General features: G+C 59.5%; 40 protein-coding genes (2 of these 40 cut by a window edge). 28 read left to right on the forward strand and 12 right to left on the reverse strand.

Annotated features, from left to right (window positions below; genetic code table 11):
- From AC1EJZ_RS07530 to AC1EJZ_RS07540, 3 genes are all read left to right on the forward strand, one after another.
- Nucleotides 1–292, forward strand: partial view of an IspD/TarI family cytidylyltransferase gene (locus tag AC1EJZ_RS07530; protein ID WP_082628654.1) — the end only. Its footprint begins 602 nt before the window's first position; only the last 292 of its 894 coding nucleotides appear in the window; the start codon falls outside the window, past its left edge; it ends in the stop codon at nt 290–292.
- A 61-nt stretch (nt 293–353) separates the two neighbouring features.
- On the forward strand, nt 354–1802 hold the full coding sequence (locus AC1EJZ_RS07535) for an MFS transporter (protein WP_082628655.1): 1449 nt from the start codon (nt 354–356) through the stop codon (nt 1800–1802).
- 63 nt (nt 1803–1865) lie between these two features.
- Nucleotides 1866–3425, forward strand: coding sequence for an RNB domain-containing ribonuclease (locus AC1EJZ_RS07540; protein ID WP_058237747.1), 1560 nt, complete (start codon nt 1866–1868; stop codon nt 3423–3425).
- A gap of 208 nt (nt 3426–3633) precedes the next feature.
- Here AC1EJZ_RS07540 and ispF read toward each other — a convergent pair whose 3' ends face one another.
- Nucleotides 3634–4425, reverse strand: coding sequence for a 2-C-methyl-D-erythritol 2,4-cyclodiphosphate synthase (ispF, locus tag AC1EJZ_RS07545; RefSeq protein WP_082628656.1), 792 nt, complete (start codon nt 4423–4425; stop codon nt 3634–3636).
- A gap of 614 nt (nt 4426–5039) precedes the next feature.
- Nucleotides 5040–5549, reverse strand: a complete 510-nt coding sequence (locus AC1EJZ_RS07550) for an endonuclease domain-containing protein (RefSeq protein WP_480294441.1) — start codon at nt 5547–5549, stop codon at nt 5040–5042.
- Nucleotides 5550–6428: 879 nt separating this feature from the next.
- On the opposite strand from AC1EJZ_RS07550, the gene cysS reads away from it, so the two are divergent.
- From cysS to AC1EJZ_RS07575, 5 genes are all read left to right on the forward strand, one after another.
- Entirely contained in the window at nt 6429–7910 is a 1482-nt protein-coding gene (gene cysS / locus AC1EJZ_RS07555) for a cysteine--tRNA ligase (protein ID WP_480294442.1), read from the forward strand.
- Nucleotides 7911–8231: 321 nt separating this feature from the next.
- Complete coding sequence (gene rlmB, locus AC1EJZ_RS07560) at nt 8232–9215, forward strand: 23S rRNA (guanosine(2251)-2'-O)-methyltransferase RlmB (protein WP_058237750.1); 984 nt, start codon at nt 8232–8234, stop codon at nt 9213–9215.
- Nucleotides 9216–9602: 387 nt separating this feature from the next.
- The gene (locus AC1EJZ_RS07565; protein ID WP_058237751.1) at nt 9603–11129 is read left to right on the forward strand and encodes an alpha-N-arabinofuranosidase; all 1527 of its coding nucleotides are present in this window, start codon (nt 9603–9605) and stop codon (nt 11127–11129) included.
- Nucleotides 11126–12496 (forward strand): MFS transporter, encoded by a 1371-nt coding sequence (locus AC1EJZ_RS07570; RefSeq protein WP_058237752.1) that lies wholly within the window; start codon nt 11126–11128, stop codon nt 12494–12496. The genes AC1EJZ_RS07565 and AC1EJZ_RS07570 overlap by 4 nt, the downstream gene beginning before the upstream one ends.
- 269 nt (nt 12497–12765) lie before the next feature.
- Nucleotides 12766–14043: an adenylosuccinate synthase gene (locus AC1EJZ_RS07575; RefSeq protein WP_058237753.1), complete on the forward strand. Its 1278-nt coding sequence runs from the start codon at nt 12766–12768 to the stop codon at nt 14041–14043.
- Between the two features lie 109 nt (nt 14044–14152).
- Here AC1EJZ_RS07575 and AC1EJZ_RS07580 read toward each other — a convergent pair whose 3' ends face one another.
- From AC1EJZ_RS07580 to AC1EJZ_RS07595, 4 genes are all read right to left on the reverse strand, one after another.
- Nucleotides 14153–14839, reverse strand: coding sequence for an ABC transporter ATP-binding protein (locus AC1EJZ_RS07580; RefSeq protein WP_058237754.1), 687 nt, complete (start codon nt 14837–14839; stop codon nt 14153–14155).
- Nucleotides 14839–16053, reverse strand: coding sequence for an ABC transporter permease (locus AC1EJZ_RS07585; RefSeq protein ID WP_058237755.1), 1215 nt, complete (start codon nt 16051–16053; stop codon nt 14839–14841). Before AC1EJZ_RS07585 ends, AC1EJZ_RS07580 begins: the two co-directional genes overlap by 1 nt.
- Before the next feature lie 16 nt (nt 16054–16069).
- Complete coding sequence (locus AC1EJZ_RS07590; RefSeq protein WP_058237756.1) at nt 16070–16489, reverse strand: DUF4418 family protein; 420 nt, start codon at nt 16487–16489, stop codon at nt 16070–16072.
- Nucleotides 16490–16790: 301 nt separating this feature from the next.
- Nucleotides 16791–17399, reverse strand: a complete 609-nt coding sequence (locus AC1EJZ_RS07595) for a hypothetical protein (protein ID WP_154955739.1) — start codon at nt 17397–17399, stop codon at nt 16791–16793.
- A gap of 552 nt (nt 17400–17951) precedes the next feature.
- Here AC1EJZ_RS07595 and AC1EJZ_RS07600 point away from each other — a divergent pair.
- The 4 genes from AC1EJZ_RS07600 to AC1EJZ_RS07615 are packed head-to-tail and all read left to right on the forward strand — an operon-like array spanning nt 17952 to nt 20956.
- Nucleotides 17952–18695, forward strand: a complete 744-nt coding sequence (locus tag AC1EJZ_RS07600) for a heme-binding beta-barrel domain-containing protein (protein ID WP_074026240.1) — start codon at nt 17952–17954, stop codon at nt 18693–18695.
- Nucleotides 18688–19878, forward strand: coding sequence for a CAF17-like 4Fe-4S cluster assembly/insertion protein YgfZ (gene ygfZ, locus AC1EJZ_RS07605; RefSeq protein ID WP_058237758.1), 1191 nt, complete (start codon nt 18688–18690; stop codon nt 19876–19878). Before AC1EJZ_RS07600 ends, ygfZ begins: the two co-directional genes overlap by 8 nt.
- Before the next feature lie 2 nt (nt 19879–19880).
- Complete coding sequence (gene dtd, locus AC1EJZ_RS07610) at nt 19881–20306, forward strand: D-aminoacyl-tRNA deacylase (protein WP_058237759.1); 426 nt, start codon at nt 19881–19883, stop codon at nt 20304–20306.
- Between the two features lie 8 nt (nt 20307–20314).
- Nucleotides 20315–20956 (forward strand): GNAT family N-acetyltransferase, encoded by a 642-nt coding sequence (locus tag AC1EJZ_RS07615; RefSeq protein ID WP_058237760.1) that lies wholly within the window; start codon nt 20315–20317, stop codon nt 20954–20956.
- Here the strand turns inward: AC1EJZ_RS07615 and AC1EJZ_RS07620 are convergent.
- Complete coding sequence (locus AC1EJZ_RS07620; protein ID WP_058237761.1) at nt 20904–22061, reverse strand: glycerate kinase family protein; 1158 nt, start codon at nt 22059–22061, stop codon at nt 20904–20906. The genes AC1EJZ_RS07615 and AC1EJZ_RS07620 overlap by 53 nt on opposite strands.
- A gap of 213 nt (nt 22062–22274) precedes the next feature.
- On the opposite strand from AC1EJZ_RS07620, the gene AC1EJZ_RS07625 reads away from it, so the two are divergent.
- Nucleotides 22275–24740 carry an ATP-dependent Clp protease ATP-binding subunit gene (locus tag AC1EJZ_RS07625; protein ID WP_480289752.1) on the forward strand — a complete coding sequence of 822 codons (2466 nt, stop codon included), beginning with the start codon at nt 22275–22277 and terminating at the stop codon, nt 24738–24740.
- Nucleotides 24741–24783: 43 nt separating this feature from the next.
- Here AC1EJZ_RS07625 and AC1EJZ_RS07630 read toward each other — a convergent pair whose 3' ends face one another.
- Nucleotides 24784–24933 carry a hypothetical protein gene (locus AC1EJZ_RS07630; RefSeq protein ID WP_480294444.1) on the reverse strand — a complete coding sequence of 50 codons (150 nt, stop codon included), beginning with the start codon at nt 24931–24933 and terminating at the stop codon, nt 24784–24786.
- 133 nt (nt 24934–25066) lie between these two features.
- Here AC1EJZ_RS07630 and AC1EJZ_RS07635 point away from each other — a divergent pair, with 133 nt between their 5' ends.
- The 6 genes from AC1EJZ_RS07635 (at nt 25067) to AC1EJZ_RS07660 (ending at nt 40044) form a co-directional block, all read left to right on the forward strand.
- Complete coding sequence (locus AC1EJZ_RS07635; protein ID WP_480294445.1) at nt 25067–26782, forward strand: glycoside hydrolase family 13 protein; 1716 nt, start codon at nt 25067–25069, stop codon at nt 26780–26782.
- A 322-nt stretch (nt 26783–27104) separates the two neighbouring features.
- Nucleotides 27105–33332, forward strand: a complete 6228-nt coding sequence (locus AC1EJZ_RS07640; RefSeq protein WP_480294446.1) for an Ig-like domain-containing protein — start codon at nt 27105–27107, stop codon at nt 33330–33332.
- 111 nt (nt 33333–33443) lie between these two features.
- Nucleotides 33444–34409 carry an AAA family ATPase gene (locus AC1EJZ_RS07645; RefSeq protein WP_058237768.1) on the forward strand — a complete coding sequence of 322 codons (966 nt, stop codon included), beginning with the start codon at nt 33444–33446 and terminating at the stop codon, nt 34407–34409.
- Complete coding sequence (locus AC1EJZ_RS07650) at nt 34410–35621, forward strand: DUF58 domain-containing protein (protein WP_058237769.1); 1212 nt, start codon at nt 34410–34412, stop codon at nt 35619–35621.
- Nucleotides 35618–38278, forward strand: a complete 2661-nt coding sequence (locus AC1EJZ_RS07655; protein WP_058237770.1) for a transglutaminase TgpA family protein — start codon at nt 35618–35620, stop codon at nt 38276–38278. The genes AC1EJZ_RS07650 and AC1EJZ_RS07655 overlap by 4 nt, the downstream gene beginning before the upstream one ends.
- On the forward strand, nt 38275–40044 hold the full coding sequence (locus tag AC1EJZ_RS07660) for a serine/threonine-protein kinase (protein ID WP_480294449.1): 1770 nt from the start codon (nt 38275–38277) through the stop codon (nt 40042–40044). Before AC1EJZ_RS07655 ends, AC1EJZ_RS07660 begins: the two co-directional genes overlap by 4 nt.
- Before the next feature lie 62 nt (nt 40045–40106).
- Here AC1EJZ_RS07660 and AC1EJZ_RS07665 read toward each other — a convergent pair whose 3' ends face one another.
- From AC1EJZ_RS07665 to AC1EJZ_RS07675, 3 genes are read right to left on the reverse strand one after another with little or no spacing between them, the layout of a single operon-like run.
- A complete protein-coding gene (locus tag AC1EJZ_RS07665) occupies nt 40107–41501 on the reverse strand; it encodes a S8 family serine peptidase (protein ID WP_058237772.1) in 1395 nt (464 codons plus the stop codon).
- Nucleotides 41498–42910, reverse strand: coding sequence for a type VII secretion protein EccB (gene eccB, locus AC1EJZ_RS07670; protein ID WP_058237773.1), 1413 nt, complete (start codon nt 42908–42910; stop codon nt 41498–41500). Before eccB ends, AC1EJZ_RS07665 begins: the two co-directional genes overlap by 4 nt.
- Nucleotides 42910–44229 carry an EsaB/YukD family protein gene (locus AC1EJZ_RS07675; RefSeq protein WP_058237774.1) on the reverse strand — a complete coding sequence of 440 codons (1320 nt, stop codon included), beginning with the start codon at nt 44227–44229 and terminating at the stop codon, nt 42910–42912. The genes eccB and AC1EJZ_RS07675 overlap by 1 nt, the downstream gene beginning before the upstream one ends.
- Before the next feature lie 379 nt (nt 44230–44608).
- Here AC1EJZ_RS07675 and AC1EJZ_RS07680 point away from each other — a divergent pair, with 379 nt between their 5' ends.
- The 7 genes from AC1EJZ_RS07680 to AC1EJZ_RS07710 all read left to right on the forward strand — a co-directional run bounded on the left by AC1EJZ_RS07680 (nt 44609) and on the right by AC1EJZ_RS07710 (nt 51322).
- A complete protein-coding gene (locus AC1EJZ_RS07680) occupies nt 44609–44923 on the forward strand; it encodes a WXG100 family type VII secretion target (protein WP_058237775.1) in 315 nt (104 codons plus the stop codon).
- 15 nt (nt 44924–44938) lie between these two features.
- Nucleotides 44939–45223, forward strand: coding sequence for a WXG100 family type VII secretion target (locus tag AC1EJZ_RS07685; RefSeq protein WP_058237776.1), 285 nt, complete (start codon nt 44939–44941; stop codon nt 45221–45223).
- Between the two features lie 139 nt (nt 45224–45362).
- Entirely contained in the window at nt 45363–45854 is a 492-nt protein-coding gene (locus tag AC1EJZ_RS07690) for a hypothetical protein (protein WP_480294451.1), read from the forward strand.
- 49 nt (nt 45855–45903) lie between these two features.
- Nucleotides 45904–47322: a hypothetical protein gene (locus tag AC1EJZ_RS07695; RefSeq protein WP_480294453.1), complete on the forward strand. Its 1419-nt coding sequence runs from the start codon at nt 45904–45906 to the stop codon at nt 47320–47322.
- Nucleotides 47323–47381: 59 nt separating this feature from the next.
- Nucleotides 47382–48704: a S8 family peptidase gene (locus tag AC1EJZ_RS07700; RefSeq protein ID WP_480294454.1), complete on the forward strand. Its 1323-nt coding sequence runs from the start codon at nt 47382–47384 to the stop codon at nt 48702–48704.
- Between the two features lie 126 nt (nt 48705–48830).
- Nucleotides 48831–49778: a PP2C family protein-serine/threonine phosphatase gene (locus AC1EJZ_RS07705; RefSeq protein ID WP_480294456.1), complete on the forward strand. Its 948-nt coding sequence runs from the start codon at nt 48831–48833 to the stop codon at nt 49776–49778.
- Nucleotides 49778–51322 (forward strand): FHA domain-containing protein, encoded by a 1545-nt coding sequence (locus AC1EJZ_RS07710; protein WP_480294457.1) that lies wholly within the window; start codon nt 49778–49780, stop codon nt 51320–51322. Before AC1EJZ_RS07705 ends, AC1EJZ_RS07710 begins: the two co-directional genes overlap by 1 nt.
- A gap of 122 nt (nt 51323–51444) precedes the next feature.
- Here the strand turns inward: AC1EJZ_RS07710 and eccCa are convergent, their stop codons facing one another.
- Complete coding sequence (eccCa, locus tag AC1EJZ_RS07715) at nt 51445–55488, reverse strand: type VII secretion protein EccCa (RefSeq protein ID WP_480294459.1); 4044 nt, start codon at nt 55486–55488, stop codon at nt 51445–51447.
- 108 nt (nt 55489–55596) lie between these two features.
- Here eccCa and AC1EJZ_RS07720 point away from each other — a divergent pair, with 108 nt between their 5' ends.
- Both AC1EJZ_RS07720 and AC1EJZ_RS07725 read left to right on the forward strand, forming a co-directional pair.
- Entirely contained in the window at nt 55597–56940 is a 1344-nt protein-coding gene (locus tag AC1EJZ_RS07720; protein ID WP_480294461.1) for a hypothetical protein, read from the forward strand.
- Nucleotides 56941–56942: 2 nt separating this feature from the next.
- On the forward strand, nt 56943–57671 hold the 5' portion of the coding sequence (locus AC1EJZ_RS07725) for an FHA domain-containing protein (RefSeq protein ID WP_480294463.1). The gene runs 705 nt beyond the window's last position; only the first 729 of its 1434 coding nucleotides appear in the window; its start codon is at nt 56943–56945; the stop codon falls past the right edge of the window.

Below are 57671 nucleotides of genomic sequence, written 5' to 3' on the forward strand. Positions count from 1 at the left end.
GGGAGACGATGCGCTATCGCCCCTCGACCCGAGTATTGACCGCTCACGCCTGCGCGCTGTTCAAACTCCGCAAGGCTTCACGTGGGACGTCATATGCCGTGCTCACGAGTACGGAGCCAGCAGAGCAGCCGACGAATCGAGCGCCGCCACCGATGATGCAGGGCTGGTGGAAGCACTGGGACTGACGGTGATGTCGATTGCGGGCGACACGATGGCATTCAAAGTGACCACCGAGTTGGACATTGCCCTGGCGCAAGCCTGTCTAGATCACGGGTACGCGCCCGATGCGTGATACCTTGCAATCGCAGGTATCTGTCTGCGGCGCGCGCCGCACCCTTGCATAAGGAGATCCCATGTCACAACACGAGCAGTCCTTCGAGCATGCTCCCACTCCTTCTTCCACTTCGTCACACTCGACAGGTTCCACGCCTCCGTCAGGGTCACGCCACCACTGGGTTCTGTGGAACAAGAAAGTGGTCTCATGGGCTTTGTGGGACTGGGGCTCAGCCGCATTCAACGCCGTGGCAACAACGTTCGTCTTCTCTGTCTACCTGACAACTGACGGGGTGTTCGCCCCCAAAGTTGTTGCCAACGAGAACCTGTCACTGGGACTGACCCTTGCCGGCATCGTGATCGCTCTGCTAGCTCCCATCACGGGGCAGCGTGCTGATCGGCGCGGTAAAGGGGGAGTGTGGCTCGGCTGGTTCACCGCCATGGTGGTGCTGTGCATGCTCGCCATGTTCTTCGTGGCACCTAATTCCTCGCTCGGCCCAACCGGCGCGCTGTGGCTGGGAATCGGTCTGCTCGGCTTGGGTAACGTGTTCTTCGAGTTCGCCTCCGTCAACTACAACGCGATGCTCAACCACCTGGCTGATAAGTCAGCGATGGGACGAATCTCCGGATTCGGCTGGGGCCTCGGATACGTGGGCGGCATCGTGTTGCTGCTGATCCTCTTCGTCGGTTTCATCAACCCTGAAGTCGGCTGGTTCGGCGTGACAGGTGAAAACGGGCTGAATATTCGCGTCGCAATGGTGGTCTCAGCCATCTGGTTCGCCGTCTTCTCTCTGCCGGTCGTCCTTAACCCGCCCAAACCGAAGAATGTGTCCACCAGCGATACCCATGAGTCTCTGATCGATTCCTACAAGCTGCTGTGGTCAACAGTGAAGTCTCTGGCGCGCACATCACGCCACACCTTGATGTTCCTGATCGCGTCGGCTGTTTTCCGCGATGGCCTGGCTGGGGTGTTCACATTTGGCGCAATCCTGGCAGGGTCCGTGTTCGGCTTTTCCGCCTCCGAAGTCATCCTCTTTGCCATTGCCGCCAACGTTGTCGCCGGCCTGGCAACCATTGGCTTCGGTGCGCTTGACGACTGGATCGGCCCCAAGCGCGTCATCATCCTGTCCCTGGTGTGCATGGTGACCTCCGGGTTGCTGGTGTTCTTCTTCCACTCATTCGGCAAGCCGATCTTCTGGGTCCTGGGCCTGATCCTGTGCGTCTTTGTCGGCCCGGCACAGTCGGCCTCGCGCTCCTTCCTGGCGCGCATGATCCCGGCAGGTCGCGAAGGCGAAGTATTCGGCCTGTACGCCACGACCGGCCGAGCCGTCTCCTTCCTCTCACCTGCCCTGTACTACCTGGCCATCAAACTGGGGCGCGCCGTCACACCACCGGACGTGGACGCCACTCACTGGGGCATTCTCGGCATCGTCGTGGTACTGCTGGCTGGCCTTCTGCTGCTCATTCCGATTCGCCAGGAATCCGCGCATCTGAACATTTATCAGGACAGCACGCCGTCACAAGGGTGATACTGGAGGCACGTTCCTGGAAGCCGCGCGGTGAAGGCGCCCTCGTCAACGAAGGGAAAATACATGTCCGCTCCACGTCTGCGCATGTACAGCGCGCCGCCCTCGCAAGTCGTGCTCGCCTTGAACCACCTGCGCGACAAGACCGGGATCCCCACCGAGTTTTCCGACGAGGCGCAGCACGAAGCTGACCTTGCGGCCTCCCATTGGCATTCCAGCGGCGTTGAGCGCTTCATTGCCGAGGGTGCCCGCGACGCGCGTGACATCCCGTTCGTCACCATCGACCCGCATGGCTCCCGTGATCTGGATCAGGCTGTGGCGTGCGTGCGACTGGACGGCGACGATGACGGCGAGCGCAGCGCCTCGCGGGCAGGGCGAGCCACCTTTCGCGTTTACTATGCGATCGCCTCACTGGCAACATTCGTGTGGCCTGACGGGGCGTTGGACCATGCTGTGCGTGAGCGTGGATCAACCGTATACGCGCCCGATGAGGTCACGCCATTGCATCCGGATGTGTTGTGCCATGATGCTGCCTCACTTATTCCGGATGCCGATCGCCCCTCGTGCCTGTGGACCATTGACCTGGACGATGACGGCAACGTGGTGGAAGCGAACGTGGAGCGGGCCGTGATCCGTTCGAGGGCACAACTGGACTACGACGGTGTTCAGCGCGCAGTCGACGGCAAGGGCGACCTGCCTGATGTGGTTCCAGCTGACTTTATTGACAACTTGGCTCACGTCGGTCAGGCTCGTGAGCAGCGTGAAATCGAACGCGGCGGTATCTCGATGAACGCGCCTGAGCAGGAAATTGAGGAGCGCGACGACGGCCAGTTCGAGTTGACGTACCGCGCGACGCTGCCCGTTGAAGAATGGAATGCTCAGATCTCGCTTCTGACCGGCATGTGTGCGGCTGACATGATGCGCCGGGCAGGGATCGGTATTTTGCGTGTCATGCCGCCTGCAACCGACCGTGACATTACCCGCCTGCGGCGCGTGGCCGAGGCACTGGATCTGGAATGGCCCGCTGAGCAGACCTATCCCGACTTTGTGCGATCGCTCGATTCGGCCGAGCCGGCTCACGCGGCGTTTATGAGCCAGGCGCGCACACTGTTCCGCGGCGCGGGGTACACGGCGTTTGACCGGGGGGCACCCACCGGTGATGAAGCGATCCACGGAGCGATCGCTGCGCCGTATGCGCATGTGACTGCACCGCTTCGCCGGTTGGTGGATCGCTACGGTGAGGAAGTGTGCCTGTCGATCTGCGCCGGTGTTGACGTGCCGACGTGGGTACGTGACGGTTTGCCTGAGTTGCCCACCATCATGGCTCAGACGACTCAGAAAGTGCGCACCGTTGAAAACGGAGCGGTTGCCGCGCTGGAGGCGATGGTGCTGGCTGGTCATGAAGGCGAGCTGTTTGACGCGGTGGTCACCAGTGTGAACAAGGAGCGGGCAGAGATCATCGTGTCGGATCCGGCTGTGATTTCACGCGTCGATATTCAGGGAATCGAGGATGCTCCTTCCTTGGCCGGCAAGCGCGTGCAGGTCAGGCTCGAGAAGGTCGACCCTGCCGCTCCGTCGGTGGAGTTCGCCCTCGCCATCGATGGGTCTGAGGCCGATCGGCGCTGACGGTGCCGCTAGGGTGTGCCCTCGCTGACGGTGCGGCTGAGGTGTGCCGGATATGAGCATGCCACAGATCGGTTTGAGGCCGATCGTCGCTGACGGTGCCGCTAGGGTGTGCCCTCGCTGACGGTGCCCATAGAAATGCCCTCGTTGCCGAATGACAGTCAGCTGTGGTTGTGCCGGTGCGCGCGGCGCCCGCGGCCACCCTCGTCAATCACGAATCGAATCTGTGAGCCGCTGACATTGCGTAGATCAGTGCGCTTGCCTGCGCTGCCAGCCCTTCGCCGCGTCCAGTGAACCCGAGCCCGTCGGTCGTGGTGGCCGATACGGATACAGGGGCGCCGACGATATCTGACAATGTGCGTTCGGCTTCCTTCAGGCGCGATGCCATCCGAGGACGGTTACCGATCACCTGCAGGCTCACATTCGCAACCGCAAAACCGGCCTGCGTGACCATCCGCAGGACCTCTGTGAGGAATGCGCGCCCTGATGCGCCCTTCCACTCGGGGCGGTCCGTGCCGAAGTTGGATCCCATGTCGCCCAGGTGTGCGGCTGACAACAGTGCATCGCAGATGGCATGCGCCGCCACGTCTCCATCAGAGTGCCCTGCCAGCACTGGCTCACCTGGCCATTCCATGCACGCCAGCATCAAGACGTCGGTATGCGGCTGCTCGTTGCCACTTCCGTGAATGTGCTGGGTGTCGGTTCCGCGCGCTTGCTGAGCGTCACTGGTCTGTCCTCGCTGGCTATCATTTCTGCGCACCTGCGAGCTTTCTGCAGCCTGTCCCGGCTGGCTGCCGCCAGGGTGCGGATTCTCAGCGAACGCGTGAACGTCAATGGCGTGGCCGATGCGGAATGGGCACGCCTGCGGCGCCTGCGCGTTGCCTGCTGCGGCGTTACTTGCTGCGGCGTTGCTTGCTGCCGTGTTGCTTGCTGCGGCGTTGCTTGCTGCCGTGTTGCTTGCTGCGGCGTTGCGAGAATAATTGGTCCGGTGCGCGGTGCTCATAAGGTCAGCTTAGTATCCACCCTCGCCTGCGGGATGAGTTGCAGCTGTCACGAGGTATGGGCGGTGCCCGTCGTTTGCCCTTCCGCCCTGGCGCCAGCGCATACTCTGGATTTAACTTCGCCGCGTGCACATACTCGTGAAATTGGGCCTTCCGCGTGCACATACCCCTAGATTTAAACCCTTCGCGTGCACATACCCCTAGATTTAAACCCTTCGCGTGCACATACCCCTAGATTTAAACCCTCCGCGTGCACATACCCCTAAAAAGTCTTGTAAAAATGCACAATCCCCTAGATTTAACGCGTGAGGCTCGAGGCCGCCGGAAGCTACTGACGGCTGACCTGTGGAAATAGGTTTTGTCCTTTTGGGGTGCCGACTTTAGCTAGGGGTATGTGCAGTTTTCGCGTTAAATCTAGGGGAATGTGCATCAAGACCGTGAAGATTTAGGGGAATGTGCAACGCAGGCACGAAGATCTAGGGTGTTGTGTTGCATCGGCGGCTGATTTGTCGCATGAGCGCACGAGAAAAGGGGTCGCGGAGACGCAGGGAGAAGAGCAAAGCGCGACACGACGCGCGAAAAAGCGGAGGTATGCCCGCTGCTGAGGAGAGCTGCACTATCCGGGCGGTGCTGAGGAAAACTGGCGATCGGCGGAACTGCTGAAGAGAACTTTGCGTGCGTACGCCCGCTCCATGTGGAGGCGAATTTCAGCCACGATGCGTTCAGGCGAGCGCAGATCCTTCCACACAAAACGCAAAACGGTGAAACCTGCGGCCTCAAGCTTTTTCTGGCGGTATTGCTGAGCTTCCAAGCTGGCGAAAATGTCGTCGGCATCAGTTCCGTGTTTCGAACGCCCATCAAACTCGATGGCGATACGAAGGTCTGGAATTCCAAAATCTGTGAAGAACGTGTAGCCGTCATGCAGCACTTTCATCTGCGTGCAGACCTCCGTGATGCCACCTTCGCGCATGATCCATAACAGGTGTCGTTCTGCAACGGATTCACACGCGGCGTCTGCACCCTCGATGATGTGCGAAAGGTGTTTCTTGTTACGAGTCCGTTCAGGCAATTTGCGTGCGAGTAAAAGTAGATCTTTGCGGACTGCATCCTCTCGTTTCCGAGACATGTCGTATTCCCGCCGGTCGAAGCGAGACAGGATGCGCAGAACTCCACACATGACGACGTAGCCATTCGCCGTATCGTCTAGAACTCCAGTTGAAATAGCGGCGTCTTTCAGTGAACAGCAACGAATCCCATGAGGAAATGTGACCGGTTCGCTTAACAGCTGCCGGTTATGTCTACGCACGGTTATCGCTGGGATAACGTCGTTTTCAGACAGCTGGACCGGGGGCAGAAAACTTGTCGATGTGGTCGAATTCAGGGGCGCTGGATGCAAGAGATCGATTGTTATCAGCGAGGAGAGAGTGCTGATGCCGTGGACGACGCATGCGGCGTGGCCAATTACAATGCATTTGCTGTGTCGGTAGCGCGTGAGAATCCATGCTCGCGCCCGATTAATGAAATTGATAACTGCCCACTTGTCGGGTAGCTCCTCCAGTATGTATCGAGCAACGTAGAAACCTTTTCCTAAGGCGATGAGATTCATCGAGGTGGCTTTTTCTTGTGAGATGCGTCTGTCGCGAGATGATCGGATCAGGATCTTGTCAAAGTCGAATGCAACAGCAGGCATCGGTGCTCCTCTGGTTTGGACTGTGTACCCAAGTGAGATGTGGTTGCAATGGTCGGATTTACGGTGCTCAGGATAGAAGTAGCTCGCGCGCAAGAATAGGTCGAGGCGACAGTCTGTGGATGGCGGGCTGCGCAGGGCGGGGCGTGGATGAAGTCAGATAGGGCCAGAGACTGACGGGCGCGGGCAGCCCCATTGCGCGTGGGTTGCAGCGCGTCGGCGGAAGAGGGGCCGGTGGCGCATATGGCAACCCTCGGGCGGGCGCGGATCGCAGGACGAAGATGAGGAATGCGCGCGCGGCGCATTACGATAAGAGGCATGACGCTGTATCTGCACGATTCGAAGAAGGCCGCACTGGCTCCGCTGGAGCCTGTCCACCCCGGACACGTCGGGATTTACCTGTGCGGTGCCACCGTGCAGGGCTCCCCGCACATCGGGCACCTGCGCAGCGCGGTCGCCTTCGACACGCTGATCCGCTGGCTGCGCCGCAACGGCACGCAGGTGACCTACATTCGCAACATCACCGACATTGATGACAAGATCCTCGCCAAATCAGCTGAAGCAGGAGTGCAGTGGTGGGCGTGGGCGTCTCGATTCGAGCGCGAATTTGCCGATGCGTATGCGACCCTCGGCGTGCTGCCACCCACCTTTGAGCCGCGCGCCACTGCCCACATCCCTGACCAGATCGCGCTGGTGGAGCGCCTGATTGAACGTGGACATGCGTACGTGGACGGCCAGGGCAATGTGTATTTCGACGTTCATTCGCAAGAAGATTACGGCTCGCTGACCCGTCAGAAACTGGACGATATGCGTTCTACGGAAGATGACGCGCAGATCGACCAGGATGTCGAAGCAGGCAAACGCGATCCGCGCGACTTCGCCTTGTGGAAGGCTGCCAAACCCAGCGAACCAGCCACCGCCTCGTGGGATTCTCCGTGGGGACGAGGGCGGCCGGGTTGGCACCTGGAATGTTCGGCTATGTCGAAGCGTTACCTGGGCGAAGAATTCGACATCCACGGGGGCGGCATTGACCTGCGATTCCCGCACCACGAAAACGAGCAGGCACAGTCACACGGAGCCGGATGGGGATTTGCCCGCATGTGGGTTCATAATGCCTGGGTCACCATTAAGGGTGAGAAGATGGCGAAATCCGTGGGCAACGTTCTGTCCGTGGATGCGCTGACGCAGCAGGCACCCGCTCTGGCTGTGCGCTGGGCATTGTCAACAGTGCATTACCGTTCAGCCTTGGAGTGGGGACCCGACACGCTGCCGGCGGCTCAAGCGGCATCTGAAAAGTTCATTACCTTTGCTCTCAAGAGTGCGGAAGCTGCAGGCGAAGCAACCGTCGAAGAACTGCAGCTGGGGGAGAAAGATCTGCCTGAAGGGTTCGTCAATGCTTTGAACGATGACCTGAACGTCGCCGGCGCCCTCGCCGTGATTTACGAACACCTCAAAGTCGGTAACCAGGCCCTGGCCAGCGGCGACACAGAGGCGATTCGCCGCGAACACGTCCTCGTGCGATCCATGCTGGATCTGCTGGGCGTGGATCCCCTGTCCGATCAGTGGAAGGCCACCACTCGCGGGGAAACTGGAGCAACGACAGGCACGAACGGCAGCGGATCAAACGGCGCAATGGACGCCCTCGACAATCTTGTGACCGGTATTGTGAACGAGCGTGCGCAAGCCCGAGCAGATAAAGACTGGACGCGAGCCGACCAGCTGCGAGACACGCTGACCGAAGCCGGCATCACGGTGGAGGACGGCAAAGACGGTGCGACCTGGCACCTGGCAGCCGACTAAACCTTCTCGCCGCGCACACCAGCTCTCGCCAGCACAGCTTGGTCGGCACAGCTAAGACGGCAAGACTAGATGGCACGCGGAGCGTCGTGCTGCGGGTTCACACAGCGACGCCGGCGCCTAGCGGCACAAATGTGGCAAGGATCCACGAAAATGCACTCGAATGTGGGGCGGGCCGTACGATAAAGTGAAGGACTTGCACGGCGCGAATCGCCACATCACCAGGTGAGGCGGCTGGAAGCATCCATTGAGCACCTCACGTAGCATCCGTATGTGCAGCCGTGCTCAAGCCCGCGATCAGCATAAGAAGGCAGGAGTCAACAGATGGCAAGTAATTACGGTCGACGTGGAGCCATCCGCAAACCTAACTCCAAGAAGGGGCCACGCGTAGGAACCGGCGGCCATTCACGCCGGGGTCTGGAGGGTAAGGGCCCCACTCCGAAAGCTGAGGATCGCGTCTACCACGCCGCCCACAAGCGCAAAGTTGCCCGTGAAAAGCGTGAGCAACAGGAAGCAGCGCTGGCACGTGCCCGCTCCAGGACCTCTATCAAGATTCCCGAAGGCCACGAGCTAATCTGTGGGCGTAACCCCGTTGCCGAAGCAGCTCAGGCAGGCGTGCCGATTCTGCGCGTCTTCATTTCACCGACCACAACGGCCGATGAGCGACTCGAATCCGTGATCCGCACAGCATCCTCTCTGGGAGCGCCGGTGATTGAAGTGACCAGGCGCGACCTGGACGTTGCAACGGATGGTGCCGTGCATCAGGGAGTAGCTGCCGAGGTGGACGCCTACGACTATGCGGATGCAGACGAACTGCTTGGTGACCTGCTTCAGCAGAGTGAGCCGCCCATGGTGGTGGCACTTGACCAGGTGACGGACCCGCACAATCTGGGTGCGACGTTGCGTGCTGCTGGCGCATTTGGCGCGGGAGGCGTGGTGATTCCGCAGCGCCGCTCGGCAGGTGTGAACGCCACCGTGTGGAAGGTGTCCGCTGGTGCAGCCGCGCGCGTCCCGGTTGCGCAGGTGTCCAACCTTGTACAGTTTCTGCGTGTCGCCAAAAAGGCCGGGTACTTCGTGGTCGGATTGGACGGCGGGGGTGACCAGTCGATCCGCCGCCTGCCCTTGTCGACCGAGCCACTGGTTATTGTCACGGGTGCGGAAGGGGCTGGACTGTCACGCCTGGTGCGCGACACCTGCGACCAGATCGTGTCGATTCCGATCAGCTCCACCGTTGAGTCTTTGAACGCGTCGGTTGCCACGGGCATCGCGTTGTACGAGGTGGCGGCCACGCGCGCCGACGCTCGCTGACAGGTACGCCGAGGTTATGCGGTGATGTCGCTGCCTAGAATAACCTTCGTACGTTTTTGGCGAGATCACCAATACCGGTTAATCTCCAACTGAGCAGGAGTGCGTCCCGAAGTGCTGCTTGGGCAGGGGATGCGTCGCCTCGCTTGCGATTCGCTGATTCAGCGATCGACATCGTTGACCAGTCGGGACTCATCTGACAAAGGTGGTTAGACCTGTACGGAATCCCGTAGTTATCCATCCTCAACTCGAGGATCGTCGAGAGGGGAGGGGCCTGCTGGATTTATCTGCACGGGCATGTTATCGTTAACTTCACTGGCGGAACAATGTAGATCTCCGCAGTGTATGACTCGAGAATCTAGCTCACTTCGTAAATCATGGGAGGCTTCAATGGCGCGACTACATGTTGATCCTAAGTATGTGAACGCTAACATCAATGAATTGATATGGGGATCGTTCACCGAGCACCTGGGCCGATGCATCTATGGGGGACTTTATCAGCCCGATCATGCGACCGCAGATGACAATGGCCTGCGGCAAGACGTGATCGATGAGGTAAAGGAACTTGATATAAGCCTTGTTCGCTATCCTGGTGGAAACTACGTTTCGAATTACAACTGGAAAGATGGTATTGGACCTAAGGAAAAGCGTCCGAGACGACTTGAATTTGCATGGGCAACCGTAGAAAGCAATCAATTTGGAATTGATGACTTTATTGATTGGGCGCGAAAAGCAAACGTAGAGCCGATGATAGCCGTGAATCTCGGAACCGGCACTCCTAAGGAAGCTGCAGAGCTCGTAGAATACTGCAATCATCCTGGTGGCACATACTGGAGTGACCTTCGCAGACAGAATGGTCATGAAGAGCCCTACGGTATCAAATACTGGTGCCTAGGAAATGAAATGGAAGGAGATTGGCAAGCCGGCCATCTTAGTGCAGATAACTATGCGGATAAAGCACTTGAGACGGCGAAGATGATGCGGTGGGTAGATCACGACATTAAGCTCGTTGCTTGTGGTAGTTCGTATCATGTGCTGCCAGAATACCTCGAATGGGACAAGATTGTTCTGAGTAAGCTCTACCCGCATATCGACTACATCTCTACTCACTTTTACGCATCGAGAAGCGATAGTAGTGCCGAAGAATTCATCCACTCATGGCACGAACTGCATCAGCATCTGAAAAACTCTGAGGCTGTCTTAGATTTTGTGAAGGGTAAGCGTGACGAGGATAAGGAAATCCCCATCTGTCTTGATGAATGGAATGTTTGGAATTTCTCAGATCTCAAAATCAACGGTCCGAGTGATCTTCTTGGTGCAACAGAACTCGAGGTAACTTCTGCAGAGAGATGGGAAGAAGCTCCGCCTATTCTTCAAGAGAAATACTCTCTTCTTGATGCTGTAACCTTTGCTGGCTTGGGCATGACCTTGATAAACCACGCTGATCGAGTTGAGATTGCTTGTCTTGCGCAGCTAGTTAACGCGATCGCTCCTATCACTACCAAGAATGACGGGGGAATTCTTCGACAGGCTATTTGGTATCCGCTTCATGAGCTTACCGAGCGTGGCCATGGAGAGGTTCTCTCTCATCGCTTAGAGTGCTCTAAGAGCTTGGTTAAGGGACGGGAAATCCCATCAGTCTATTCGGCCGTTGTGTACGACTCTGACAATCGTGAAATGACACTGTTCGTGTTGAATTCGAACCTCGAGAAATCGGAGCCACTTGAAATTGAAGTTAGCGGTAGCAAATTTGCAATCAAGAGTGTGCGTAGGCTTGTAGGAAAGAATTTAACGAGCGTTAATACCTTTGATAACCCGGAGGAAATTTCGATGGAGGAGCTAAAAGACTTTGACTCTTCCGTCCTTGAACTTCCTCCGGCCTCTTTCTCTGTAGTCACAGTTGAGGTGGCAAAATGACCGAAACTATCGGTAATAATTCCGCTAGGATTTACGGTTTTAAGGGTGAGATAAAAACCTGGAACCGGATAGCATATGGTGCAGGAGATATGGCTGTCAACATTACGTGGGCAGCCTTGGGAATGTTCATCATTTATTTCTACACTGACGTTGCGCTAATTCCAGCTGCTGCGGTCGGCACCTTGATGCTGTTTGGGAGAATTTTCGACGGGGTCACGGACGTGATCGTCGGTGCTTTGGTTGATAAGACTGATACAAGGTGGGGGAAAGCGCGCCCGTGGGTGTTATTCGGAGCGATACCGTTTGCTGCTTGTTCAACTCTCCTTTTCGCCGTGCCTGATACGTCAATTTCGGGAAAGCTGATATACGCTTACGTTACCTACCTACTAATGACAATTGCCTTTACTGCCGTTTGTATTCCTTACGGCACAATTAACGCGCTGATGACTCGCGACGTTAATGAACGGGCTAAGCTGAATGTTTTCCGGATGTTCATGGCTCAGATAGGCTTCCTGCTGGTCACGACGGTAACCCTTCCTTTGGTGAAGCGCCTTGGTGACGATCAACGCGCATGGGTCATCGCGTTCGCGATCTTGACGAGTCTATCGGTGCTTTTGTTTTGGTTCACTGTCGCAGGAACGCGCGAGATCAGAGCGCTACGTGATGAAGGGAACGAAAATGTGCCTTTTAATGCGCGTTTGAAAGCAATGTTTGCCAATAAGTATTGGATTCTGGCAACAGTGTTTTTCCTCGTCTTTAGTATCGGTTACGCGCTGAATCAGTCTGCATTGGTTTACTACTGCAAGTGGGTTCTTGGAAACGAGCAACTGGTTTCAGTTTTGACTTGGGCATATCTAGTCCCAGTGATGGTCGGATTCTTGTTCCTGCCAGAACTGATCAAACGATTTGGTAAGACCAAATTGATGATGGTTGGCATTTTGGTCTCAGTTGTTGGCCTCGTAGTAATGGCAATTGCTCCTGCCAGCTTTGCTGTTGCAATGGGGGCTCAAATCGTTAAGGGTGTTGGTCAAGTTCCACTTCTAGGAATCGTCTGGGCCCTGTTCCCCGATACGATCGAGTACGGCGAGTGGAAGACGGGTATTCGCTCGGAAGGTTTGCTCTACAGCTCAGGTAGCTTTGCGCAGAAGCTCGGTATCGGAATCGGAGCGGCTCTGATGAGTTGGATTCTTGCCATGGGAGGGTACGACGGTGCTGCGTCGGTTCAGAGTGGTGGCGCGTTAAGTGCGATTTTGTGGTCATTCATTTATATTCCGATCATCACTTTTGTTCTTCAAGCGGTGATTCTTTACTTCTATGACATCGACAAGAAGCTTCCGATGATTATGGAGGAGCTGAAAAGGCGCTAGGACATCCGCCTAGCACCATGTTGATTGGGGGGCTGCTTCATTCAAGCGCCCCCCAATCACGTGAGATTGTCACTTGTGCATTCGACGGTTGTCGGGCGCTGACGGGTACGCCGGGTATTTCCCGGCGCACTGCCCGCACGAACTGGACACTGGTGATGAGAATGCGCCAATGGCGATAGACTGGACGGTGGTGTTTCAGCCAGGTGACCGTGAGACACCCTCGTCCATCAAGAAGACAGGCGAGCCACCAAGTAGGGGAGCATAACCGAATGCCAGCCGTGATCGTTTTGGGCGCACAATGGGGCGACGAAGGGAAGGGCAAGGCCACTGACCAGCTGGGTCAGCGCACCGACGTCGTCGTCAAGTTCAACGGCGGGAACAACGCCGGCCATACCGTCGTCGTCGACGGAGAAAAGTACGCGCTGCACCTGCTGCCCGCAGGTATCCTGTCCAAAGGTGTCACACCGCTGATTGGCAACGGTGTGGTGGTCGACCTGAGCGTTCTTTTCGATGAGATGGAACAGATTAGCGCTCGCGGTGTGGACTGCTCGAAACTGAAGATTTCGGCGGCCGCGCACATCATCCCGCCTTACAACCGCCTGGTGGACAACGCCAGTGAGAAGTTGCTGGGCGACAAGCAGATCGGCACCACTGGCCGAGGCATCGGGCCGACATATGCGGACAAGATGAACCGCATCGGCATCCGCATTCAGGATCTGTTCGATCCGCCGACCCTTGAGCAGAAGGTGCGCAGCGCCCTGGCTCAGAAGAACCCGCTACTTGAATCTGTTGGTATGGAAACGCTCGATCCGGAGGAGGTCACGCGCGAACTGCTGTCGTACGCTGACCGCGTGCGCCCCATGGTGGTGGATGCGTCATTGCTGGTCAACGATGCATTGGATGAAGGCAAGACCGTCTTGTTCGAGGGTGGCCAGGCCACAATGCTCGACATCGATCATGGAACCTACCCGTTTGTGACCTCATCAAATCCGACGGCCGGTGGTGCACTGACCGGAACAGGTGTCGGGCCTACCCGCATCGACCGTGTGGTGGGTGTTGCCAAGGCGTACACGACGCGCGTAGGTGAAGGGCCTTTCCCAACGGAGCTTACTGACGAAGTCGGTGATGAACTGCGTAAACGCGGCGGCGAATTCGGTGTGACGACGGGGCGGCCGCGTCGTACTGGATGGTTCGATGCTGTGGTCGTGCGATACGCTTCGCGCGTCAACGGGTTGACTGACCTGTGCCTGACGAAGCTGGATGTCCTGACTGGATATGACACGATTCCGGTGTGCGTGGCCTATGAGGTGAACGGGCAGCGTTTGGATGAGATGCCAATGAATCAGTCAGACTTCGAGGCTGCAACACCCATCTATGAAGAGATGCCCGGATGGAGTGACGACATCTCCGGCGTGCGCACCTTCGAGGACCTGCCTCAAAAGGCTCAGGAGTACGTGCTGCGCCTGGAGGAGCTGTCCAAGTGCCGCATCTCCTCGATCGGTGTGGGAGCAGGACGCGAAGCCATCATTGTGCGCCACGCGCTCTGATCTGCAGTCGGTGCGCGCAGCTTGAATGTCGACGAGGCTGCGCGCCCCTGCGCCGAGCTGCCGCTCAGCTTTGATGGAGTTGGAGCTCAGCTTTGCTCGGAGCTTCCGCTTAGCTGTGTTCCGAGCCGGCGCTCAGCACTCCGTTGTCAATGGTGTAGGTCGTATCGGTCGCGCTCAGAGCCTGTTGGTCGTGCGTGACCATGATGACCGCTGCGCCTGTCGCGGCACTGTCGCGCAATAGCTCAAGTACCAGCGCCGTGCTGTCCGCATCAAGATCGCCGGTCGGTTCGTCAGCAATGATGATCGCAGGGGAGTTAATGACTGCGCGCGCAACGCTGGCCCGCCGCAGTTCTCCACCTGACAGTTCCGAGGGGTAGGCGTCAGCAAGTGGCGCAATATCCATCCGCTCCAGCAGTTCGCGGCCGCGCTCTTCAAGGCCGGCCAGGTCTGCCTCGCCGGCGATCTCTCCAGGCAGCAGAACATTGTCGAGGATGTTCAGGCTGGGAAGCAGTGAATGGTGCTGCGTAATGAAACCGAGGGTGCGCGCCCGAAGATTGCATAGCTCATGGTCGCTGAGGTGCGAGACTGCTTTGTTGTCAATGAGAACAACACCCGATGTGGGAGCCAACAGGCCAGCGATCAGATTTAACAGCGTGGTCTTCCCATTGCCGCTCCGGCCGACAATCGCAATGAACTCACCGGCATCGACCGTCAGGTTCACATGATCAACCGCCGCGAACACTGTGCCGCGTCGCGTGAATTCCCGGGTGAGGTCCCGAGTGGTCACGAGTGTCATTACTGCCCCCTCTGGAAAGTCGTATACGTCTCGGCTCGCGACAACTTCCATGCTGACAAGCTTGAGGCTGCCATACCGACGAGGGTGGCTGCCAACACGCTCCCCACTGCCAGACCCAACACTTGCGCGATGCTGATCTGAAGATAGGGCAGTGCCAGGGCGTCTGTAATCAGCGTGCTGTATGGGAAAACGACGAGGGAAGCCAGGCCGATTCCGATCACACCGCCAGCCAGGCCGATCAGCGCTGATTCAGTGAGGTACACGCGAACGAGGTGGGACTTGCGCATTCCCATGATGCGCAGTGAGGCAAATTCTTTCTTCCGCTCATTGACCGAGGTTAAGAACACAGCGAACAGCACGATCGCGCCCAGCACCCATACCGCGCCCACGAATGCGTAGGCATATCCCGTGATCACGTTCAGGTGAGCTTTGGTGGTCGCCGTAATTCCTCCGGGATAGACGAAGCCGAGGCTTCCCATCCCCGTCGCCTTGGTGATGTTGTCTGCCACCTCGTGCGGGTCGACTCCATCTTTGACTGTGAGCAGGACGGCGGAGATCGCATTGCCCGCATGTTCTTCCGGAATGGCCGGATGGCCCACTTCCGCCGAGTACTTCACGACTTGAGGAACGGTTGCCGGATTGACGAACACTGAGCTGTCCAATGAGGTGCCGGTGGGTGCGAGCTGTGCTGCGACAGGGAAGTGGTGGCCGAAAAGTTTGATGTCACCGCTTGCAGACACTTTGATCTTCGAGCCTGCAATGACGTCACCGTCAGCAAGCTGTTTGTCGTATTGCGAGGACACCCAAGGCTCAATAATGAAATCGGTCTGTGGATTGAAACCGATGATCTGAACCTGGTCGTCACAGCAACTTGCCGTCAACGACGCAATATAAGTCTGCGCGGTGAGCTTTTCGATCCCGTTGGCCTTGGCCACCAACTCGGCGATGTTGTTGATGAAGTAGAAGGTGGAGGAACCGGTATTGGTCAGCAGTGCTTCCGCCTGCGGACGGGAAACCTGAGGAACAACCATGAGGTCGGCACCCATGCGTTCCTGCATACTCGCCAGACCGGTCTTAAGGTTGAACGACAAGACGGTACCGCCGAAGAAGGTACCGGACAGAACGCTGACGATGAATATCAGCGCGAAGGTGCGCAGTGGTCTGCTCGATAAGTTCTTCAGCGGTAGCCGTCGCAGTAGGTTGTGACGTGTCACGGTCTGCCTGCAGAACTTACTTCTGTGAGGCGGGTGCGATTGTCTTGACGCGACTGTTCACGTACACCACAACCACCGCGTAGACAATGGTCAGGATGCCCAGAACCATCAGCGTGGGGACCATGATCATGTTGCAGTGCATGTCGGCCTTCATGCATCCGCCAATGAGAACCTTGACGATGGCGATAGTCAAAGCGCCGTTGAGGCCAGCTGCAATTGCCAGTCCTGTCTGGATGCGGGTGTCAACGAAGAACGCAATGACGCCGATGACTGCGATAACCAGACCGATGCCGAGGGCGGCCTGAGCTGACCAGTGGCACTTCATGAAGTGCCCATCTTCCGTCGGAGGGCATGGCTGCGCGAGAGTCTTGGGCGCGAATGCGATGAGAAGTCCCAGAATGATTGCTGGAATCGATGAGATCAGTTTGTTTGTCATGATAACCCTTTCACAGGTGCTCGACGACGCTTCTGCCGGATCAGTCCGTCTCTCAAGAAACGCTGTTATTATGACAGCGTAAAATAAGAAAGGCAAACCTTACCTAATCGGTGAGGAGTGGATGGAAACCGCAGAATAGCGCCAACGGCGAGAGCGCAGGAGGTGTGGACCTGTGGTGCGAACCGTTAAAAAGTGAGCAAGGCGACGTGAAAGGGCCTCGAACTAAGCCATCTTTCTATCTCGTACGGTGAGCTGCTGTGCCCGGCGCTCAACCGGCTGTCAGTGCCTGGTGGTCAGATCCTCATCGAACCGCATCGATAATCGACGTCACTGTTTCATGGATCGCTTCAGCGCTTACTGGTTCGCCTGCGCTGGTGAAGTAGATTCCCAACACGAGGTTGGAGTACGCGATACGAGTAAACGTATACGTCTCATGTGGATCAGGATCGGCAAGATCAGCCGTGAAGGTGACGTACTGCGCGCCGCTGACCCTGCCGTCCTCTCTGAAGTCCAGGCCGGTGACCGCCGCATCAATTGCCTCACCATCGCATCCTTTCCGATTTCTCTCCAAGTGGAGATTGTAGAATTCCTGCGCGTTGGCCTTACTGGGGAAGAGTGACAGCTCAATGAAGGCCACAGAGGTCACTCCCTCAATCAATGACGTGTGACTCATGTAATCCGGTGACGGCAGGCTGTCAAAAAGCTTCTGGCATTGAGTGCTCTTGAACTGCAGCGGCTCAACGTCGGTATAGCGGATGGGGCCCTCGACTTCATCAACGGGGCCAATGCCACTGATCGCGACATTTCGGAGTGTCTCTGTGGCTTCACTTGCAGAGAGTGGATCAGAGTGACGTGAGGTGATGAAAAGAACGCCGGCCGCAACCAGAGCGATCACGAGAACGCAGCTCACCAGCACGATAGCAATCAGGCCACCTTTGTTCCTTGGACGGGGGCGCTGCTGAGAGGGGCCCTGCAGAGGAGCGCTCGGCTGAAGGTCGCCCTGCAAAGGTGAACCGGACTGAGGGGGACCCTGCAGAGGGTACTGTGGTTGTGTCACGATGCGCTCCGTGGCACGACTAGATCAGTTTCATGTACTTGAGTACTACCGTGCCATGTCGCACTGCCACACATCAATATCTCCGGCCCCAACAATCTGTCCTTGATCATCGCAAGGTGCTGGAAATGAGGCGGGGGTGAAAGTGGCACCGGACCGAAAGCGCCTGTCGGCGCGAAGGCCGCTCGTAGCGGCAATAGTTGGAGCCCGGGGCTTAGCGGCCCGATGCCGCGTTCAGCCTAACATTGCCACCCACACTGACGCTCAGTGACCTTGCCAACTTCAGGTTCCGTCGGCGCCGTCCTTGCCGGCAGTGCGCAGTGTTGCCCGCTTCGGTGATGGCGAACAAGACCAGAGAATTGCTGGTCGCCCTCGTGAATCGTCGTGAAGGCCCGTACAGTAAGAAGCATGTTTGTACTTGATGAGAACACTCCTCGAGAAATTGCACCCCTGGCGTGGATGCTGGGACAGTGGCGCGGCTGGGGCGTGATTGCCGGATCGCACGCGGCGGCCGCCACCCCCGATTCGTCCGGAGAATCCGACCAGAACACCCCCGCCACCTCGGCCGACAGTGACGATGTGCCCGATCAGATGGTCATTGAAGAGATCACGTGCGAAGCCGTGGGCACACAGATGCGCATGGTGACCCGCATCTACTTGGCAAGCTCGCGCGTTCAGTCGCTTGACCCGAGTGCCTCGACCGAGGAAGGCCTGGCCGCCCTCGTCGAACAGGACCTGATCAATGAGGAAACCGTGTACGTCAGCGTCATGCCGACGACGCAGGAGCTGCCCCCTCCCGGACAGTTCCAGACCCGAGAGCTCACTGCCAGTGGCGCGGATCAGAAAGGTCTGGCGACGCTGTGGGCGGGAGTGTCGATGGGGCCGCGCGTACGCATGATTTCCGACGCGATCGCACGCAGCCCACACGCTCAACCCGTTGAGGAAGCCTCCCGCATGTTCGGCCTGGTCGCAGGTGAACTCATGTGGGCTCAGGACGTCACAATGGTGGGTGCAGGCGAGTCGATTACCTCGATTTCCGGTCGTCTCATGCGAATTGACGAGGGGGACGCTGTCACATCAGATTCTGCAAGAACGCCGAGCAACGCTGCGGCGAACCATGGTGGCGTCGATGCGCAGGACAGCGATGACTGATCAGCTGCATTCGCCACTGTTGACCTGGCCGAAAGCTGTTGCAGGTGAGGGCGAGTGGGTCGGCCTGCCGATCCACTATGGCGACCCGATCGGGGAGCAGTGGGCACTGGCCGAGTTGCGGGGCTTCACGGATCTGTCCACTCTGGCAGCCGTGTGCGTCAGCGGGCCTGATCGTCAGTCATGGCTCACAAACATGACCTCGCAGATCATCAACGGCATGATGCCTGCAGAATCAAAGGAACTGCTGGTGTTGGATGCCAACGGCCGCATCGAGCACGCCGCAGCAGTCCACGATGACGGTGAAACGACGTGGCTGGTAACTGTGCGTAACCGCGTCGGCGCACTGGCCCAGTGGCTCGAGTCCATGAAATTCATGCTGCGCGTCGAAGTGGCGGCGCGCCACGACATTCGCGTGATCGGCACCGTCAGTTCTGCCGCCCAGACAGACCCGCTTGCTGAAACAGCACGTCATCTGCCGGGATACCTGTTCACGTGGGATGACCCGTGGCCAGGAGTCGTGGAAGGCGGCACGCGTTACTTTGCAGGCAGCAAGCACCCGGGATCTGACACGCGTTTCCACCTCCACATTGTCGAGGGCGACGGCGCCATCACCGACATGATGAGTGTGGCGGGTGACAGCGACGGCATGACGCCTGCCGGAATGCTTGCCTGGGACGCACTGCGCATTGCGGCATGGCGTCCTCTTATCGGACGGGACACGGACGCTCGATCCATCCCGGCTGAACTCGACTGGATGCGCACCGCCGTTCATCTGCATAAAGGCTGCTACCGCGGGCAGGAGTCTGTGGCACGTGTGGTGAACCTTGGTAAACCGCCCAGGCGCTTGACCTTCCTGCAACTCGATGGCTCACGCGGAGATCTGCCGGAAAGTGGAGCCAGACTGATGCGTGGAAACCGGCAGGTGGGTGTGGTGACATCAGCTGCACGGCACTACGAACTTGGCCCCGTTGCGCTGGCGCTCATTTCGCGCAACGTCCCAGAAGACACGGTCTTTGACATTGATGGGGTCAGCGCTGCGCAGGAAATCATCGTGCCGCGTGACGGTCGCAGTGAAGATTCACCCGATGAGCGCCCCGGCAAGGACCTGACGAACAAGGACCTGCGCAGGCTGGATATTCCGCCGGCAGGATCACCGCACATGTCAGGTGGAAGGAAGGCATAACAGTGCGAGCAGTACTTCAGCGGGTTACCCGCGCATGCGTGCGCGTCGATGGTGAAGTTGTCGGAGAAATCAGTGGCCCCGGCATCCTCGCCCTCGTCGCCGCCACTCACGAGGACGGCCCCGACCAGGTCGACACGGTGGTGCGCAAAATTGCGGAGCTGCGGATCATGGACGATGAACAATCGGTGAGCGACATTGGCGGCGCGGTCCTGGTCGTCTCGCAGTTCACACTCTATGGCAGTACCCGTAAAGGCCGGCGACCCTCGTGGTCGGCAGCTGCGCCGGGCCCTGTGGCTGAACCGCTGATTGATGCCGTGGCTCAGGGGCTGCGTGAGCGTGGGCTGGAAGTGGCGACCGGCCAGTTTGGCGCCCACATGGAGGTTGAACTGGTCAACGACGGGCCCTTTACTGTGCTGGTTGAGGCGTAGACGGAACCATGGCGGAGGTGCATATTCGCCCGTACCGGTTAACGGACGCAGCTGATCTGATCTCAATCTGCATTGATACGGCCGACAGTGGCAGGGGAGCGCGGGGCAGGCTCACCGATGATGAAATTCTGCCCTACATTTACGCACTGCCGTACGTCAGTTACGCTCCGAGCTGGTCGTTTGTGGTTGATACTGGCTCACGCATCAGTGGATATATCGTGGGTGTCCCCGATGTTGCTTCCTTTGTGAACTGGTGGCGCGACCACTGGGTGCCGGTGCTGCGCGAGCGTTTCGGCGGCACGGAGCTGTGGCCAGAGGGCGAGCGTGAACTGCTTGAACGCGGCCTCAACCCTGATTCCATGTGGTCGGATCTTCGCCGCACCTATGAGGCCGAATTTCACATCGACCTGCTGTCCGATGTGCAGGGACGTGGGCTCGGTACGCAGCTTCTTGGCAGATTCACCGAGGCGGTGACCACGCGCTCGCACGCACACGGCATCGCCATCGGGGTTGACGCGGACAATTCACGTGCCATCGGCTTTTATGCCAAAAATGGTCTTGAGGTGCTGCGTGAAGACCGAGGCAGTGATGGCGCCGTCAGCGGCTACACCATGGGGATTTGCCTGCGCGGGCCATCCAGATCCGCATGACACGCGAAGCGGTGGCACGCAGGTTCCTTTCGCCCGATGACACCGCCTCATCCGTTGAACACGGCCCGGGCACGATCGGGACAGCGGCAATGATTCCGCATCGCAACAGCTCATCAGTCAGTGCCTGCCCCTGTTCAATTCTGCCGGCGCACGCGATGACAGGAACGCTGCCGGCCTCGCGTGCCAGGCGCGCCACCCCGGAGATGGTTTTGCCCATGACACTTTGCCGGTCGATCGACCCCTCGCCGGTCAGCACAAGGTCAGCTCCGCGCAGCACTTCCGCCAGCCCGACGCCTTCCATCACCAGATCCACCCCTGATTCCAACGAAGCGCCCAGGAAAGCTGACAGCGCAAACCCCAGCCCACCTGCCGCTCCAGCTCCCGCCTTGTCGGCATGGGCGCTCGCTGCCGGGTCAGCGTGCGCGAAGGTTGCCAACGCACGATCCAGCACCTTGACGTCGCGAGGTGTCGCACCCTTTTGAGGCCCGTATACAGCGGATGCGCCCCGAGGCCCACACAGCGGATTGTCCACATCGCATGCGGCGCGCACGCGCACATCCCTCAGCCTCCCATCCAGGCCAGACACGTCAATACGTCGAACCTTTCCCAGGCACTCCGGCGAACCGTCGACGTCACGGCCACCCTCGTCAATGAAGCTCATACCCAAGGCGCGCAGCATTCCCGCTCCGCCGTCGTTCGTGCCGGACCCGCCCAGCCCGATGAGGATCTCCTCAACACCAAGGTCCAGTGCTGCCGAGATCAGCTCACCCACTCCAGCGCTGGTCATGGAACAAATTCGCCGGTCGCAAGCCGCGACCAATCCCAGCCCGACAGCCTCGGCAACTTCGATGACCGCGCTGCCACCTGCCGTCCAGAACCCTGCCTCACGAGGGCGGCCGAGCGAGTCGTGAACCTCGACGATGTGGTACTGCGCCCCCAGGGCATCCGCGATGGCCTGCGCGAAGCCTTCTCCGCCGTCAGCCAGCGGAACCACCTCGCATTGCGCATCGGGGACGACTGCACGAACACCGTCGGCAAGTGCACGCGCCGCCTGCATCGCTGTCATCGACCCTTTGAAACTGTCAGGAGCGCAGACGATTTTCATGGCAGTCCTTCCTGTCGCGGCGCGGTTTGCTCTGATTGTAGGCAGCGTGTTGACGTGCTTGTGTGCGCACGCGAGGCAGACAACTGGCAGTGTTTCCGCTCGCCTGTAGTGAACATTGAAGCGGCCGCGCCAATCAGCCCGTAGGGTGGAACCAGTTGAAAACGCCAGGCACCCGTGTCTGCGCCATCCCATTCGTGAACATCAGGAGGAGCCATGTTCGAACGGTTCACCGACCGAGCTCGGCGAGTCGTCGTCCTCGCACAGGACGAAGCCAGGAACCTCAACCACAACTACATCGGCACTGAGCACCTGCTGCTGGGCCTCATTACCGAGGGCGAGGGCGTCGCAGCAAAAGCCCTCGACATGATGAACATTGAGCGCGACCAGGTGCGTGAAGCGGTCATCGACATTATTGGCGAGGGCGAAAAGCCTGTCGAAGGTCACATTCCGTTCACGCCGCGTGCCAAGAGAATCTTTGAGCTGTCGCTGCGTGAAGCACTGCAGTTGGGTCACAACTACATTGGCACTGAGCACCTGCTGCTCGGTTTGCTCAAAGAGGGCGAGGGCGTTGCAGCTCAGGTGCTGACGAAGCTGGGAGCTGACTTGTCGCAGGTGCGTCAAGCCGTTATCCAGCTGCTGTCGGGTTACCAGAGCGATGGGGACAACCGCGAGGCGGTGGGCGTATCGGGCAACCCTGTGCGCGACCCCGGTCAGACGAACTCCGCTATTTTGGAGCAGTTCGGTCGCAACCTGACTCAGGCTGCACGTGAAGGCAAGCTTGATCCGGTGATCGGTCGTAAGACGGAGATGGAACGCGTCATGCAGGTACTGTCGCGTCGCACGAAGAACAACCCGGTGCTGATCGGTGAACCCGGTGTCGGTAAGACCGCTGTTGTCGAAGGCCTGGCTCAGGCGATCGTGCATGGCGACGTGCCGGAGACGATTAAAGACCGCCAGATTTACTCACTGGATATGGGATCCCTGGTCGCCGGGTCGCGCTATCGCGGCGATTTCGAAGAACGCTTGAAGAAAGTCCTTAAAGAGATCCGCACGCGCGGTGACATTATCTTGTTTATCGATGAGATCCACACATTGGTCGGCGCCGGTGCTGCTGAAGGCTCCATTGATGCCGCTCAGATGCTCAAGCCAATGCTGGCTCGCGGCGAAATCCAGACCATCGGTGCCACCACGCTTGACGAGTACCGCAAGCACGTGGAAAAGGACGCTGCGTTGGAGCGTCGTTTCCAGCCGGTGCGTGTCGAGGAACCCTCTGTGGATGAGACAGTTGGGATCTTGAAGGGGCTGCGTGACCGCTACGAGGCGCATCACCGCGTCATCATCACCGATGAGGCGATCCGCGCCGCAGCCGAGCTGGCAGACCGCTACATTTCTGACCGTTTCCTGCCTGACAAGGCCATTGACCTGATGGATGAAGCCGGTGCCCGCCTGCGCATCGCCCGTATGACGGCACCGCCCGAGTTGCGTGAAATCGACGAGAAGATCGCTGATGTGCGCAAGGCCAAGGAAGCCGCGATCGATGATCAGGACTTTGAGCGTGCCGCCTCCCTGCGTGATGAGGAAAAGAAACTGGGCGAGGAACGTCGCGAGAAGGAAGATGCGTGGAAGGGTGGCGAACGCGAAGAAATCGCGGAGGTCACTGAAGAGGAAATCGCTGAAGTGCTCGCCATGTCGACCGGCATCCCGGTGGTGAAGCTGACTCAGACCGAATCGGCCAAGCTGCTGAAGATGGAAGATGAGCTGCATAAGCGCGTCATCGGCCAGGAAGAGGCTGTCAAAGCACTATCGCAATCTATCCGACGCACACGTTCCGGCCTGAAAGATCCGAAGCGTCCGGGTGGCTCGTTCATTTTTGCCGGACCGACCGGTGTCGGTAAGACTGAGCTGGCCAAGGCTCTCGCGGAGTTCCTGTTCGGTGATGAAGATGCGCTGATCCAGATAGATATGAGCGAGTTCTCCGAGAAGCACACGGCATCACGCCTGTTCGGTGCACCTCCCGGGTACGTTGGATACGACGAGGGTGGCCAGCTCACTGAAAAGGTCCGTCGCCGTCCGTTCTCTGTCGTCCTGTTTGACGAGGTTGAAAAGGCTCACCCCGATATCTTCAACTCCTTGCTGCAGATCCTGGAAGAAGGTCATCTGACCGATTCACAGGGACGCAAGGTGGACTTCAAGAACACGGTGATCATCATGACCACCAACCTGGGCACGCGCGACATCAACAAGGGTGTGCTGACCGGCTTCCAGTCCGCCGACAACCTCACGCACGACTACTCGCGCATGAAGTCGAAGGTGAATGAGGAGCTCAAGCAGCATTTCCGCCCCGAGTTCCTCAACCGTGTTGACGACGTCATCGTCTTCCCGCCGCTCACGAAGGAGCAGATCACGCAGATCGTTGACCTGATGATCGGTCGCCTGGCGGAGCGCATGGAGGACCAGAATATGAAACTGCAGATCAGCGATGCTGCGCGTGAACTGCTGGCCGACCGCGGATACGACCCTGTTCTGGGTGCCAGGCCGCTGCGCCGCGCCATCCAGCGCGATATTGAGGACGCCTTGTCCGAGCGGATCCTGTTCGGTGAGATCATGCCGGGTCAGGTTGTCACCGTCGATGTTGCCGGCGAGGGCGACCAGCGTGAATTTACGTTCACTGGGATCTGATCGCCTGGTCGCATGGCCTGCGTGTAGTGGCTGACTACCGTGGTTAGGGGCCAACCGGCCACGGTAGTTCGGCTCCAGGCGTCAACTGGTCACGGTCATCCAGACGGCCACCCTCGACAATGAAGTTCAGCCGCGCGGAGACGACGTCGCGGGGACGAAGCAGCCTGCAGCGTCCGAAGAACTCCTGCCACACGTGACCCCTCCTGCACGCAGTTGAGCCCTTGCACACGAGGGTGATAAATCTCCTTCTCGCACGCCCATCTCAGCCAACAGCGCCGACGAGATTTTGCCATAATTGCTGCGATGCCAAACCTAAGGAGACCCTGATGCCTGCAGCACCTACGCCCGAGTCGCACGCACGCGTTGACGCCGACACGACGCTCAGCACAGACCCACTGTGGTGGCGCCAGGCGGTTGTGTACCAGATCTACCCGCGCAGCTTCGCTGACTCGAACGGCGACGGGCTCGGTGACATCAAGGGTGTGACCTCACGGGCAGACTACCTGGCTGACCTCGGTGTGGATGCTGTGTGGCTCAGCCCCTTCTATCCTTCCGAGCTGGCTGACGGCGGATACGACGTGGCCGACTACCGCAACGTGGATCCACGCCTGGGAACGCTTGACGATTTTGACGAAATGATCGCGGCCCTGCATGGACGAGGCATCCGCGTCATCGTTGACATCGTGCCCAACCACACCTCACGCATGCACCCCTGGTTCCAGGAAGCTCTGGCAGGGGGCCGCGGGTCAGCGGCGCGTGAACGTTACATCTTCCGTGAAGGCACAGGCCCTGACGGCTCGCAGCCCCCGACGGACTGGACCTCCACGTTCGGCGGTGCCGCATGGGAACAGGTTGAAGACGGACAGTGGTACTACCACTTCTTTGCCCGCGAGCAGCCGGATCTGAACTGGGATCACCCCGATGTGCGCGAGGACTTCCTGACAACACTGCGCTTCTGGTCTGACCGCGGTGTCGATGGTTTCCGCATTGATGTCGCCCACGGACTGGCGAAAGACCTCAGCGAACCGCTGCCCAGCCAGGCAGAACTCGACGCTATGCCGATGGATGGACACCACCGCATCTTTGACCGCGACGAGGTTCAGGACATTTACGCTACCTGGCGTGAGGTCTTCAACTCCTACGATCCGCCGCGCACAGCGGTTGCCGAGGCGTGGGTGAATCCTGACCGGGTGCCTCGGTACGCAAACCCGAACAGCCTGGGACAGTCCTTCAACTTCGACCTGCTTGAAGCCGACTTCAACGCCGACCAGTTCCGCACGATTATCACCGACAATTTGGAGCTGGCCAGTTCGTCAGGTTCCTCGAGCACATGGGTGTTGTCGAACCACGATGTTGTCCGCCATGCCACGCGCTACGGCCTGCCCGATGCAGTGCGCACTCATGGTCCGAGGCCCGACAAGCCGGTGGGTCAGGACTGGCTGCTGACAGGTGGTACCGAGCCGGAGCTTCATCGTGAACAGGGATTGCGTCGTGCGCGCGCCGCCACCATGCTCATGCTGGCACTGCCCGGATCGTCCTACATCTATCAAGGTGAAGAGCTCGGCTTGCATGAAGTGGCGGAAATCCCGGCCGATCAGCGTCAGGACCCGACGTTCTTCCGCACCAATCAGAAAGAAATCGGTCGCGACGGCTGCCGCGTCCCCTTGCCGTGGGTCCATGACGCCGCGAACTTCGGATTTGGAGGACCGGCCCACCTGCCGCAACCCTCATGGTTCGCAGACAGCGCAGTCGACGTGGAATCTGCCCGCGAAGACTCGACGCTGTCTCTGTACCGGCGTGCACTGCATCTGCGCCGCACACTGCAGGGCGCCGAAGAAATGGAATGGGTCGACGACAGCATCGAGGCACCGCACAGCGACCAGGTGCTGCATCTGCGCCGTCCCGGTGGCTGGGACGTGATCACGAACTTCAGCACCGAGCCGATCCCATTCGACACCAGCACAGCCATCCTGACCAGTGAGCCGCTGACCGACGGTGTCCTGCCTGGTGAGACAACCATCTGGTGCGCACCGCGCAGCTAAGCTACCGTGAACCCCCTCGTGCCCGCGCAGAAGCGTCGCATTGTCGGCGCCTCTGCCCGGGTCGTGGGGACTCCATCCCTCGCCCGCGTAGGAACCGACAACTGAGCGCGATACACGTGAGAAATAGGAACGATTTTTCGCCTGCCTCTGTCTTTATCCGGATTTTCGTGTCAGACTTACTGCGGTTGCAGTTGTTTCTGCGTATGCGACTCCACTTCTTTGAGAGGATGTGAGCCTGCCCGCCGCCAGGTGGATCATCTGATGCGCAGAGCCGTCACATGCTGATCATTGTTTCAATGAGACCGTGATGAAGGAGGCGAGAGTGAGGACGACGTCTGATTTTCCGCAGAGTCGACCTGAACCCGTTGGGCAATCCGAATCAGGCACCCAACCCGCTACCGGATCCAAGTCAGTGAACGGCAACAACATTTCCCCTTTTCTTTCTGCACCCCCGATGCCTCCCGGCGACGAGTACTCGCCCGCCAATCAGGGCGGTAACACGCTGTCGCGTCGGCTTCACCTGAGTCGACGGGGACGACAACTCAAGAAGCAACTCGCGAAAAATCGACGCAAAATCCCAGCCATTATCGTGTTGGTGTTCTGCCTGATTGTCACCACGCTGGCGCTGCTTCATCCGGGCGTGCCAACATCCCAGATCGACGTGAATGACGGTGGCATATGGGTGACAAACTCCTCGCGCCAACTGGTCGGTCACCTCAACTACCAGACTCGGCGCCTCGATGCCGCATTGCGCACAGACGCCGCCCAATTCGACATCGGCCAGGCAGCAGATACCGTCACGTTTTCTGATGAGAGCACCAACTCGATCGCCCCTATCGACGTGGCCGGCGTGCGCATGGGTGCCACAACGTCGCTGACTGAACGCGCCCAGGCAGTGCAAGGCGGAGAACGGATCGGTGTGCTGGACGGCGCGGAAGGAAACCTGTGGGTCCTGCCGGCATCCGAGCCCTCGACCGTGCCGATGGGAGACGACAGCGCGATCGAAACAGGCCTTACCTCAGGTGTGGTGACAACCAGCGTCAATGGAACCGTCATGGCGGTGTCGGCAGCAACCGGCCAGTTCGTGACAGTCACGCGCCGCGGCTATGTCGATCAGAAACACAGTGTCGACATCCCTGATATGCGCGCCGACGCATTGCTGCAGATCACGGCGGTCGGTGAACAACCAGTCGCCTTCGACCAGTCAACCAACACGCTGTTCCTCCCTGACGGGTCCGCACGATCCCTGTCCGATGAAGGCGTCCCAACAGATGCCATCTTGCAAAATCCCGGCCCCGACCATGACGCGGTATTACTGGCCAACCCGAATTCCCTGATCAGCGTTCCCCTCAACGGCGATCCCGTGACGATCACCCCCGCGAATGAGCAGAACCGTTCAGGAAAGCCGGCGGCTCCCACACGACACGAAGGATGCTCGTACGGCGCGTGGGCAGGCTCGGGCTCCTATGTGCGTCTGTGTGACGACGCGGCCAATGACACGTCGATGAATGTTGACACCCTTAAGTCTGCGCGCAACATCTCGTTTAGAACCAACCGTAAGCTCATCGTCCTCAACGAAATTAACGAGGGTGGCATCTGGCTGCCCGACATGAACATGGCGTTCATGGATGACTGGGATGAGATCGACCAGGAGATCGACAAGGAAAAAGAAGAAGAGGAATCGCCTGAATACACCGACGAAATTATCGACCCTCAGCGCAAGGACAAGAACACTCCACCTGACGCCGTTGATGATGAGTTCGGTGTCAGGCCAGGCCGAGCCACCACGCTGCCTGTACTGCAAAATGACACGGACATCGATGGTGATGTTTTGACAGCCAGACCGATCAGCCAGCCTCAGATCGGAGCGGTGATGCCGACGCGTGGCGGCCAGGCGTTGCAGATGACGGACGTGCCCGATGATGCGTCGGGCAGCACCACTTTTGTGTACGAGGCATACGACGGGCAGGCATCTGACAGTGCGACGGTGACGATCAGTGTGCACCCCTGGGATCAGAACGCCGGCCCGGTGCAGATCCGCAAGAACCCGCAGAAACTGGGAGCGGGAGCTGCCATTGAGTACAACGTGCTGCCGGATTGGAACGATCCGGACGGCGACCCGATCTTCCTGCAGTCCGCCAGTGCTCCTGACGGTATCCAGGTGCAGTACCGTGAAGAAGGAACCCTGAATATCCGGGATCTGGGCGCAGCGCCCGGCCAGTACGAGGTGAACGTCGTAGTCTCTGACGGGCGTGCCGAAACGCAAGGTGTCGTACCCATCGTCGTACAGCCACCAGGCAACATTCCACCTGTTGCGCACGCCGATTTCTATGTGGCGAGAGCCGGCGAAGCCCTCGAGATCGAGCCGCTGACCAACGATACGGATCCCAACGGTGACGGCCTGACGCTGGTTGGTGTGTCTGAAGCTCCAGCCGGAACACAGCTCACGCCCGACCTGGCTCTCGGATCCATCACGTTCAAAGCGCAGGCACCGGGTACCTACCAGTTCACCTACACCATTTCAGATGGCCCTTCGACCGTGTTGGGCATCATTCGCATCGACGTGGTGGAAGCTGACTCCAATGCAGTCCCCGTTGCTGACGATGACCTGGTTGTCCTGCCTGCTGGCGGTGAAGCACTTGCCGCACCGTTGAATAATGATTCCGATCCAGCCGGCGGCGTCCTGGTCATTCAGCAGGTGGAGCCGACGGACAAACTGGGCCTGCGCGTCACACTGGTCGATCGCCACCTCCTGCGCATCACGGCACCTGGCGGCCTCGATGAAGCCGTCAGCTTCCAGTATTCCGTTTCCAACGGGTCCCATACTGCCCAGGCGCGGATCACAGTCGTCCCGTCACGAGCGCTCGACGACAAGAAACCACCCGTTTTGCAGCCCGACCATGCCAAAGTGCGTGTCGGAGACGTCGCTTCGGTCCCCGTGCTGGAAAACGATCGCTCGCCGGCCGGCCTGGCAATGAAAGTCGATCCGAAACTGCAGTTCGAGGAAAACTCGCAGGTCGGAACCCCCTTTGTAACAGGTAACCTGGTGCGCTTGGAAGCAGGCACAACGCCAGGTGTGATGCATGTGTCGTACACGGTGCACGACATGGTCGGCAACATGGCGACATCGACAGTCGTGTTCGAAGTGGTCGCCCTCGAAGGTGCCAACGCGGCACCCCAACCTCGCCCTCTGACAGCGTGGGCCGTGTCAGGGCAGACGACTCGAATCCCTGTCCCACTGTCCACGATCGACCCTGACGGCGATTCCGTGACACTGGTGGGTATCGAGCAGGCACCGTCCAAGGGAACGATTGAATTGGGCACTGACTGGATCGAATACACGCCTGCGCGCAAGACCACCGGCACGGACGTATTCACCTACATCGTTGAGGACCGTCAGGGCAAGCAGGCAACCGCACGTGTGCGCGTCGGTATTGCGCCACCGGCGGGTAGTAATCAGCCACCCACTGCTGTTAAAGACGTTCTGTTGGTCAAACCTGGGCGCACGATCATGGTGAACGTTCTAGCCAACGACATTGACCCTGACGGGGATTCAATCTCGCTGGTTCCCGATTCGCTCAGCGTGCTGGACGACGCCCTCGAAGCTGAAATTGTGGGAACCGGGATCCAGGTTGAGGTTCCAGAAGCTGCCGGAACATACGTCATGTCCTACCAGGTCACCGACTCGCGTGGCGGTGTGGACAACGGGACGTTGACGATCAATGCGAAGAACGATGCGCCCCTGATGCCTCCGATCGCTCGCGATGACGTTGTGGCGCTGGCTGATATGCCTGACAGTGAGATTGTGCCGATTAACGTGGTGGAAAACGATGAGGATCCCGACGGAACCGTCGCAGACCTGGTTGTGTCCACACGCGCTCCCGACGCTGAAGTCAAGGGCGGAATCATTGAAGCGAAGGCATACGAGACTCGACGGCTCTTGGTCTACACGATTACCGATCAGGACGGCCTCTCATCCTCGGCAGTGGTGTCGATTCCGGGAACCGATCAGACCAGGCCGCGCCTGGACCAGTCACACCTGCCGATCAAGGCACGGGCCGGCAGTGACGTCGTCATCGACATTCGGGACCACGTCATTACGAGGGCGGGCCGTACCGCGATGATCACGGACGAATCCAGGCTCAAAGCATCATGGGGGCTGGATCCGAAGATCGTGCTGGAGGACCAGCATCGCCTCACCCTGCACACCGACCCGGAATTTTCCGGTAAGACATCCGTTTCCTTTGAAGTACGTGACGGTGTTGCATCGGATACATCAGCCTTATCAGCGGTGCTCTCCCTGCCGATTGTGGTGCAGGCAGCGAAGAACCAGCCACCGGCTTTCATCCCGACGAGTGCGCGTGTGGCTGCAGGTGAAGAACCCATCACGTTGGACCTGTCGGCGATGGTCGATGACCCGGACGACGCTGACCCTAAAGGATTCAAGTATGCGCTGGTGAAGAGTTCTCGTGTTGTCAGCGCGAAACTTGATGGGCATATGCTGTCCCTTCAGGCTGGCGTTGATCAGGCCACCGGCACCACGGACCAGGTCACGATCAGTGTTGATGACGGGTCAGGGCCGGTAGTCGGTGAGATCCCGGTGACGGTTGTCGCCTCCACGCGGCCACTCATTCAGGTGTCGGACGCGCTCATCGACGCTGCGAACGCTGGCGGTACGGAAACGATCGATCTGACGAAGTACACGATCAACCCGTTCCCGGAAACGCCGATACGGATCGTGTCAAGCCAGATTGAAATCGGTGAAGGCACCGTGGATCCGCAGGGCACAGTCCTCCACATCACGCCAGCTGTTGGTTTCCACGGGCAAATGACGGTCAACTATCGCCTGATTGATGCCACCAATGATCCGGGGCGCATCGTGGAAGGTAACGTGCGGTTAGTCGTGCGTGATCGGCCCGAACCACCATCCAACGTGTCGGTGATGGCCACGGGTCCTGGCAGAGCAACTGTGACGTTCCAGCCCGGAGCGGACAATGGTGCTGCTATTACCTCCTTCACCTTGACGGATGTCACGACCGGTCAGGAGTTCACTTGCGATGTTGCGTCCTGCCCGCTTAGCGGTCTGGCGAACGGCCTGAAGCATTCGTTCTCAGTCGTGGCGCACAATGATGTTGGCGCATCCGATTCGTCTCCTGCATCCGAGCCTGTCCTGGTCGACGTTCAACCATCCCAGCCTGCCGCCCCGACGCTTGCTGCTGGCGACGGGTCGGTGACGGTGACGTGGAATCCACCGGCAAATGAAGGGTCACCGATCACCGCGTACGAAGTGACGCTCTCTGACGGCCAGACGCAGCGAGTAGACGGCGCAACGACATCAGTGACATTCACCAACCTGACGAACGGTCAGCCCTACTATGCCTCTGTTGTGGCATTGAATTCCTCGCCGTCACCCTCACAACCATCCGAGCCATCTGCCCAGGTCGCGCCCTTTGGGCCGCCTCTGAAGGTGTCGATCACGGACATTCGGTCAACACCTTCTGCCGATGATCCAAACCTTGCTGCGGTCAGTGTCAGCTGGGCAGTCGAGTCGGACAACGGCAGTCCGCTGACCGCTGCGCACGTCACATTGAGCGGTGGCGGAAAGGGTGACGTCGCGTTGAACGGTGAGCTGTCTGGGGAAATCACGTTGCAGGCGCAGCCGCAGGAAGGCGTGGTAGCCACCGTGTGGGTTGACAATGCGGCAGGATCGTCACGCAAGGTCGATTCCAAGCGTTTCACTGTGTTCTCGACGCCGGTTGTGATCGATCTTCCGACGGTTACAGCAACCGGAGAAGCAGGTACCGCGAAGGTGACGGCTGAAACGAAAAAAGGTAACGGTTACAATCGCGGAGAACTTGAGCTTCAGTATTCGGTGAATGCAGGTCAGTGGACACCGTTGCAGGGCAAGACCATCACGGGACTGCCTGACGGCCAGGAGGCACGGATTACATTCAGGCAGGTTGCTCCCGGCCGCGCCGACGGGCCAGCGACTGAAGAAGTAGTGGTGACGACATACGGACAGCCGACGATTGACAGCTTCACGGCAACCAGTACGCCGGACGGAGTCGACCTGTCGTGGGCCATCACTCACAACGCTGGAGCTCCCATCACATCGATCACCGTGAAGTACAACGGAAAGAGCGAGGACATTCCCGTTTCGGAAACGAGCCGGCACATCGATGTGGACACCAGAGAGGCAATAAACTTCAAGTTGGTTGTTCATGCCGAGAACATCGAAAAGAGCATTGAGGCTGCGGCCACCAGCAAGGCACGGGGCACCATTAGACCGATGCCTGCCAAGTGCGATGCTGAGATGTCAGACAAGTTCGATGACTGCCATACTTTCAAGGTGCAGGCAGATGTGTGGGATCTGAGTCTTCTGCCATTGCGTTGCGAATTTAAGTCAGATGCTGATGACCAGACGTATAGATTCGAAATCAGGACGTTAGGGTATCCGTATGCCTCGAATGCACCTACCCGTGTGACAGATCAGGAAACCATGAAGAACTGGTTACAGGATGGCACCCTCACATGCGAAACGTCACAATAACAGGTGAGCAGTGGAACTGGACGGGAATAGTACGCATGGCAGTACCTGAACCACCCTCGTCAATGAGCTGCCAACGACTGGCCAGCAACCAACGCACAGTAAGGAGCATGTATGTCACTCAATGAACGCGATGCCACAGAGTTCGCCGAAATGTTCGCCGCGTTGGTCGACGCGATTTCGCTGGCAGTGCTGGACAAGAAACAGGCCATTCGACTGACGTTGACGACACTGTTCGCTGGCGGGCACCTGCTGCTCGAGGACGCGCCCGGAACAGGAAAAACGGCTCTTGCGCGCGCGCTGGCGGCAACTATTGACGGGTCACACTCGCGCATCCAGTTCACACCTGACATGCTCCCCTCTGACATCACGGGCGTGAACATGTACGACCAGCAAAAACACGAGTGGGTATTCCACCGCGGCCCAATCTTCGCCCAGATTGTGCTGGCCGACGAAATCAACCGTGCATCGCCCAAGACGCAGTCGGCTCTGCTGGAAGTGATGGAAGAAGCGCACGTGACGATCGACGGCGTTTCCTACCCGGCTGGCGAACCCTTCATGGTCATTGCTACCCAGAACCCGGTCGAACAGGCCGGCACCTACCCGCTGCCTGAAGCGCAACTGGACCGATTCCTCATGAAAACGTCACTGGGGTATCCCTCGCGTGCAGCCATGATCGAAGTCCTTGACGGCGCGGCTGCACCGGACCGGTCACGTCACCTGCACCCCGTCGTCTCAGCCCATGAAGTCGACACGTTCCAGGCGATGGCCGCCGACAACCACACCGACCGCGCGGTTTTGGACTACATTGCCGCACTGGCCGAAGCCACCCGCGAAGACGAGTCCTCCATGTTGGGCGTGTCCACGCGAGCCGCCATCGGCATGACTCGATGCGCACGTGTATGGGCCGCAGCACAGGGACGTCACTTCGTGCTGCCTGACGACGTGAAAGCGCTCGCAGGACCTGTGTGGGAGCACCGCATCATCGTGGATCCGGACGCCGCTTTCGCTGGCGCAACGCCGGCCGGTGTTGTCTCGCGTGCACTGACTTCCGTTCCCGCTCCGATCACGGGTGCCTAAATGCCGCAGGAGGCTCAGCGTCGAATATCCATCATAGGTGGAGTACGTCGTGCATGGGACATCGCCATTTCCACGATCACCATCAGTGGTGTCGGACTGCTGTGTGGTGGCATCGTGGCGACTATCCTTGCCTTCACCGCGCATTGGCGCGAAGCAGGGATCGTTGCCGTTGCGTGCGGATTATCCCTGATCGTCGCGCTGATCTGGATCATTGGGCGCGCTCCCCAGATCGTCAGCGTGGAGCTTCCTCAGACACGAACCGTGGCCGGACGCACCATCATTGGAGAGCTGCGCGTGCGCAACGACCATGCCCGACCGTCCCGCTCCCACGTCATTGAACTGCCGGTCGGATCAGGTGCCGCCCAGTTCGTCGTCCCTAATCTGGCGGGCAGGAGCTCGTGGTCGGAAGTATTCGCAGTTCCCACCCGCAGGCGCGGTATCGTCACGGTCGGTCCGCCCAGTTCAGTGCGCTCCGATCCGGTGGGTCTGTTCCGCAGAGTCAGAGCATGGACGAAACCGATTCGCGTCTACGTCCACCCGCGTACAGTGCGCGTTCCTTTCGACGCGACAGGCTTCCAGGCAGACATCGAAGGCGTGGTGACAGCTAAACTGTCCTCCTCCGACGTGTCGTTCCATGCGTTGCGGGATTACCAGCCCGGCGATGACCGGCGAAACGTTCACTGGCCGACCACTGCCCGCACGGGTCGCCTGGTTGTGCGTCAGTTTGAGGAAACCCGCCGCTCCCATCACGTGATTTTCATCGATACGTTGCGTGATCACTGGGAAGAAGAACCGTTTGAGACGGCGCTGTCCATCGCCGCTTCACTGGCTCTGACGGGCATCACCGCGTCGCACCAGGTTTCGATGGCAACCTCGTCACGCCCTGTTTCCACACTGTCAGCGACCCGTATGCTCGATGAACTCACTGAAGAAAGCTGGCGAGTGGAGGACCAGGACCTGAGTGAGCGTCTGCGTGAAGTCCTCACGTCGTATCCCAACGCGTCCGTTCTCACGCTGATTGTTCCGGCAAGCGTGTCATATGACGAGATCGCGCGCCTGTGCCATCTGCCGAGCGTTGACGTCATCGTCGGCGTGATCCGCGTGGACCCGGACGCGCCCTCATCTCGATCCAGTTCGTCACGAGCAGTCGTCGCCACCTGTCCGACACTGGAGTCGCTTCCCCGCATGCTGGCACGCGGAGGGCTGCGATGAGTGCGAACACGTTCGACCGCCCGCCTGCAGGTGCACAGCGTCCACGCCGTTTTCGTGTGCGTAATGGACGAGGGCGACTGACACGAAGCCCGTTGCCTGTCTGGTCATGGATCGTTTTGGCGGTACTGTTCATTCCGGTGATTGCAGCGCACGAACCACTGTTTGGCCACGGCCTGGGATTGCGCGCTGCGGGTAGCGGTGTTGCGGCAGGTCTGATCCTTGCGGCACTGTGCACCTACTGGCGCTGGGACGTGATCACGAGCGTGGCGGCACTGTTCGCGACGCACCTGCTGCTCGGCGGTATCGGCTCACTACCTGAGACGCTGTACGCACACGTCATTCCCACCGGGCGCACCGTTCAGTTCCTGGTCATGCAGCCCGTTGTCGCGTGGCGTGACCTGCTGACACTGGCACCACCCGCGTCATCATATGTCGGCCCGTCGGTTATGCCGTGGATCTGCGGATTGCTGTGCGCATTCGCGACCGGGGTGATGACCATGCGGCGCGGCTGGGTTGTTGTCGGTACCATTCCGTTGGCGCTGATGGGCATCATCGCCGTGGCGTGGGGCCCCAGCGGCATGCAGCCGCCGGTGTGGGCAGTCATGGTGTGGTTCCTGGCGATCATCATGTGGTGGATGTGGTCCGTTCAGCATCTGCGCCTCCATTCTGATTTCGACATCCTCATCGGCCGGCGGGCTCGTCGTGCGGCAGGCATGACGACAACCGGACATAACACCTCGACACGGTCGGTGCGGCCAGTTCGCGCCCACGTGCTGCAGCAGGCTGTGGTCGCCCTCGTCATCACGGCATGTACGACCGCGCTCGCATTTCCTGTCACTTTTTACGTCGGATCGTGGGATGAACGCACAGTCCTGCGTGATCTTGTGGAGCCGCCGCTGGACCTGCATGACTATCCCAGTCCGCTTGCGGCCTTCCGGCATCTGACAACCGAGGAACGTGACGAGACGCTGATATCGGTGTCGCAACTGCCTCATGGGGCGCGCGTGCGCCTGGCAGTCATGGACACGTATAACGGCATCACATTCGGCATGTCCGATCCTGAGGAAAGCCCTGTCGGTAGCTACATTTCAGTGGGCAGTCAACTGCCGGTGTGGCCCTCTCCGATCGGTTCAGTGCGCGCAGATACGAGGGTGACAACGTCTGGCCTGATGGGGCCATGGGTTCCAACGATGGGTCAGGCCGAAGTCATCGAGTTTTCAGGCGACCAGGCGCAGCGATACCAGGATGGCCTGCACTGGAACAGGTGGGCAGACGCTGCGCTGACCACCGGGTCGGACGGGGATGATCTGAGCTATCACCTGGTCGCTGATGTGCCACCGCGCTGGTCTGATTCGCAACTCGCAGGTGCCGGCGCAGTGTCGGTGGAAGGACAGCCTGACACGAACGTTCCTGACGGTGTCAAAGAACTTGCCGTCTCAATGTCAGCGATTGAATCGACTCCGATCAAGAAAGCCCGGGCCATTGAACGTACCTTGGCGCAGAACGGGTATTTTTCCAACGGGATGGATAAGAGCTCGCGGTCAGGACACCGGGCAGACCGACTGGCACGCATGATCGATGACGATCAGATGGTGGGCGATGACGAACAGTACGCAACTCTGATGGCTCTGATGCTGCACTCTCTGGGTATGTCGGCGCGCGTCGTGATGGGTGCCTATCCCAGTGACCCCGTCACAGGGGCTGCACTGGATCAACTGCAGGGGAATGCGGCCAGTGAAGCGCCGGCGCGTTCAGTTGGTCTCAAAGGTGCGGATCTGCACGTGTGGGTGGAGGCTGAATTTGTCGATGTCGGATGGGCGATTTTTGATCCCACACCCCCACGCGACAACATCTTTTCCGATCCGATCCCGGATCCGACTCCTACTCCGCGCCCGCAGGTTCTGCAGCCACCGAATCCGCCGGAAGAGCCACCGGAGCTTCCGCCGGCGATAACAGAGAAGAACACGCCATCCGATTCGGAAGCACCTGTCCCTGTCCCATGGGGCGTGATCCTCACCTCGGTCGGTATAGCGTTGCTCATCATCGTGCCAATTGCAGCAATTCTGCTGTGGAAGGCTCGACGCCTCTACAAGCGGCGTCACAGTTCTCCGCTGCCATCAGTGGAAGGCTCATGGAACCAGACGGTCGATCTTGCGGCTGATGCCGGAACCCGGCTTCCTCGCGACATGACACGTGCAGAAGCAGCGTGGAGCCTTGCGGACAGCGTGTGGCAGGACACTCACGAGGACACAGAGTCGCCCTCGCCTGTCGTTGATGAGTCGACGGAAGCGTCAGCTGACTGGCGCGTTGCCGGGCAGACAGCACCGGCGACGGTGCTCCTGGCATCTATTGCCGACCGCGCGCAGTTTGGACAGGACGTCGTGACGAAGGATGATGCCAACCGAGCCTGGGGTTACTATTCGCAGTTGAAGGCAGAACTGCGATCCAGGCAGTCCTGGTTCCAGCGGGCACTGACCGCGCTGTCCGTCAGGTCGCTGAGGCGGCACCGGCACCGCCGCGGAGGCTCCACCCATGCCGAAAAGCCCCGCACAGAACCCCGGTGGCGCTTCTGGAAACGGCGCTCGCGCCGCGATCATCGTCAAAAGGCACACTCCGATCATTCTGTCCGCACGTCCTCACCTAAAGGAAGACCATGACAAGTCAGAACAACCAATGCCCACAGCTTGAGGGATACACGTTCAGACGCGCATTGGGTCACGGTGGCTTTGCGGATGTCTACCTCTACCAGCAGCATGTTCCCTCGCGCGACGTTGCCGTCAAAGTGGCGCGCAACCATGAAGGCACTGACGCAGACGAGGCAGTGATCCGGGAAGCTGATGCGATGGCGGCGACATCGGCTCACCCGTCGATCCCATCACTGTATGACGTGGGCACCACTGCTCAGGGAGATTCCTACCTGATCATGGAGTACTGTCCCGTGACCAATGTGTTGCAACAGGTGCGTTCCCAACCGATGTCCGTGCGGCGTGCCCTGGACGTCATGATCCAGCTGTGCGGCGCAGCGGAAATGGTGCACCGGGCAGGATACGTCCACCGCGATATCAAACCATCCAACGTCATGATGAATGCATATGGTCACCCGATGCTCACTGATTTTGGGGTTGCCGCCAAGTTGGGTGCTCCCGCTTCCCATTCCGCTGACGGCTTCTCGGTGCTGTGGGCGCCACCTGAGCAGCAGGTGTCTGGCACGCCCGCCCACCCCTCGATGGATATCTGGGCGCTGGCCACGACCGCGTGGACGTTCCTGACTGGGCGTTCACCCTTTGAGGACCCGGTGGGCGACAATTCGGCCGTGGCTGTGGCTGGCCGCGTCCAGGAAGGGCGCATCGGCTCGCTGAACCGCTCTGACGTGCCACAGGTATTGGAAGCTGCGTTGCGTCAGGCGCTGTCAGTGGATCCACGCCAACGCCCTGCCTCAGCAGCAGAGCTGGGCCGGCAGTTCCAGCGCGCCCAGGAAGTCATGCATCAGCCGATGACGCGCATGGAGCTTCACAGCGCCGGGCCGCACGATGACCTGACAGCCGTGCAGGACACGTCTATTGATTCAGATCAGACCAGGGTGCGTGCCATTCGCACCATTGATCCGTCGATGTCAGGTGCAGATAACCGCCGAGCAACGACGTCGGTAGAGGGACGAACAACGGACGGCGGCTGGAGCACAGTGGTGCCTGGAGGGCACACTGCAGGCACCGCTCGCGGCGACGCCAGAGACGATGCGTCCGAGCAGGCAGCATCTGAATCCTTTGTCTTCGCTGATTCACAGTCGTATGCTGTCGAGCCCGACCAATGGGTCTCTGAAGAGGACAGACTGGCTCAGATTGAACGCGAGAACGCGGCTTTTTCCTCCGATACCGTGCGGCCGGCACGACGCCTGTCGCTTCCCGTCATTATCGTCATCGCATGCGTGTGTGTGCTGGCGTGTGCCGGGCTGGTGGTTGCCCTGCTCACCGGCGGGGGAGGCACAATATCGTGGAACGGTCCATCACCTGCGCCAGGCCCGATCAATAACCCGACACCCGCACCTCCCGCCCCGGTGGACCCCATCGGTCAGACTCCGCCCTCGCCCACGTCAGTAAGCGGCGTTGTCGACGGCGATGTCATCCACTGGTCGTGGCGCCACCACATGTCCGCAGATTCGTCCGGCCAGTCGGGCGCTCAGGATGATGCAGGCCAGCAGGACAGCGCCATGCAGTCTGATTCTGGCGGCCAATCCGGCGACGAACAGGTCATCGAATTCTTCTATGTGATGAGCGGCCCTGAAAATCTCAACCAGTCGGGCAAGACTCAGGTGCAGTCACTGGATACGCACGCATTGTCGGGAGAGAACTGCCTGGAGGTGACAGCCGCCATCAGGGGAGGCCGTCAGTCCGATTCAGCCAAGGCCTGCGTCGATGTGCCGTAGGACGTTCTGCCGCCTCGTCCGCGCCGGATGCCACGCTGGCCGGATGCCCCGCTGAGACCTCCCTACTTTTGACCTGACTCAGTGCGCGGAACGCGAGGTGAAAACGGGTTCGACACGTGGCGTGTCGTCACGGAGCTCTTCCTGGCACGTTTCCTGGTTTGTCGGCGCTGATCGATCAGTGTGGCAGCCACGAGGCTTCCGAGAAGCACAGCCACCCCGATGCCTGCAGCGATTGTCAGGTATTGCGTGCGGCTTTTTGTCAGATCCTCTTCGGGCTTGACCAGGCGCACAGGTGGAGGAATCGGCCGGTCTGCCCGCTGGTAGCGAGGGTTAGGCGGACCATCCTGCGTACCGTCGTTCACGAAGTTGATCGCATCCTTGGGTGCAACAATTCCCCACCCGACAATCTCATTGCGTTCAGAGGGCGTGGAGCGTAATGCTGTTGCAAGAATCCTGTACTTCCAGTCAGCAGGAGTCTCCTCTGGATGAGCAGCAGCGACGAGGGCGGCAATGCCGGCGACGTACCCCGTTGAGTACGACGTGGAGGGCTGCTCGCCTGACAGGACACAATCACCCCACTGGAGGAACGTGGTCAGCACATCGGAACCGGGAGCTGCCACTTCCACGTGAATGCCGTGCACGACGCTGTCAGAAGGCTGTCCCTGAAGCGTTACCGCACTGACTGAGAGCACCTGCTCATAGTTGGCAGGAAAACGTACCCCTGAATTTTCCCCGTTCGGATCGGCGTTACCCGCCGAGGCGACAATGAGCGCACCGGCGTTCGTAGCATAGGCGACTGCCTGAGCCAACTCAGCATGGTCAGACGGTGACGATGCCGGAACAGCAATGATTTTGGCACCGTGATCGGCCGCCCACCGTATGCCCGCTGCTGTGCGCTTCACGTTCGGACCGCGCCCATTGTCGGTATCCTCGGGTCGCGTGGAAGCATATACGCGCACAGGCAGAATCTGTGCTGACTTGGCGATGCCGACCAGTCCGGATCCCTCAACTGGCCGCGACGCGATCTGACCGGCGACCGCCGTACCGTGTCCGTCGACATCGGTGCGCCCATCGCCACCCGAATCAACAAAATCGGTTCCTGGCTGAACAGCTTCCTTCAGGTGCTCATTAGCGCTGCTCACCCCTGAGTCCACAACAGCGACGAGCACTCCGCCGGTGGACAGTTCCCACGCCTGCTGGATTCCCAGTCGTTCAAAGACGGGCGGTTCAATCGGAACGTACTGCGTCTTGCCTACCTGGCATGCCTGCGGTTCGTCCCCATTGGCGAGGGGGATGCGCGCCCGGTGATCGACTCGCGCAGGCTGGCTGTGAGAAGTGCCAACCGGGGCTTGAGCGTGAGATGCATGAGGGAGGAGCGACAGTGGAAGCAGGGCGCATACGCATGTCAGGAGGGCGGTGTGTGCCCACCTGACAATGTGTGTCCGTTGTTCGCTCATGAGGCTGAACCTGTGGCAGGATCGATGGGTTTGAGGTCGATGCCTTCAGGGATCAGCGCGATCCACGGCCCGGGAATCGGCGTAATGGAATTTTCGTCATACCCCAATCGCTGCATGGCTTCGGAGTAGTTCAGGCCCAGACCGTGCGACAGACCTGTATCAGAGATCAGCATGACGGCACCCAGGGAGCCGCCGGAAGTGGAACGTGCCAGAACACCGCTTCCGCCCAGAACGGATGTTGACCCCACGGCCGGCGGGTGAGGAGAATTCGAGGCCGCGGGGGAGGCGGACGTGCCCATACCCGACTGTGCGGATGCCAGATCTGGTGAATCAGCGGGTATGGCTGACAGGACGCTTCCTTTCTCGATGTCACTGACGTCGAGGTGAGCACACGGCCGAGCCTGCTCATTGGTAATCGTGCCGAGGGTGTCAGGCCAGTCCGCAGGAACAGGACCGCCTTCAGTGACGACATGAATATTGGCTATTTCACCGACGGACACTGTCGGTGGGTCAATTGTGTACGGGTTGCCGGTGGAAGAGGCCTGGTACATTGCATACGACACGTCGGAGAGCTGGACCAGCTGACCATCGCCTATGACGAGGTAGTGGTGGTCTCCCTCGGGAAATTTGACGTTGATGATCGTGCCGACGACGGCATCGTGGACGGACGAGGGCATCCCGCTGACGGGCGTACCGCTGTTGTCGAGACTGATGGGGGTGAATGGTGTGCCGTTATTGAAGAGATTGAGCCAGTCAGCCGGCACGTCAAAGACAGGTGAATCGTTGATGTTGAGGGTGTTCTTAAGGACTTCGAGATGTTCGGGTTCGATGCGGTGACGCACATTCTCTGCAATGACGTAGAGGGTGTCGCCCTGTTTGACCAGCGTTGTCGTCACGGGTTCGAGGCCGTCGGGTCGGATTGACACCCATGTGTGGGTCGAGGCGTTTTCCATGACGCATGCGTTCCACTCGGTTGCTTTCAGGTCGGCGGGAGCGGGGACATTATCGGGTGCTTCAGGTTCTCCGATCGCATCGCCGCGAGGAATACCCGCGATCACTTTTTCTCCCACGGAAACGGTCTGCAGAGAGCCAGCCGGGGTGCGCATACGCGCTGAGGTGACATTGTAGATCGGGTGCAGCACTCCTTGAACGGAGTAGTAGCGCGCACCTGTTCCCTTGACGATAATCAGCGTGTTGTTCTGCCAGTTATCCGGCAGGGTGGGGGAGAACTTTCCCATCGCGAAGGCAATGCCGAGCATCAGCAGTGAAATGACGATCCCGCCGATCAGGGGCGGCACGAACGATTTGGATTCCAGTTCCCGGCCTCCAGGCGTGCCGGAGATGAACGCCGTGACGAGTCGGCGGCGATTAAACCGTTGCGCATTGAGAATATCTTTATTGGAAGCCATTAAATGATCCCCCACACCAGGCACGTCAACGGAATGATCGCGATCAGAGCGATGACGTTGGCTCCATCTGCCAGGCGAGTGAGCCACGGGCGCAGCCGCGAATTAACGACGTTGGCCGCCAGGATCAGGATCGCGACCAGGACCGTCAGGCCTACCGTCCAGGGAAGCAGCCACGATACCGCCAGAGTTGCCAGAATCCCGGTGGCGAGCGTGATCAACATGCCGGCGACAACCCCGATAAAGACGTCAATTCGGCCGTGAAGCGACCGCGTCCCCAGCATGAATGCCGCCCCCACGCATGCCATGAGCAGGACACCCTCGACGGTCGCAACCACCATCGGAACGCAGGTAATGATCACCATGAACGATGCGATCTTCACTGATAAAGCCAGCGCCTGTCCGGTCACTACCTGTTCATCGACTGCTGCACCTGAGAATGACTCTGTTGATTGGATGTTAAGAGCGGGAATCCGCGAGGGCATCTGTGCCAGCCCGATCCACGGAGTCGACAGCACGACCAGCGTCAGGAGGGCCACCACCACCGTCGCTGACCGTTGCAGCGAAACTGTGGCGTAGGCAGTCAGTGCGCCGACGACCATATACGAAAATCCTGCGAGCAATGGGCCGCCGGCAATGATGCGTAACCCCGGGGGAAGCACCATCGTGGCAAGGGAGCCGAACATGATGCCGACGCCGATGGCCATGAAACAGTGCGCCAGGTTCCCATCAGCGATGAGGGCAAATCCTGCGACACCAAGAAGAACGGGAACGGTCAAGCTGAGCGAAACGGCTCCTGCAGTGCTGCTTCCTCGTGCCACGATCGCTGCAGTGGCGCACACGAGGGCGGCTCCGACAGCTGCGATGATGGCGGTGGCCATCGTGTGTCCACCGCGAATTGCGAGCAGCACCGCGGCAGTCAGGATCAGGATGACTCCGCAGTGTGATGACAACTGTGCACTGTCGCCTTTGGTCCATGCGTCCTGATGTTTGTTGACGGATGTGCCGATAGCTTCAACCAGATCGTCATAGCGCTGGTCTACTGTGCTGCCACCCTCGGACTCAAGGGTAAGAAGTGTGCCGGGAGTGACGTGTTGGGCGCGCAGGGTTTGAGAATGGTCGAGTACGCGCCCTGACGGAGTCAGGAGTCGGTATCCCTGAGTTGCCGTTTCTGGATCGAGGCGGCCAAGTGCTTCAACCATGCCCGGCAGCAGCTCCGCCACGATCAACGATGACGGTACGGACATATCGAGCTTTTGACCAGCGCACATGACGGAGATTGGCATGAGTGTTCCGGTGCGTGATTTGACGCTCTGTGGCATGAACGGTCCTCTCGGATGCGTCGCCCGTGGAATTCGGGCCCCATCTAAGACTAAACGGTATTTCATTTATTGGAACATCAACAAACAATAAGTATGAAAGAGGGAAACCGTGAAGGGCATGCTGACGGTTCGATGGGTGAACACCCCGCATACTGCGAATCCGCGGACGACCAGCGTTAACTACCGTTTCTTTCGAGCGTAAACGGGCAAAAATCTCGATTTTTTTGCCGATTCTTTCAAGTAACACGTCGGTGACGAAACGTTTACAGTTTACTTCAGACTATTGCCAAACGGGGGGCGGGTATGTTTCAGTAAGTGTGTCATCTCCCGAGTGTTCGAAGTGAGTGCTCGGCAGCCTACCGATTATGGAGGATAAAACATGGCTGGACAGGTTTCCGCCGCAGAGGGTGCAATCCTCAAAGGCGCTCAAACTGTTTCTTCTACACGTCAGGATCTTGAGGGCCGCCTGAGCACCTTGCGCTCCAACCTTTCAAGCATCGGCTCACAGTGGGTCGGCAACGCATCTACCGCTTTCCAGCAGCTGATGGTTCAGTGGGATGAGGATGCACGCAAGATCACCAGTGCGTTGAACGAATTCGAAGCCAACCTGCGTTCATCGCAGCAGGCTTACGACACGACCGATGCCGACCACCAGGCTGCGATGAACTCCGTCGCCGGCCGTCTTGGAATGTGAGAGGACTAAGCTGAAATGGATCTGAAAGTAAACTACGGGGCTCTGTCAACCGCCTCAGCAGATATCAACACTGGTGCTACCGGCATTCAAAACACCTTGGATCAGATGGATTCTGAGCTCCAGCAGCTGCAGACCAACTGGGAAGGCGATGCACAGCAGGCCTACCAGGTTGCCAAGGCAAAGTGGACCGAGGGCATGACCGGTATGCGTGACGTCCTGGCTCGCATCAGCGTTCTCGTTGAGCAGGCTAACCAGGATTACAACTCAACTGACCACCACAACGCAGGACTGTTCCAGTAGTCTGAGCCTTGTGCTTGTCGAAAGGGACGCTGCAGGCGGTTTCTCGCGGCAGCGTCCCTTTCGCCGGTTCACTATTTCGATCTGATTCACGACATGGACACAACGATCGTTCGACCACGACAGGTGTAGAGGAGAAACAGTGTCTGGAGGCTGGGAAGTAGATGTTGATGCTGCGCGGACGGAGCTGAATAAGCTGCGCCACGACGGGTTGACTCACGTTACAGCGGCGAAGACTTTTACTGGCAGCATTGCCAGGGGTGAGACCAGCGCGAAGTGGGGAGTTGAAAGCGGAGCGGTGATGTTCCGTGAGCGTCTCGTTGAAAATTTGAATGAACTGGAGGTCCTCATCGATCTGCTTCATTCAGACTTGACTGCCTTCTCCGGTGGTGTTGACGATGCGATCAATGCATTCATACGCTCCGATACGGACTCTGAAGCAGAGTTGAAGGTCAAGGAAGCAGAATCTGCCCGAAATGCCGAGCGCCCGCAGGAGCAGGAACGCCTTCGCGAGCAAAGCGGCGAAGAGGCAGATACGAGTGAGCAGGGCTCAGAAGGCGCGACCGAGCGTACGAACTCGGAATCCGAAGATGGAAACGAGCGCAGGAATTCGGAGTCCGAAGACCCCGAGTAAGCCCCTGAGAGATTCCACATGTTGAACTACTGGAGTGAATAGGTGAATCATGGCTGGAGAAATCGTCCAACGACTGGAAGCGGTGCAGCAGCTTCCGGTGCGAGGCGCGGAGACGCCGGAGTTGATCGAGAAGATTTCAGAAAAACTCGATGAGTGCAACGAGATCATTAGCACGTATAAGGCCAGGACGAATATTTCTGGCGAAACCAATGACGCCATTGTGAGTTGGCTATCGCGGTGCCAGAGTAAGGTGGAAGATTACTCGGCCGCGATCAGGACGTATTCGAAGGCTTATTCTCAGGCGCAGGTTGCTATCGGAGAGGCGTCGCGTGAGGGTGAGACGGTTGTCGCGGAGTATCACCGCGCAGGCCCCAAGCGTCCTGAAGATATCAGCCAGCTCGATTCGGAAGCCGCCCAGATCCTTTCGAAAATGAATGAGGGCCTGTTCGCGGCATCTCGAACAGCTAAGAACGTGATCTCCAAAGTCCAGCAAGTGAACAGGTCAGGAGGCTCCTCCACAGGGAATAATTCTTCACGGTCGGGATCGGGCGTCGGCTACGCGAATTACGACTACCCAAATGGAACCGGCTCTCGTGGACGCGGGCAGAGCGCAGGAATACCGTTGATCTCCGGATCTGAGACACGTCACGGACTGGGTTCGTGGATGTCGAACATGCGAGGCGAGTCGAGCGCGTCCATCGGAGACGTCAACTCAGGTGCCACGGCATTTGAAAGCGGAACTCGCAATGAGGCAACGCTGTCAGGCTCCTCCCCTGATGGTGCGATCAGACCTGACGGCCCCCTGAAGGGATATCTGCCGGAGGGAACGCGCCCTAAGGGTATCGGTGCATTCCTCGATCAGGGAATCGCTGCGGAGGGAAGTCGTCTGGGAGTAGGCGGCTCGACGGCTGTCATGGCAGGAGGTCTGCTGGGAGCAGGAGCTGCCACTTTGGCTGCCCGGGCCGGCGGATCAGGTCTGTCAGGACTGTCATTGGCCGGACCGAACGCAGCGGCCGCATTTTCGCGGGGAGTTCCCGCCAGCGGAATCGTGTCATCGTCCACCTCGGGTGGTGCTGGAGGAAGTGCAGCAGGAATGTCCGCGCAAGGCACAACAGGTGGTGCTGGAGGAAGTGCAGCAGGAATGTCCGCGCAAGGCACAACAGGTGGCGCTGGAGGAATGGCTGCCCGGGGCGCGACAGGCTTTGGAGCTCAAGGTGCAGGTGGTGCGGCCAACTCTTCAGCTGCGGCTGCCGCAGGTCGAGGCGGAATGGGACGAGGCTTTATGGCACCCATGGGCGGTACCGGTGCCGGCTCTGACAACAGCGAGAGAAAATCCGCGCTCGTGGGATACGATGTATTCCGTTTGGAAGAAGACGCAGCTTCAGAACCATACGAATCAGAACAGTCAGGAGCAGGTTCAGCGGAGGATCTACATGCCAGTGAAAGCGAGATCGAGGATCGTTGGTGAGTAGTTTCCCGATTCGATCAACTCGCACCCTCAGAAGTCTCAGCCTCTGCCTATCAGCAGTGCTCATCGCTCTGCTGTGCATGGTGGGCGTCCCCGCCCACGGCGATGACACAATTCGCGACCAGGCCTACGAGGACTATCTAGGGTTGGACGAGGCGCGCTCGCAGGGGCTGGATGGGTCCGGCATCACGATCGGAATCGTGGACGGACTGGCCGATACGGGAGTGCCGGAACTGGCCGGTGCCGACATCGCCGCTCACGAGGCAATGTGCTCTGACGCCGCATTCGAACCTATTGAAGTGTCACACGCAACCGCCGTCACGTCAGTAGTCGCCTCGCCGGATTACGGCGTGGCACCCGGTGCGACAATCGTGAACTTTGCGGTGACGTCGCTGTTCAATGAGTCCCGTGACGGCCTGTCCACGCAGTGCGCTGCCCAGGACAACGTGGTCAGTGCAATCAATGCCGCCATCAACGCGGGCGCCGATATCGTGGTGATCACGATCGGTGGCAGCGCTTCGCTGCTCCAATATGTCTCGATGCGCGCCGAGCTGCACGAGGTGTTGCTGGTGGCAGCTGCCGGCAATAAAGAGGATTTCCCTATCGATATCGCCGCAGATAACGGTGTGCTGGCTGTGGGCTCATCTGACTTTGAAGGCAACCGCTCAACGTTTTCTTCCCACGGCGAGGGATTGGACGTGGTCCTTCCCGGTGAACAGATCACGCTTCGCGATCCGGACCCTGACGGCAACCTCACGGTCATTACACCTGATGCATGTGGAACCTCGTTTTCAGCTCCAATGGCTGCCGGCATGCTGGCATTGGGTATGCAGAAGTGGCCCGAGGCGACGCCGTACGAAGTGCTCAACGCTTTTTCGTGGTCAACAGGTCGTGAAGACTGGGATGAGCAGATTGGTTTTGGAGTTCCGCAGCTGCATGAGTTCCTCAACGCCGATCCAACCCGTTTCAAGGACGAAAACCCCCTGCTGCACAAATCAGATCACGGCCCTGATGATCAGCTGCGAGCCGATTACCGCGACGGCCTCATTGACCCCTTCTTCACGATAGATGTCGGAGACAAGGACTACGTGTATCGCGGGCGCGCAGACGACGCTTTTGCACGTCCCGAATACGGCGATCAATGGCAGCCCGGCACCTCACCGCGCTTTACCCAATCGGGGCAGTCAGGTGCCAGCCAGTCTGACGCCAGCCAACTGCCTCAGTCCGCACCATCAGACGGGGCCGGCCAGTCCAATGGCATACCGCTTGGCATCTGGATTGCAGTAGGTGCAGTCGTCTTTGTCGTCATAATTGTGGTCGTCGTGCTTGTTGCCCGCGCGCGTTCGCCTCGGACCGGCACTCCACGTCAGCAGCCATTCTAAGAGTAGCCAGGGACGCAGCTGAGGCGCAGTCGATGCGGCAATCGATCTTCCTGGCACACAAACTCTATGAATTTGAGCCCGGACGTGAAAAACTCGGAGTGAACATCCGACAGGAAGAGGTATGCCATGGACCTATCTCGTCTCGGTAGCGTTGTACGCACGCGGTGGGGAGCAGCAACCGATCAGGGTCCGCGCCCCGACAATGAGGACCATTGGGCAGCACAGCCCCCTCTCTACGCAGTAGCAGACGGTATGGGTGGACATGCAGGTGGCGGACGTGCCTCCGAAGTGGCGATCCAGGCTTTCACTGGCGCACTGTCCGGCGATGCTCTCAATGGCCGCGAAGCCGATGTGAACGACCTTGATCATGCCATTTCCGTCGCCGCGCAGGCAGTGATGGCCCTGGCTTCCCCCTCGTCCATGTCCGACGAGGACAAAGACCTGGCGAATATTGTGCTGGCCGGTGCGCCGGGCACGACCCTGACGGGGGTTCTCATCGCCAGTCACGAGGAGCGGCCCCAATGGCTTGTCTTCAATGTAGGCGATTCGCGTACGTACCTTATAAACGATGGGCAGATCCGGGCCATGACGAAAGACCATTCGGCCCGGCAGGAAGCGCGTGACGCTCAATGGTCACCAGACGAACTCCCCGCAGCCAATATCATCACACGCGCCCTGGGTGGCGGAATGCCGGGCCTGCCCCAGGCGGACTTCACCGTGACGACGATCGCGCCTGGGGACAGGGTGGTGATCTGCTCAGATGGAGTGCATTCGGCGATTGACGACGCGGAGATGGTTCGCATCGTCAATCAGTCAGATGATGCTCAACGCGCGGCAAATGCGCTGGTGGATGCGGCGCTGGAGCGGCAGACACGCGACAACGCGACGGTTGTGACGATTTTCGTTGAATCCGTGAATCCGCCGTGGCCAGCTGACGATTCCGTCAATCCGTTTGAACGTACCGTCGGCATTGCGCGTCCTTCCTCCACGCAGACGATTCGCCGTCAGCCAGGCAGTGATGCGGCCGAACAAGCGGGCGACGAGGTTCCTTCGTCCGCGGAGGAAACCATCTGATGTGGCAGCTTGGACGTGTATCTACCCAAGGGCATGGGTTTGTCGCCGTCAACGGCCCGTTCGGCACGGCATTGGTGTCCTCTGAATGCCTGAACGCCGCACTGACGTGTGTCATGAACGAGGGGGACCCCGGCGAGCTGCTCGAATCGATTCGTGCACAAGGCGGACGCGTTTTTGTCGCTGATACTCGCGGGGACCAGGTGCAGCTCTATGCGTATCCCGAATGTTCGATTCGGATCTGGAGCGCGAGCCCGGTGACGGATTCTGAAGCAGCAGGTCATCCGCAGGTTGGCTCCTCGCGCATCACGTCCGAAGGTGTGCAGGCCGATTCTTCACACTGGGACGCCATCGAGATCGAGTTCGGCTCTGGCGAACTGGATCAGCCTGATGCTGACAGCAATGACACGGACCAGGCAGATGGCATCGCTGAGCGACAGCGCCGTGATCCGTGGCTGCCGCTTGTCACAGGCGCGGCTCAGGCTCGCCGAGTGCGCATCGGTTACTTCGATCCGGTGTCCTCGCCTCTCGATGCAGTAGATCGTGACGATGCCTCAGAGCGCGACGCGTCACCTCATGACGTGTCACCTGAGCCGAACGAGAAACCTCTCGTCGATGGTGAAAATACCGCGAGCAGCGTGGATGCTGAGCCGACACCTTCAACTGAGCCAGCACCGCTGGCCGATTCCACACCTCCAGGTGACCCGGCACCGCCTGTCGGACCTGCCGGGGTTGCTGCACCAGTCACCCCTGCTGCGTCTGCTGCCAGTGACGTGCCTGACGGCCCTGCCAAGCCGGCAACGCCGTCTGGACCCGCTCCGAGTGACGTTCCCGAAGGATTCAACCCTGAATCGCTCGAAAAAACGATGACGCCTGAAATGCTCGAACAGATGCGCCGTCAACGCGAACAAAACCAGCTACGTCGCGGCTCGCAGGACTCACAGGATTCGGGCCAGGGCCCCCAGGCACCTCACACCGTGCGTTATGCTGCGCGGCCTGCGGCACCCACCGCTCAACCATCAGCCAGGTCGCAGAGCCCCGACAGTGCGAGCAGCGGCACCCAATTTGCTGACAGTCCCTTTCAGGGACGCCCCTATGATTCTGCGGCCCCGAACGGATACCCGGGTCCTCCGCCGTCTCCACTCCCACCTGAGACACCGCACACGCGAATCAGCGCCTACCTCGTCTATGCCGGTGGAGCGCCTGTTGAACTCACCCGGGATGTGGTCATTGGTCGAGATCCGAACTCGCGCGTCATTACAGGGCGCCCACCTGCCACAACACTTCGCGTGCCCAGCCCGCAGGGGGAAATATCTCGGTCACACTGCATCGTCATGCCGCAAGGCCCTGAACGGTGGGCCGTGATGGATCTGGGATCTGCTAACGGCACGACAGTCGTACACGAAAACGGGCAAGTCAGCCGTGTCGCCACGTGGGATCCAGTAGTCCTATTCGACCGCGATCGCATCGACCTGGGGGAGGGTCTCAGCGTGGAGTTCCGCGTCGTTGAAACACCGGCGATGCGTTACGCCCCGCCGCAGGGCTGACCAGCCGGGCAGCAGTCGACACCTCCGCGTTTTTGCGTCACGCTCAGATCATCTGGCTAGAACCCAGTCGCGCACCTGCAACCGGGCCGGTACTGCAATCGGGTCGGCGCAGCGGACCCAGGTCACGCGATCGGATCCGTCCACGCCAATTGACCCATCACGAGTCCCGCGTCGCGTGACACGATCTGGGCACGACCGGCTACCAGGCGCTTCGGCTTGATGCGGCCAATGACCGCGCCCTCATCAGGGCTGCCGGACAGCATCAAACCAGTGGTACCGAGTTCAGACAGTGCCTGAAGGACAGGTTCGAAGGCAGCGCGCGAAGCACCGCCCATTCGTCTGCTCACGATGACGTGAAGACCCACATCCACAGCCTGAGCAAGTAACGGTTGGAGGGCGATCAGCGGGTTACCTGACTGTGTGGCAACCAGATCGTAGTCATCGACCAGCAGCCACGCCTCGGCGCCCTGCCACCAGGAGCGGTTACGGAGCTGCTCAGTTGTCACAGAGTCACTGGGCAGTCGGGTGCGCAGATACTCAGCCAGATCATTGATTGTTGCTGTCGCATCATCACGCGTGGTCATGTAACCCGCAAGGTACTCCTCGGGAACCTCCCCGAGCAGGGTGCGGCGGTAGTCAACCAGGAAGATCTGGGCCTGTTTCGGTGTACTCGTGCGCATGATTTCACGAGCGACAGTGCGCAGGAATGTGGTCTTGCCGGACTTGGAATCGCCATACAGGTACAGGTGCGATTCGTGGGCAGGATCGAAGACCCATGGGCCCAGTCGGGATTCTTCCACGCCGAGCAGCAATCCCTCGCGGTCCTGCGCGCCCTCCAGTTGCTGGACTTCCTCCACCGTGATGCGTTCGGGCAACAGGCGCAGTTTCGGACCCGGTGCGGGAGCAGCCTTTGCGATGCGCTCAAGCGTTGCGGTAATGCCGGCTGACATGGACGATACGTCGTGGTCACCGTCCGCCCTCGGCAATGCGACGAGGACGTGGTGGCCGCCCATTTCCAAGCCGCGCCCAGGACGACCCCCCGGCACCGTAGCCGCAACCTTGCGGTTGACTTCAGAATCGGTGACGTCGCCCAGCCGCAGCTCCAGCTTTGATCCCATGACGTCACGCACCTGCTGACGCATATCCATCCAGCGTGATGTCGCGACTATCAGGTGGACGCCGAACGACAGAGCTCGCGGCAACATCGCCTGGATTCGCATATCGAGATCCTCGAAGTCGCTGCGCAGGATCGCCCACCCGTCAACGACCAGGAACACATCACCGTATCCGTCGTCGAAACGCCCCTCAGCGCGTCCCTGCCGGTACGTGGAGATGGAGTCGATTCGATTCGCGCGGAAATAGCGTTCACGGTCGACGATGATGGACTCGATCTCGGCAAGCATACGGTTGAGGACGTCGGGGGTATCACGCGTCGCCACGCCAGCGATGTGGGGTGCGTCCGCAAAGGCTGAGAAGGTGCCGCCGCCCAGATCAATGATGTAGAACTGGACTTCCTGCGGTGTGTGCGTCAACGACAGTGCCATGACCAGTGTGCGCAGCGCGGTGGACTTACCTGACAGTGGACCACCCACAATGGCCATGTGACCACCCGCGCCGGACAGGTCATATTCCAGTGTCTCACGGCGCTGTTCCAGCGGAACGTCAGTGGTGCCCATCGGGACACGCAGACGGCCTTTCGCACGCCACGATTGTGAAACCAATCCCAGGCGCGGATCAGCATCCAGATCCGGCATGAGGGCGTCCAACGTATCCGGAATATCCAGGGGCGGCAGCCACACCTGGTGAGCTTCAGGTCCGTGACCCACCATCTTGGCAACCGCAATATCCATCTGTGTCATATCCGCCCACTGACGGTCCTCAGGGGCGACATATTCCTGGCGAGCTTCTTCCTGCTCGCGATCAGAATCCTGGTCAGAGTTATCCTCGTCAAGCGAAAGCTGAGGAGTGGAGGTGAACGGAAGGATCGTGAGCGCCGACTCGGGGGAGCCGGCCTGCTCGCCTGAGCGTGGAGCGTGGGAACGTGCCGGCGGGGGAGCGGCAACATACGAGGCGCGGAAACGCACCATCTGATCAGTACCGGTCTTCAGATATCCGACACCTGGAATCGATGGCAGCTCATACGCATCCGTCACACCCAGCACGGAACGTGACTCCTGACCGGAGAATGTACGCAAGCCCATGCGATAGGACAGGTGCGAATCCAGCCCGCGCAGACGGCCTTCTTCCAGGCGCTGAGAGGCCAGCAGCAAGTGGATCGACATGGATCGCCCCAGACGACCGATTTGTACGAACAGATCAATGAAGTCAGGTTTGGCCGACAACAGTTCGGAAAACTCGTCGAGGATGATGAACAGTGCCGGCATCGGCGGATACTCGTGTTTACCGGCGCGCCGATCTGCCTCGTAATCCGTGACGTTGGCGTAGTTGCCGGCCTTTCGCAGCAGCTCCTGGCGTCGCACCATTTCGCCGCGCAGGGCCTCCTGCATACGGTCAACCAGGAACAGTTCCGACTCAAGGTTGGAAATGACGGCCGATACGTGCGGCAGCTTGCCCATTCCCCAGAACGTCGCGCCACCCTTGAAGTCAACCAGCACGAAGTTGAGCTGCTCGGGGGAGTGGGTCAGCGCCATTGCCAGCACCAGAGTCCTGAGTACCTCAGACTTACCTGAACCAGTCGCACCGATCAGCAGGCCATGCGGGCCCATACCTTGCTGAGCTGATTCCTTGATGTCCAGCAGGACGGGGATCCCCTCGGGCGTCACACCGAACGGAACACGCAGCAAGTCGCGCCCGGTGCGGTACTTCCATTCCTTATCTGGATCGAAGTCGCGCACATCCGGCAGGTGCAGCAGCGTCATCAGGTCTTCCGAACGTGCGGGGTCTGAGCGGCCGGCAGGTTTGTCGGCGGAACGTTTCTCGCCTTCGCTCCAGAATGCGGTGCGTCGGCTCAGTGCTTCAGCCTGCTCGATGCTCATCTCATCGGGTTGGGCGACGATGGGGCGCTGATCCATCAGCACGACTTCCATGACTCGCCGATCGGTAGGATCCTTGTGTTCGTACGGGTGAATCAGCAGGCGCATCGTGCTGCGTGAGACGAGCGGTCCCCACTTTTCGAGAACCTTGATAACGGTGACGCCCAGACATCCTTCGAGTGACCCGAGGCGCGTTTGTGACGGCATGTTCGCATCGTCGACGATCAGCACGAGGTGCGGCCACTGCACGTTTTCGTCACGTGGTCGGAACGTGCCGCGCGTGGTGAACTCCTCACCCAGCAGGTTTTCCAGTTCGGCGTAGTCGCTGGTGATCATTCGTGCAGGGCCGAGGGCGTCCCGCTCCTCTGATGAACGCGCATGCGGGGCCCACTTGACCCACTCCCACTGCGGGCGTGCCTCCTCGGAGCACAACACGGCGACTTTCAGGGCGCCTGGACCGATGAATGTCAGCAGGTGGCACAGCATGGCACGTGCCTGCGCGCGGGCCACATCGTGCCGCCCTGCAACCTCAATATGGGAGAATTCTCCGATCATGACGCCGAAAGGCACATGATCAATGTTGGAAAACGTCTCCACGAACCGGTTGAGCGCACTATGGCAGACGATGTCGGGGTTGGCCATCGGAGGAAGCTCAGGTACGTCAAGATCCATTGAGAGTGCTTGTGTTGAAGAGCCAATTCGCATGTTGAGCGCGTCAGCATCCCCTGGGGCTCGTTCCCACAGACGGGCGCGGTCCTGCGCAATCAGCGTTAAAGCCAGCGGGTCGGGTAAGTGCCAGCGGATATAGGCGCGCTGTTTGCGCTCAGCAGTGCGGACGGTCTGGCGCATTTCTGACAGGTAGGCGAGGTATTCCCGGCGGGTCGTCACCACTTTTTGACGGTGCCCGCCGATCTGGCGGTAGATATTGAAACCGACCATGGATAGCATCGCGAAAACCATGGCGCCGCCCATCATGAGCATGCGCGGGTTGTTGTTCGCACTCATGACCATAAAGATCATGACACCCATCGATCCGAACATCGGGACAACCGTCATCAGGACATTGCCCATACCAGGCGGTTCAACCTGATCCGGAGGCCCCTCGATCGGGATCGTACCCGCAGGCAGCTCCGGCGAGCTGACCCGGTCTGGGGATGCGTCCTCTTCTGCCATATTTTCACCTCAAATGGTGGTCTTGACATGAAATGCATGCGCATCTCATATTATCTTGATAGTGGGGATAGAACGAGAGGTTCACCAGCTCGAAGGACAGGACAGCCTATGACATCGGTTGCGCAGGCCACTATCGAGCAGGCTGGTACCCGGTCAGATGTCGCCGTCCCTGTCGGCACGACGGTGTCAGGCTTGCTTGCGATGATGAATGTGGATACGTCGATGGGCGACGTCCGCATCACGCTGCCGAGCGGCAAGCCGGTGTCCCCTTCTCAAGCGCTGGGACGAGATCTTCCGTCCGGCACTATTCTGTCGGTCGCCAGTGGACTAGCGTCCGACCGGGCGCAAGTCAGGGCCCGTGAATACGCCGAGGCCCCCTGGTTCAACCGCCTTCTGGGCATCGTGGGCATCATGATTGCCGTCGTTGGGCTTGAAACGGCCTGCATTATCGCCCCACTGGTGGCACGGTCGGCCATGATTCCACAAGGCGTGCGCATTGGTGCCGGCATCGTGTCGATCCTCCTGATTCATCCCCTGATTTTCCGAGGTCGTCTGCACGCGGGAACCGCAGCCTGCCTGGCGCTGAGTTCCTTCATCGGCGTGGCATCCCTGGCGTTGCTTCCTCCGCAGGCCCCCGTTTCCATCGTTCTTGCACCCCCCATGCTGTGTTGGGTTGCGTTTGGAGTATCGCTTCTGTATTGGCTGACGACTCGCCTGCCTTCGGCGGCGGCCAGCGCTGTCGCTTTCGGTGTGTTAGCTGCTGTGCTGTCCATGACCACGGCGTTCCAGATTCCGTGGTCCACGATCATGCCGATCGGCTTGGCGTTGCTGGTGTTGGCCCTGGCGATTGTGCCTCAGACAGCGGTGCGGATTCCTGAAACGCAGCTCCTCGACCTCCCACTGGTCACCACGTCAGCGCCTGCGGTGCGTCAAGCGAAAGTGGCATCACCCTCGCGGATCACGCATGCACGTGTGGAGCGCACCGTGCGGGAGGCATCCGGGATTCTGGATACGCTGGTCATCATCTGTTGTGTGGCGGTTTGCGTCACGATTCCGATGGTGGCGAGCCGAGTTGACCTGACCTCGTGGCACGGACGCGTCGGCACTGCGACGGTTGTGTGCGCAATTCTTGCCCTTTCACTTACGCCCCGCAATACGCGTTCGAAAGCATTTCGCATCGGTCCGCGCGTATGCGCAACGGCTCTGGCGGGCGCGCTCATCATGTCCCCGACGGGGCAACAGGTGGCAGGACCTCTTGGCGTTGGCGGGATGCTGGCAATCAGCGGCATCGCAGTGGTGTGCGCGGCCATGCTGGTCTCACGCCGTGACGAGGGCGCCGCTTTTCTCGGCCGGGTCGGAGACATTGCCCAGTCAATTTCACTGGTGTTCATCTTGCCGTGCGCCGTATTCTCTACCGGCTTATTTGACGTGATCCGACAGGTGGCATCGTAACTATGACGTCTATTCCTTCCACTGCACCAGCTCAAAGCCCGATGCGCACGCAGATACCGCGCGGAACGCAATCACGTCCCTCCTCGCAAAGAAGCGCCCCCACCTCCAGTGGTAACCCGGCGTCGCGAAACCTGCGGGTCGGCTCGTACATGATCGACCTGCTGATGATCTGGGCGTGTGCAGCGCTTGCATGGTTCATCCGACCGTCTCTGATCTTCGTCGGCATTATTGTGCTGGAACTGTTCCTGGTTCTGACGCTTGTGCGTGCCCGTACCGGACGCACCTTGGGAGCACTGGCCACACGTACCGTCGCGGTCGCAGCGGGTACGGATCACGCACCGGGACTTAAACGTCAGGGAATTCGCAGCGCCATCATCGGTTTACTGCACGTCACGGTTATCGGGCCTGTGATCGTGGTGTGGCTGGGCAAAGATGGCCGCGATTGGGTTGATTCGCTCGCGGGTACGGCGACACGTGATTTGCGCTCACCGCTCAGGCGCCCGACAACGGCTCCCGACGCCTATGGCCGGCAGACCACTCACACACTGACATCGGAGAACACCGGTTGGACTGGGCCAGCCTCGCCCTCGTCGCACCCGATGGACGAGGGTGACGCGCGAGTCCCCGGACCGTCGATGCCACCGGCACCTCAGCCGCAACCACAGGAGCAGGCTGGTTCACAGCAGAGTCAGCGCTCGTTTGGCATGTGGATGCCGAGCCTGTCATCTCCC

Source organism: Pauljensenia sp. C0170B5 (genome assembly GCF_056590195.1).

Excerpts from the sequence above, each read along its gene's own strand:
- AC1EJZ_RS07680 (WP_058237775.1), top strand. The coding sequence starts at position 44,609 with ATGGCTGGACAGGTTTCCGCCGCAGAGGGTGCAATCCTCAAAGGCGCT.
- AC1EJZ_RS07685 (WP_058237776.1), top strand. The coding sequence starts at position 44,939 with ATGGATCTGAAAGTAAACTACGGGGCTCTGTCAACCGCCTCAGCAGAT.
- ispF (WP_082628656.1), bottom strand. The coding sequence starts at position 4,425 with ATGAGCACCGCGCACCGGACCAATTATTCTCGCAACGCCGCAGCAAGC.
- AC1EJZ_RS07695 (WP_480294453.1), top strand. The coding sequence starts at position 45,904 with ATGGCTGGAGAAATCGTCCAACGACTGGAAGCGGTGCAGCAGCTTCCG.
- AC1EJZ_RS07655 (WP_058237770.1), top strand. The coding sequence starts at position 35,618 with ATGAGTGCGAACACGTTCGACCGCCCGCCTGCAGGTGCACAGCGTCCA.
- AC1EJZ_RS07575 (WP_058237753.1), top strand. The coding sequence starts at position 12,766 with ATGCCAGCCGTGATCGTTTTGGGCGCACAATGGGGCGACGAAGGGAAG.
- cysS (WP_480294442.1), top strand. The coding sequence starts at position 6,429 with ATGACGCTGTATCTGCACGATTCGAAGAAGGCCGCACTGGCTCCGCTG.
- AC1EJZ_RS07565 (WP_058237751.1), top strand. The coding sequence starts at position 9,603 with ATGGCGCGACTACATGTTGATCCTAAGTATGTGAACGCTAACATCAAT.
- AC1EJZ_RS07540 (WP_058237747.1), top strand. The coding sequence starts at position 1,866 with ATGTCCGCTCCACGTCTGCGCATGTACAGCGCGCCGCCCTCGCAAGTC.
- AC1EJZ_RS07660 (WP_480294449.1), top strand. The coding sequence starts at position 38,275 with ATGACAAGTCAGAACAACCAATGCCCACAGCTTGAGGGATACACGTTC.
- AC1EJZ_RS07665 (WP_058237772.1), bottom strand. The coding sequence starts at position 41,501 with ATGAGCGAACAACGGACACACATTGTCAGGTGGGCACACACCGCCCTC.
- AC1EJZ_RS07600 (WP_074026240.1), top strand. The coding sequence starts at position 17,952 with ATGTTTGTACTTGATGAGAACACTCCTCGAGAAATTGCACCCCTGGCG.
- AC1EJZ_RS07710 (WP_480294457.1), top strand. The coding sequence starts at position 49,778 with ATGTGGCAGCTTGGACGTGTATCTACCCAAGGGCATGGGTTTGTCGCC.
- eccB (WP_058237773.1), bottom strand. The coding sequence starts at position 42,910 with ATGGCTTCCAATAAAGATATTCTCAATGCGCAACGGTTTAATCGCCGC.
- AC1EJZ_RS07620 (WP_058237761.1), bottom strand. The coding sequence starts at position 22,061 with ATGAAAATCGTCTGCGCTCCTGACAGTTTCAAAGGGTCGATGACAGCG.
- AC1EJZ_RS07645 (WP_058237768.1), top strand. The coding sequence starts at position 33,444 with ATGTCACTCAATGAACGCGATGCCACAGAGTTCGCCGAAATGTTCGCC.
- AC1EJZ_RS07580 (WP_058237754.1), bottom strand. The coding sequence starts at position 14,839 with ATGACACTCGTGACCACTCGGGACCTCACCCGGGAATTCACGCGACGC.
- eccCa (WP_480294459.1), bottom strand. The coding sequence starts at position 55,488 with ATGGCAGAAGAGGACGCATCCCCAGACCGGGTCAGCTCGCCGGAGCTG.
- ygfZ (WP_058237758.1), top strand. The coding sequence starts at position 18,688 with ATGACTGATCAGCTGCATTCGCCACTGTTGACCTGGCCGAAAGCTGTT.
- AC1EJZ_RS07675 (WP_058237774.1), bottom strand. The coding sequence starts at position 44,229 with ATGCCACAGAGCGTCAAATCACGCACCGGAACACTCATGCCAATCTCC.
- AC1EJZ_RS07705 (WP_480294456.1), top strand. The coding sequence starts at position 48,831 with ATGGACCTATCTCGTCTCGGTAGCGTTGTACGCACGCGGTGGGGAGCA.
- AC1EJZ_RS07650 (WP_058237769.1), top strand. The coding sequence starts at position 34,410 with ATGCCGCAGGAGGCTCAGCGTCGAATATCCATCATAGGTGGAGTACGT.
- AC1EJZ_RS07590 (WP_058237756.1), bottom strand. The coding sequence starts at position 16,489 with ATGACAAACAAACTGATCTCATCGATTCCAGCAATCATTCTGGGACTT.
- AC1EJZ_RS07625 (WP_480289752.1), top strand. The coding sequence starts at position 22,275 with ATGTTCGAACGGTTCACCGACCGAGCTCGGCGAGTCGTCGTCCTCGCA.
- AC1EJZ_RS07720 (WP_480294461.1), top strand. The coding sequence starts at position 55,597 with ATGACATCGGTTGCGCAGGCCACTATCGAGCAGGCTGGTACCCGGTCA.
- AC1EJZ_RS07635 (WP_480294445.1), top strand. The coding sequence starts at position 25,067 with ATGCCTGCAGCACCTACGCCCGAGTCGCACGCACGCGTTGACGCCGAC.
- AC1EJZ_RS07615 (WP_058237760.1), top strand. The coding sequence starts at position 20,315 with ATGGCGGAGGTGCATATTCGCCCGTACCGGTTAACGGACGCAGCTGAT.
- AC1EJZ_RS07535 (WP_082628655.1), top strand. The coding sequence starts at position 354 with ATGTCACAACACGAGCAGTCCTTCGAGCATGCTCCCACTCCTTCTTCC.
- AC1EJZ_RS07550 (WP_480294441.1), bottom strand. The coding sequence starts at position 5,549 with ATGTCTCGGAAACGAGAGGATGCAGTCCGCAAAGATCTACTTTTACTC.
- rlmB (WP_058237750.1), top strand. The coding sequence starts at position 8,232 with ATGGCAAGTAATTACGGTCGACGTGGAGCCATCCGCAAACCTAACTCC.
- AC1EJZ_RS07570 (WP_058237752.1), top strand. The coding sequence starts at position 11,126 with ATGACCGAAACTATCGGTAATAATTCCGCTAGGATTTACGGTTTTAAG.